Origin of the sequence: Pelomonas candidula (assembly GCF_043555985.1) — a bacterium.
In the GTDB taxonomy this organism is placed as follows: Bacteria; Pseudomonadota; Gammaproteobacteria; order Burkholderiales; family Burkholderiaceae_C; genus Pelomonas; species Pelomonas candidula.
In genome coordinates, this window is the sequence record NZ_JBIGIC010000003.1 from 169,149 (window position 1) to 224,313 (window position 55,165).

50 protein-coding genes and 4 tRNA genes (2 of these 54 only partly in view) are annotated in these 55,165 nt (G+C 70.7%); 27 read left to right on the forward strand and 27 right to left on the reverse strand.

Features of this window, described 5'->3' with window-relative positions:
- Positions 1-1,588: the 3' portion of a hypothetical protein gene (locus tag ACG04R_RS06920; RefSeq protein ID WP_394407427.1), read on the forward strand. 362 nt of this gene lie to the left of the window's left edge; only the last 1,588 of its 1,950 coding nucleotides appear in the window; the start codon falls outside the window, past its left edge; the stop codon is at positions 1,586-1,588.
- Positions 1,589-1,592: 4 nt separating this feature from the next.
- Here the strand turns inward: ACG04R_RS06920 and ACG04R_RS06925 are convergent, their stop codons facing one another.
- Positions 1,593-2,474 (reverse strand): DMT family transporter, encoded by an 882-nt coding sequence (locus tag ACG04R_RS06925; RefSeq protein ID WP_394407429.1) that lies wholly within the window; start codon positions 2,472-2,474, stop codon positions 1,593-1,595.
- Between the two features lie 44 nt (positions 2,475-2,518).
- Here ACG04R_RS06925 and ACG04R_RS06930 point away from each other — a divergent pair, with 44 nt between their 5' ends.
- Entirely contained in the window at positions 2,519-4,222 is a 1,704-nt protein-coding gene (locus ACG04R_RS06930; protein WP_394407431.1) for a ClcB-like voltage-gated chloride channel protein, read from the forward strand.
- A 57-nt stretch (positions 4,223-4,279) separates the two neighbouring features.
- Here ACG04R_RS06930 and ACG04R_RS06935 read toward each other — a convergent pair whose 3' ends face one another.
- The 3 genes from ACG04R_RS06935 to glnE all read right to left on the reverse strand — a co-directional run bounded on the left by ACG04R_RS06935 (position 4,280) and on the right by glnE (position 8,303).
- Positions 4,280-4,879: a hypothetical protein gene (locus ACG04R_RS06935; protein ID WP_394407433.1), complete on the reverse strand. Its 600-nt coding sequence runs from the start codon at positions 4,877-4,879 to the stop codon at positions 4,280-4,282.
- Positions 4,869-5,459, reverse strand: a complete 591-nt coding sequence (rrtA, locus tag ACG04R_RS06940) for a rhombosortase (protein WP_394407437.1) — start codon at positions 5,457-5,459, stop codon at positions 4,869-4,871. Before rrtA ends, ACG04R_RS06935 begins: the two co-directional genes overlap by 11 nt.
- A gap of 114 nt (positions 5,460-5,573) precedes the next feature.
- The gene (glnE, locus tag ACG04R_RS06945; protein ID WP_394407439.1) at positions 5,574-8,303 is read right to left on the reverse strand and encodes a bifunctional [glutamate--ammonia ligase]-adenylyl-L-tyrosine phosphorylase/[glutamate--ammonia-ligase] adenylyltransferase; all 2,730 of its coding nucleotides are present in this window, start codon (positions 8,301-8,303) and stop codon (positions 5,574-5,576) included.
- Positions 8,304-8,356: 53 nt separating this feature from the next.
- Between glnE and ACG04R_RS06950 the strand changes: the two genes are divergently transcribed.
- Positions 8,357-12,400 (forward strand): YhdP family protein, encoded by a 4,044-nt coding sequence (locus tag ACG04R_RS06950; RefSeq protein WP_394407441.1) that lies wholly within the window; start codon positions 8,357-8,359, stop codon positions 12,398-12,400.
- 7 nt (positions 12,401-12,407) lie between these two features.
- Here ACG04R_RS06950 and ACG04R_RS06955 read toward each other — a convergent pair whose 3' ends face one another.
- The gene (locus ACG04R_RS06955) at positions 12,408-13,253 is read right to left on the reverse strand and encodes a substrate-binding periplasmic protein (protein ID WP_394407443.1); all 846 of its coding nucleotides are present in this window, start codon (positions 13,251-13,253) and stop codon (positions 12,408-12,410) included.
- A gap of 84 nt (positions 13,254-13,337) precedes the next feature.
- Here ACG04R_RS06955 and ACG04R_RS06960 point away from each other — a divergent pair, with 84 nt between their 5' ends.
- Positions 13,338-14,132: a carbon-nitrogen hydrolase family protein gene (locus ACG04R_RS06960; RefSeq protein WP_394407445.1), complete on the forward strand. Its 795-nt coding sequence runs from the start codon at positions 13,338-13,340 to the stop codon at positions 14,130-14,132.
- Positions 14,129-15,394, forward strand: a complete 1,266-nt coding sequence (locus tag ACG04R_RS06965) for an MFS transporter (RefSeq protein WP_394407447.1) — start codon at positions 14,129-14,131, stop codon at positions 15,392-15,394. Before ACG04R_RS06960 ends, ACG04R_RS06965 begins: the two co-directional genes overlap by 4 nt.
- Here the strand turns inward: ACG04R_RS06965 and ACG04R_RS06970 are convergent.
- The 5 genes from ACG04R_RS06970 to ACG04R_RS06990 all read right to left on the reverse strand — a co-directional run bounded on the left by ACG04R_RS06970 (position 15,378) and on the right by ACG04R_RS06990 (position 18,171).
- Complete coding sequence (locus ACG04R_RS06970; protein ID WP_394407449.1) at positions 15,378-15,932, reverse strand: hypothetical protein; 555 nt, start codon at positions 15,930-15,932, stop codon at positions 15,378-15,380. The genes ACG04R_RS06965 and ACG04R_RS06970 overlap by 17 nt on opposite strands.
- 67 nt (positions 15,933-15,999) lie before the next feature.
- The gene (locus tag ACG04R_RS06975; RefSeq protein WP_394407451.1) at positions 16,000-16,410 is read right to left on the reverse strand and encodes a response regulator; all 411 of its coding nucleotides are present in this window, start codon (positions 16,408-16,410) and stop codon (positions 16,000-16,002) included.
- Entirely contained in the window at positions 16,407-16,904 is a 498-nt protein-coding gene (locus tag ACG04R_RS06980) for a GAF domain-containing protein (protein ID WP_394407453.1), read from the reverse strand. The genes ACG04R_RS06975 and ACG04R_RS06980 overlap by 4 nt, the downstream gene beginning before the upstream one ends.
- A 57-nt stretch (positions 16,905-16,961) precedes the next feature.
- Positions 16,962-17,675 carry a hypothetical protein gene (locus ACG04R_RS06985; RefSeq protein WP_394407455.1) on the reverse strand — a complete coding sequence of 238 codons (714 nt, stop codon included), beginning with the start codon at positions 17,673-17,675 and terminating at the stop codon, positions 16,962-16,964.
- 13 nt (positions 17,676-17,688) lie between these two features.
- A complete protein-coding gene (locus ACG04R_RS06990) occupies positions 17,689-18,171 on the reverse strand; it encodes a hypothetical protein (RefSeq protein ID WP_394407457.1) in 483 nt (160 codons plus the stop codon).
- Between the two features lie 199 nt (positions 18,172-18,370).
- Here ACG04R_RS06990 and ACG04R_RS06995 point away from each other — a divergent pair, with 199 nt between their 5' ends.
- Positions 18,371-18,958: a 2OG-Fe(II) oxygenase family protein gene (locus ACG04R_RS06995; RefSeq protein ID WP_394407458.1), complete on the forward strand. Its 588-nt coding sequence runs from the start codon at positions 18,371-18,373 to the stop codon at positions 18,956-18,958.
- Here ACG04R_RS06995 and ACG04R_RS07000 read toward each other — a convergent pair.
- Together ACG04R_RS07000 and ACG04R_RS07005 are read right to left on the reverse strand one after the other, a co-directional pair.
- Positions 18,918-20,315, reverse strand: coding sequence for a sensor histidine kinase (locus tag ACG04R_RS07000; protein WP_394407460.1), 1,398 nt, complete (start codon positions 20,313-20,315; stop codon positions 18,918-18,920). The genes ACG04R_RS06995 and ACG04R_RS07000 overlap by 41 nt on opposite strands.
- Before the next feature lie 192 nt (positions 20,316-20,507).
- Complete coding sequence (locus ACG04R_RS07005) at positions 20,508-21,176, reverse strand: response regulator (RefSeq protein ID WP_394407462.1); 669 nt, start codon at positions 21,174-21,176, stop codon at positions 20,508-20,510.
- A 117-nt stretch (positions 21,177-21,293) separates the two neighbouring features.
- Here ACG04R_RS07005 and ACG04R_RS07010 point away from each other — a divergent pair, with 117 nt between their 5' ends.
- The 4 genes from ACG04R_RS07010 to ACG04R_RS07025 all read left to right on the forward strand — a co-directional run bounded on the left by ACG04R_RS07010 (position 21,294) and on the right by ACG04R_RS07025 (position 26,543).
- Positions 21,294-22,133, forward strand: a complete 840-nt coding sequence (locus ACG04R_RS07010) for an alpha/beta hydrolase (RefSeq protein ID WP_394407464.1) — start codon at positions 21,294-21,296, stop codon at positions 22,131-22,133.
- A complete protein-coding gene (locus tag ACG04R_RS07015) occupies positions 22,117-22,380 on the forward strand; it encodes an acyl carrier protein (RefSeq protein WP_394407465.1) in 264 nt (87 codons plus the stop codon). Before ACG04R_RS07010 ends, ACG04R_RS07015 begins: the two co-directional genes overlap by 17 nt.
- A gap of 150 nt (positions 22,381-22,530) precedes the next feature.
- A complete protein-coding gene (locus tag ACG04R_RS07020; RefSeq protein WP_394407467.1) occupies positions 22,531-23,751 on the forward strand; it encodes a beta-ketoacyl-[acyl-carrier-protein] synthase family protein in 1,221 nt (406 codons plus the stop codon).
- 56 nt (positions 23,752-23,807) lie between these two features.
- The gene (locus ACG04R_RS07025) at positions 23,808-26,543 is read left to right on the forward strand and encodes a M16 family metallopeptidase (RefSeq protein ID WP_394407469.1); all 2,736 of its coding nucleotides are present in this window, start codon (positions 23,808-23,810) and stop codon (positions 26,541-26,543) included.
- 22 nt (positions 26,544-26,565) lie between these two features.
- Here the strand turns inward: ACG04R_RS07025 and ACG04R_RS07030 are convergent, their stop codons facing one another.
- A complete protein-coding gene (locus tag ACG04R_RS07030) occupies positions 26,566-26,937 on the reverse strand; it encodes a hypothetical protein (RefSeq protein WP_394407471.1) in 372 nt (123 codons plus the stop codon).
- Between the two features lie 170 nt (positions 26,938-27,107).
- Between ACG04R_RS07030 and ACG04R_RS07035 the strand changes: the two genes are divergently transcribed.
- The 11 genes from ACG04R_RS07035 to ACG04R_RS07085 all read left to right on the forward strand — a co-directional run bounded on the left by ACG04R_RS07035 (position 27,108) and on the right by ACG04R_RS07085 (position 34,799).
- Positions 27,108-27,287, forward strand: coding sequence for a hypothetical protein (locus ACG04R_RS07035; protein WP_394407473.1), 180 nt, complete (start codon positions 27,108-27,110; stop codon positions 27,285-27,287).
- A 365-nt stretch (positions 27,288-27,652) separates the two neighbouring features.
- Positions 27,653-27,729, forward strand: a tRNA-Arg gene (locus tag ACG04R_RS07040).
- Positions 27,730-27,732: 3 nt separating this feature from the next.
- A tRNA-Cys gene (locus ACG04R_RS07045) sits at positions 27,733-27,818 on the forward strand.
- An 11-nt stretch (positions 27,819-27,829) separates the two neighbouring features.
- Positions 27,830-27,904: transfer RNA gene (locus ACG04R_RS07050), tRNA-Glu, on the forward strand.
- 141 nt (positions 27,905-28,045) lie between these two features.
- Positions 28,046-28,606, forward strand: coding sequence for an HNH endonuclease (locus ACG04R_RS07055; RefSeq protein WP_394407475.1), 561 nt, complete (start codon positions 28,046-28,048; stop codon positions 28,604-28,606).
- Positions 28,607-28,793: 187 nt separating this feature from the next.
- Positions 28,794-28,861, forward strand: a tRNA-Arg gene (locus ACG04R_RS07060).
- Between the two features lie 262 nt (positions 28,862-29,123).
- Positions 29,124-30,260, forward strand: coding sequence for a slipin family protein (locus ACG04R_RS07065; RefSeq protein WP_394407477.1), 1,137 nt, complete (start codon positions 29,124-29,126; stop codon positions 30,258-30,260).
- Positions 30,261-30,311: 51 nt separating this feature from the next.
- Positions 30,312-31,088 (forward strand): hypothetical protein, encoded by a 777-nt coding sequence (locus ACG04R_RS07070; protein WP_394407479.1) that lies wholly within the window; start codon positions 30,312-30,314, stop codon positions 31,086-31,088.
- A 14-nt stretch (positions 31,089-31,102) separates the two neighbouring features.
- Positions 31,103-32,320, forward strand: coding sequence for an RtcB family protein (locus ACG04R_RS07075; RefSeq protein WP_394407481.1), 1,218 nt, complete (start codon positions 31,103-31,105; stop codon positions 32,318-32,320).
- A gap of 132 nt (positions 32,321-32,452) precedes the next feature.
- Positions 32,453-33,325: a Tll0287-like domain-containing protein gene (locus tag ACG04R_RS07080; RefSeq protein WP_394407483.1), complete on the forward strand. Its 873-nt coding sequence runs from the start codon at positions 32,453-32,455 to the stop codon at positions 33,323-33,325.
- Positions 33,326-33,338: 13 nt separating this feature from the next.
- Positions 33,339-34,799, forward strand: coding sequence for a serine/threonine-protein kinase (locus ACG04R_RS07085; RefSeq protein WP_394407485.1), 1,461 nt, complete (start codon positions 33,339-33,341; stop codon positions 34,797-34,799).
- Between the two features lie 2 nt (positions 34,800-34,801).
- Here the strand turns inward: ACG04R_RS07085 and ACG04R_RS07090 are convergent, their stop codons facing one another.
- Positions 34,802-35,587, reverse strand: a complete 786-nt coding sequence (locus tag ACG04R_RS07090; protein WP_394407487.1) for a DUF5677 domain-containing protein — start codon at positions 35,585-35,587, stop codon at positions 34,802-34,804.
- A gap of 27 nt (positions 35,588-35,614) precedes the next feature.
- Entirely contained in the window at positions 35,615-36,514 is a 900-nt protein-coding gene (locus tag ACG04R_RS07095; RefSeq protein WP_394407489.1) for a class I SAM-dependent methyltransferase, read from the reverse strand.
- A gap of 24 nt (positions 36,515-36,538) precedes the next feature.
- Between ACG04R_RS07095 and ACG04R_RS07100 the strand changes: the two genes are divergently transcribed.
- Positions 36,539-37,462 (forward strand): glutaminase, encoded by a 924-nt coding sequence (locus ACG04R_RS07100; protein WP_394407491.1) that lies wholly within the window; start codon positions 36,539-36,541, stop codon positions 37,460-37,462.
- Positions 37,463-37,465: 3 nt separating this feature from the next.
- Here ACG04R_RS07100 and ACG04R_RS07105 read toward each other — a convergent pair whose 3' ends face one another.
- From ACG04R_RS07105 to ACG04R_RS07125, 5 genes are all read right to left on the reverse strand, one after another.
- Positions 37,466-38,077: a redoxin domain-containing protein gene (locus ACG04R_RS07105; protein WP_394407493.1), complete on the reverse strand. Its 612-nt coding sequence runs from the start codon at positions 38,075-38,077 to the stop codon at positions 37,466-37,468.
- Positions 38,074-40,161: a protein-disulfide reductase DsbD family protein gene (locus ACG04R_RS07110; protein ID WP_394407495.1), complete on the reverse strand. Its 2,088-nt coding sequence runs from the start codon at positions 40,159-40,161 to the stop codon at positions 38,074-38,076. Before ACG04R_RS07110 ends, ACG04R_RS07105 begins: the two co-directional genes overlap by 4 nt.
- Positions 40,162-40,170: 9 nt before the next feature.
- Positions 40,171-40,725 (reverse strand): tRNA-uridine aminocarboxypropyltransferase, encoded by a 555-nt coding sequence (locus ACG04R_RS07115; protein ID WP_394407497.1) that lies wholly within the window; start codon positions 40,723-40,725, stop codon positions 40,171-40,173.
- The gene (locus ACG04R_RS07120; protein ID WP_394407498.1) at positions 40,722-41,297 is read right to left on the reverse strand and encodes a hypothetical protein; all 576 of its coding nucleotides are present in this window, start codon (positions 41,295-41,297) and stop codon (positions 40,722-40,724) included. The genes ACG04R_RS07115 and ACG04R_RS07120 overlap by 4 nt, the downstream gene beginning before the upstream one ends.
- 119 nt (positions 41,298-41,416) lie before the next feature.
- The gene (locus ACG04R_RS07125; protein WP_394407500.1) at positions 41,417-41,590 is read right to left on the reverse strand and encodes a hypothetical protein; all 174 of its coding nucleotides are present in this window, start codon (positions 41,588-41,590) and stop codon (positions 41,417-41,419) included.
- A gap of 158 nt (positions 41,591-41,748) precedes the next feature.
- Here ACG04R_RS07125 and ACG04R_RS07130 point away from each other — a divergent pair, with 158 nt between their 5' ends.
- On the forward strand, positions 41,749-43,131 hold the full coding sequence (locus ACG04R_RS07130) for a leucyl aminopeptidase family protein (protein ID WP_394407502.1): 1,383 nt from the start codon (positions 41,749-41,751) through the stop codon (positions 43,129-43,131).
- Here the strand turns inward: ACG04R_RS07130 and ACG04R_RS07135 are convergent, their stop codons facing one another.
- The 3 genes from ACG04R_RS07135 to ACG04R_RS07145 all read right to left on the reverse strand — a co-directional run bounded on the left by ACG04R_RS07135 (position 43,132) and on the right by ACG04R_RS07145 (position 45,891).
- The gene (locus ACG04R_RS07135) at positions 43,132-44,085 is read right to left on the reverse strand and encodes a ProQ/FINO family protein (protein WP_394407504.1); all 954 of its coding nucleotides are present in this window, start codon (positions 44,083-44,085) and stop codon (positions 43,132-43,134) included. It abuts the gene before it with no gap.
- A gap of 90 nt (positions 44,086-44,175) precedes the next feature.
- A complete protein-coding gene (locus tag ACG04R_RS07140) occupies positions 44,176-44,847 on the reverse strand; it encodes a DUF4197 domain-containing protein (RefSeq protein WP_394407506.1) in 672 nt (223 codons plus the stop codon).
- A 45-nt stretch (positions 44,848-44,892) separates the two neighbouring features.
- Complete coding sequence (locus tag ACG04R_RS07145) at positions 44,893-45,891, reverse strand: diguanylate cyclase domain-containing protein (protein ID WP_394407508.1); 999 nt, start codon at positions 45,889-45,891, stop codon at positions 44,893-44,895.
- Between the two features lie 204 nt (positions 45,892-46,095).
- Here ACG04R_RS07145 and ACG04R_RS07150 point away from each other — a divergent pair, with 204 nt between their 5' ends.
- Positions 46,096-48,798 carry a bifunctional acetate--CoA ligase family protein/GNAT family N-acetyltransferase gene (locus ACG04R_RS07150; protein ID WP_394407510.1) on the forward strand — a complete coding sequence of 901 codons (2,703 nt, stop codon included), beginning with the start codon at positions 46,096-46,098 and terminating at the stop codon, positions 48,796-48,798.
- A gap of 30 nt (positions 48,799-48,828) precedes the next feature.
- Here ACG04R_RS07150 and ACG04R_RS07155 read toward each other — a convergent pair whose 3' ends face one another.
- Both ACG04R_RS07155 and ACG04R_RS07160 read right to left on the reverse strand, forming a co-directional pair.
- Positions 48,829-49,773, reverse strand: coding sequence for a nucleoside hydrolase (locus ACG04R_RS07155; protein WP_394407512.1), 945 nt, complete (start codon positions 49,771-49,773; stop codon positions 48,829-48,831).
- Positions 49,770-50,546, reverse strand: a complete 777-nt coding sequence (locus ACG04R_RS07160) for a fumarylacetoacetate hydrolase (protein WP_394407514.1) — start codon at positions 50,544-50,546, stop codon at positions 49,770-49,772. The genes ACG04R_RS07155 and ACG04R_RS07160 overlap by 4 nt, the downstream gene beginning before the upstream one ends.
- Positions 50,547-50,580: 34 nt before the next feature.
- On the opposite strand from ACG04R_RS07160, the gene ACG04R_RS07165 reads away from it, so the two are divergent.
- The 3 genes from ACG04R_RS07165 to ACG04R_RS07175 all read left to right on the forward strand — a co-directional run bounded on the left by ACG04R_RS07165 (position 50,581) and on the right by ACG04R_RS07175 (position 54,371).
- The gene (locus ACG04R_RS07165; protein ID WP_394407516.1) at positions 50,581-51,471 is read left to right on the forward strand and encodes a hypothetical protein; all 891 of its coding nucleotides are present in this window, start codon (positions 50,581-50,583) and stop codon (positions 51,469-51,471) included.
- Between the two features lie 123 nt (positions 51,472-51,594).
- A complete protein-coding gene (locus ACG04R_RS07170; protein ID WP_394407518.1) occupies positions 51,595-51,867 on the forward strand; it encodes a BTH_I0359 family protein in 273 nt (90 codons plus the stop codon).
- Positions 51,868-52,052: 185 nt separating this feature from the next.
- On the forward strand, positions 52,053-54,371 hold the full coding sequence (locus ACG04R_RS07175) for an ATP-binding protein (protein WP_394407519.1): 2,319 nt from the start codon (positions 52,053-52,055) through the stop codon (positions 54,369-54,371).
- Here the strand turns inward: ACG04R_RS07175 and ACG04R_RS07180 are convergent.
- Together ACG04R_RS07180 and ACG04R_RS07185 are read right to left on the reverse strand one after the other, a co-directional pair.
- Positions 54,358-54,657 (reverse strand): hypothetical protein, encoded by a 300-nt coding sequence (locus tag ACG04R_RS07180; RefSeq protein WP_394407521.1) that lies wholly within the window; start codon positions 54,655-54,657, stop codon positions 54,358-54,360. The two genes, ACG04R_RS07175 and ACG04R_RS07180, sit on opposite strands and share 14 nt — an antisense overlap.
- 20 nt (positions 54,658-54,677) lie before the next feature.
- A protein-coding gene (locus ACG04R_RS07185; protein ID WP_394407523.1) for a GNAT family N-acetyltransferase crosses the window boundary here: on the reverse strand, positions 54,678-55,165 show its 3' portion. It continues 34 nt past the right edge of the window; only the last 488 of its 522 coding nucleotides appear in the window; its start codon lies off the right edge, out of view — the gene reads right to left on this strand; its stop codon occupies positions 54,678-54,680.

Sequence of the window (55,165 nt, forward strand, 5' to 3'; positions counted from 1 at the left end):
CGCCGTCATTGCCACCGGTTACGGGCTGAGCGAATACGCCGTCAACAAGAAGCAGGAGTCCGCCTACAACGACGGTTACCGCGCGTTGACCTGCCTGCTGCGGCAATCGGCACCGCTATTGATGCCGCTCCGGACACAGGAGGCCGAGAAAGGTGGCGCCTTCGGCCAACCACTCAGCGCACAGGCCCTGGAGACAGCGCTGAACCGGCTGTCGGTGCGCATCCTGGATTTGCAGAACTTCGTGGCCGCCGCCAAGGTGGGATTGGGTGACGGAAACGCGCAGCTGGCGCAGAAGGATGCTCGCGAAGCGGCTCGCCTGATCGCCGAAAACGAGGCCCTGCCGGAAAAGCCCGGCAAGGACGGCAAGAAGAAGCGCACCTCGCAGGAACTGGCGGCCGAGGTGGCCAGACTCCCGATGACCTACCCGGCCAACGTCGGTGACAGCCCAACGCTGAGCCGACAGATCGACGACGCCGTCAAGGCGCTGCAGATCGCTCGCAACGCGCTGGCGGACGGCCTGGCACTGCAGAAGGCGGTGGCCGACTCGGGCCGGGAAATCCGCGAACGCGCACAGATCATCGTCACCACCGTCAACGGCGTCGTGCAGGACGCACAAGCCGACCTGCGCGCCGCCGATAGTGCGTTGACAAAGGCGCAGGACATCACGGCCGGCTTTCGAAAGCTCGGCTCGCAGACGTCCGGAGACCAGGCCGAACCACCCACGGCAGACACCGCCGACACCGGCGCCAAGACAAGCAGTGCCACGACCCGCATACCGGCGGCACAACAATCCACGGCCCCAGGCGCGCTGCGGATGGTCAATCTCGGCGGCGGCCCGCTCCTCGCCGGCGCTTCGCTGGGCACAGCCCTGCTCGCCAATGCCACGGCGACTGCTGTTCAGGCCACGAAGCCCGGCAGCGCCACGCCCAGCCCCTTGACAACGGCCGAGTTGGAGAAGCTCAACGAACGCATCGAGGCGCTGATCGCCGACGCCAAAAAACGCGAGGCTGCAGAAGCCCAGGAAAAGCTGGTCAACGGTTACATCGGAAAGATCAAGGATTGGTCCAAGCCCAAGGACGTGTGCACGTCGCGCCGCATCAGCGGCCATGTCGATGCACCCGATCGCTGCGATGCCCAGGCACTGGCGCTACTCGTGGAGGACCTCTACGACGCCCGCCGCCCGGTCGTCGCTGCCGTGCTGCACTTCCGCAGCCAGACCAAGGCCGTCCGCCGCGTGGCCGGCTGCGCCAGTGATGCTGGCGTACACATGACACCTAACGACACCCTGTCCGCGCAGGCCGGCGAGACCGTCACGTTCATCATCAACCAGCCCCAGCCCGGCACGCCGGTGGCGGTGCTGCAAGGCACGCCCGGCGACGACTTCGGTACGCTGAGTGTGGACTCCATGGGCAACGCAGGCGTGAAGGCGCAGGTGAAGTTCGGCAAGAAGGCGCAAGGTCGCTACACGCTGCTCGCAACCGATTCCTCGGGCGAATACAACGAGAGCGTCCTCATCGTCGTCAAGCCCGCGAAGGGCGAGGCCGAAAAGCCTGCTTCGGCGGCGTCAGCCACCAGCGGCGCTTCCTGAGCGCTCAGCGGTTGACCAGCACGATGCCGGCCGCCAGCGCAGCCAGTGCCGCCACCAGCCGCGTGCTGATGCCCTCGCCCAGCAGCAGCGCGCCGGCCAGCAGCCCGAACAGCGGCGTGCTCAGCGTGAAGACGGCCAGCCGCGTCGCCGCATAGTGGCGGATCAGCCAGAACCACGCGAGGTAGCTCGCGAACGACACGACGACGGCCTGGAAGCCGAACAGCCCCAGGAGCCGCGGCGACCAATGCACGGGCAGCGGCTCGCCGGCGAATACCGCTGCCGAGCACAGCGCGAGGGCCGACACGCCGAGCTGGTACAGCAGCGTCTTTTCGGCCGGCGCGGCGGCCAGCCTGGTGGCACGGATGGCCAGCGTCGTGCCGCCCCACAGCACGGCGGCGGCCACGCCCAGCGCGTCGCCCCACCATTGGCGCGGGCTGTGCGGCGTTGAAAAGCCCTCGGCGAACGCGAACGCCACCGCACCGAAAGCCAGCACCAGGCCCGCCCACTGCCGGCCCGACAGCTTCTCGCCGTGCGCGATCCACGGCATGCCCATCGCGACGACGAAGGGCGACAGGTAGATGAACACCACCATGCGCGATGCGCTGGTGTACTGCAGGCCGACGAAGATGCAGGCGAACTCGGCCGCGAACAACGCGCCGGCCAGCAGCCCGCCCGCGCCGCTGCCGTCCTGCCCGAACAGCGGCACACGGCGCGACAGCGACCACAGCCACACCAGCACGCCCGCCACGACCGAACGCAGCCCCGCCTGCCACAGCGGCCCGATCTCCGTCAGCGCCGCCTTTGCGGCGACCTGGTTGATACCCCACAGCAGGCAGCACAGCAGCAGGATGACGACGGCACGGGGGTCGAGGTGGGATTGGCGCATGCCGCCATGCTGCCAGCCCCCGTTCGGCTACGCTCCTGGGCGCGATGCGCAAGCTCTTCGAACCCGCCCTTCTGCTGCTCCTGCGGCTGCGCCCCACCGACTGGCAGCGCACGCTGGCCTGGGCGGCCGTGGTCGGCGTCACTGGCGCGCTGTCCACCCTGGGGTTTCGCGCCTGCCTGGTGGGGATGGAGCGGCTGCTCTACGGCACCGACGGCCTGGTGCGGGCCGCCGAGTCGCTGCCCTGGTGGCTGCGCCTGGCCGCACCCGCCCTCGGCGGCCTGCTGGCCGGCGCCGTGCTGGCCTGGGAAGGGCGGCAGGCGCACGCGCCGCACGGCGACTACATGGAGGCCGTGGTGCTCGGCCGCGGCGAACTCGGCACGCGCAGCTCGCTGCTGCGGGCGCTGTCCTCGCTGTGCACGGTGGTCAGCGGCGGCGCGATCGGCCGCGAAGGCCCGATGGTGCAGCTGGCGGCGCTGACGGGCTCCGTGCTGGCCGTGTGGCGCGGCATGCCCGTCGCGCGGCGGCGGCTGCTGGTCGCCTGCGCCGCCGCCGCCGGCCTCACGACAGCCTATGGCACGCCGATCGCCGGCGCGCTCTTCGTCGCCGAGATCGTGCTGCAGTCGCTGTCCACCGACACGCTGGCGCCGCTGCTGATCTCGTCGGTGACGGCCCACCTGACGATGGCGGGCCTGACCGGCAGCCATTCGCTCTACCGCATGCCGGAGGTTGCCGAGCTGGGCGGCCCGGCCTATTTCCTGTGCGGCCTGCTGGGCCTGCTGGCGGGGCTGGGCGCGCCGCTGTACCTGTGGCTGCTGGACCGCGCCAAGACCGTCCTGGGCCGCTGGCAGATCGCGCGGCCCTGGAAGCTCGCAGGCGGCGGCCTGCTGGTGGGCCTGCTGTCCCTGCAGGCGCCGCAGGTCTGGGGCAACGGCTTCAGCGTCGTCGACAGCGTGCTGCAGGGCGGCTGGCCCTGGCAGGCCCTGCTGCTGGTGCTGCTGTTCAAGGTGGCGGCCGTGGCCGCGACCACGGGCTCGGGCGCCGTCGGCGGCATCTTCACGCCGACGCTGTTCGTCGGCGCGGTCAGCGGCGCGCTGTTCACCGTCCTCGCCGGCATGGTGTTCCCGGCCGCGCTGCCGATGCAGGTCGGCGCGGCCATCGGCATGGGCGCCTTCCTGGCGGCCAGCACGCATGCGCCGCTCACATCGCTGCTGATGATCTTCGAGATGACGGAGAACTACCGCGTGGTGGCGCCGCTGATGCTGGCCTGCGTGCTGGCCGTCTCGCTGTCGCGGCTGCTGAGGCCGGACTCGGTGTACGCGTCATCGCAGCGCGCCAGGGCGGCCGCCGACCCGCGGCTGGCCAGCGCGGGCGACCTGCTGCGCACCGACAGCTGCACCGTCGGCCCGGGCGCCAGCATCGCCGACGTGGAACAGCGCCTGCTGGAAAGCCGCTGGCGCCACGTCTACGTGCTGGACGCGGAACGGCATTTCCAGGGCGTCATTCCCCTGCACGAGCTGGCGAAGCGGCTGAAGGCGCCGCACGACCCGGCCGCCCCCTGGCCTGCGGACCTGCTGCAGCCGCGCTTCCCCAGCCTGAGCGAGGACATGCCGCTGTGGGAGGTACTGCAAGTGTTCGAGAGCCACCCGGGCGAGCGCCTGCCGGTGCTTGATGCCGCCGGGCGGCTGCTCGGCCACGTCACGAAGACCGACCTCGTGCTGATGCTGCGGGAGCAGCTGGCGATCAGCTAGACAACGCCTGCCCGGACCCTCCCGCGCAGCGCATCCCTGCTTTGGGCGCGCTGCCGCCTAACGCCTGACGTAGCGCGTCGCCGTCAGCCTGTCCGACACCGCGCTGGTCTTGTTGTCCACGTAGCCGCGGCTGCGCAGTTCGGTGCGGATCTCGGCGTCGGACGGGAAGGCATCGCGGCCTTTCTGATGCACGACCCAGACGGTCTTGCAGAGCATCGTGGCGTGGAAGTCGGCCATGCGCTCCAGCTCGCCCGGCTTGCTGATGACGGCCACCAGCATGCGCGCGGTCTTCACGTTGCCGGTCAGGCCGTGGGACAGCGCCTCGGCCAGCGCCGGGTCCAGCGTGCCCACGGTCGGGCCGATCAGCAGCGCCGGGTTCTCGGCGCTGACGCCCAGCTTCGCGGCCAGCGTGGGCGGCGGCGCCTGCAGCTTGGTCAGCCACTTGCCGGCCTCCTTCTCGCCCAGCGCCAGCGCGACGGCCTCGCCGTCCACGTCGAACAGCAGCTCCTCGCCGGCGACGCGCAGGTTCTGCAGCGCGGCGATGGCCCACTTGCGCTTGATGGCGCCGCGCAGCACGACGGTGGTGGATTCGAGCAGGGCGGCGACTTCTGCGGTCTCGGTGCCCACGCGGGCGGTACAGCTGGCTTCACGTCCCATGCGGGTTCCTCGGTAATGCTTGATGGCCGCGCATTGTCAGGCTCCACGCGAGGGCGCCGGCGACGGCGCCGCAGAGATGGGCGAACGGCGCGACGGGGAAGTCGAAGCCCGGCGTCACACGCAGCACGGGGCCCAGCGGGTGTTCCAGCGCGAGCTTGGCGACCAGGCCGACGGCGATGGCCGCGCCGATGAGGCGGTCGCGCCCACCGCGCGTCAGCAGTGTCAACGCGGCGATGGCAACCAGCGCATGCAGCGCGCCGGACAGGCCGGCGTAGCGCTGCAGCTCGGGACGCAGCAGCAGGCCCAGTTGCGTCAGCGGCAGCGCAACGAGGCCGGCAACGGTCTCACGCCCATCCAGCGCCGCGCGCCAGCCGAGCAGCGCGATGACGGCGCAGCCGGCCAGGTTGGCGGCGAGGTGGATGGCCGTCCAGTGGACGAAGGCGGCCGTGACGGCACGCCAGGGCTGGGCCGCGGCGAGGGCGGGCTGCCAGTCCAGCAGCTCGCGGGGCAAGGGCCAGGCCAGCAGGGCCAGCGCGGCCAGCACGGCGCACAGGGCCGGCCAGCGGGTGGTGCGGGTCATGGATGAGGTCGGCAGCAGGCGGCGGGGTGGCAGTTTGGCATCAGTCCCCGGCCGCCACGATGCCAGCGCGCGGACGAAGACGACCGCCGCGCGTGACACCGACGCCTCGCGCCGTCAGCCGAACACCGCCCGCCACAGCGCCAGCACGGCATCGCGATGCGGCTGCAGCGGCGCCATGGCCTGGGCGTCAAGCGCCGTCGACTCCTCGTTGAGGCGCGCCCTGTGCTGCGCGCGGCGCAGCTCGCGGTAGGCGTTCGCCGCCGCCTCGCCCACGCCGCCGGGCAGCAGCCCCAGCGCTTCCGCCAGGCGCAGCAGCGCGATGTTGCCCAGGTCGTCCTGCAGCCGCGGGTGCACGGCCGAATGCGCGAGCACGAGGAACTGCACGGCGAACTCGGCATCCATCATGCCGCCCTCGCTGTGCTTCATGTCGAACAGGCCGTCCTTCACGGGCCGCGCAGACCGCACCTTCTCGCGCATGGCCTGCACCTCGCGCCGGAGCGCCTCGGCGTCGCGCGGCGCCGTCAGCACCTGGCGGCGCACGCTCTCGCAGCGCTCGGCCAGCGCCGGGTGGCCGGCGCAGAAGCGCGCCCGCGTGATGGCCTGGTGCTCCCAGGTCCACGCGGTGTTGCTGCCGCGACCGGTCTGGTAAGCCTCGAAGTGGCTCAGCGACGTGACCAGCAGCCCCGAGTTGCCGTTGGGCCGCAGCGCGGTGTCGATGTCGAACAGCTCGCCGGCTGCCGTGCGCAGCGTCAGCCAGTTGATGAGGCGGCGCACGAAGGCGCCGTAGATCTCGCTGGCGTTCTCGTCCTCGTCGTCGAAGACGAACACGACGTCCAGGTCGCCGCCGTAGCCCAGCTCCTTGCCGCCCAGCTTGCCGTAGGCGATGACGGCCAGCCGCGGCTCGGGGCGATGCGCCTTGCCGAAACGGGCCCAGGCCCACTGGATGGTGATCTGCAGCACCGCGTCGGCCAGCAGCGACAGGTCGTCGGCCACCTGCTCGACGGTGATGCTGCCCTCGACGTCGCGCACCAGCGTGCGGAACACCTCCGCATGGTGGGCGCGGCGCAGCGTGTCCAGCAGCGACTCCTCGTCGGCCTGGCCGCTGCGGGCCCAGCCCTGCTCGCGGCTGTGCAGCTCGGCCAGGAAGGCATCGCGGTCGAAGCGGGCGGAGAGCAGCAGCGGATCGGCCAGTTCGTCGATGACGCCGGGGTGCTGCATCAGGTAGCGCATCGGCCAGCGCGCCAGGCCCAAGAGGCGCAGCAGGCGCTGCTGCACGGCCGGGCGCTCGACCAGCATGGCCAGATAACTCTCGCGGCGCAGCAGCGGCTCGACCCAGTCGACGAAGCGCACCGCCGCGTCCAGCGAGCATTCCTCGGCCTCCACAGCCTGCGCCGCGCGGTAGAACAGCTTGGCCAGCCGCTGGCGCGACTCCTCGCGCAGACCTTGTACGCGCGGCGTCTCGGCCAACGCGCGCACGGCCGTCGCGAGCGACTCGGGCAGGCGCTGCAGGAAATCCTCGCCGTCCACGGTGGGCTTCGGGCCGCCGCACTGGCCGCCCTTGCAACCGCCGGACTGCTGCGGCGCGCCGTGCAGCAGCGCGTCGAATTCGGTCGCCACGAGCTCGCGTACCTCGCCGAGCTGCTCGAAGAGCTCACACGTCTCGCGGCTGCATTTCAATCCCATCGACGCGGCGATCCAAGCCAGGTCGGCGTCGGCTTGCGGCAGGCAGTGGGTCTGCTGGTCGTCCAGGAACTGGATGCGGTGCTCGACGCGGCGCAGGAAGACGTAAGCGTCGGAAAGTTTCTGCGCCGTCTCGGGCTTCATCAGACCACGCGCGGCGAGCTGGCCCAGCGCCTTGACGGTGGAGCGCGTGCGGATCTCGGGGAACTGGCCGCCGCGCACGACCTGCAGCAGCTGCACGATGAACTCGATCTCGCGGATGCCGCCGCGCGACAGCTTCACGTCGTTGGCGCGCTCGGGCCGCCCGGCGGCGCGGGCCTTGGCCTCGCTGCGGATCTTGCCGTGCAGCTGGCGCAGGCCCTCGAACACGCCGTAGTCAAGATAGCGCCGGTAGACGAAAGGCGCGACGAGGTCGCGCAGCGCCAGCGTGCGCGGGTCGCCCGGCGCGCCGAACCCCGTCAGCGGCGCGACGACGCGGCTCTTCAGCCACGCAAAGCGCTCCCACTCGCGGCCCTGCACAAGGAAATACTCCTCCAGCATGCCCAGGCTGACGACCGGCGGGCCGCTCTTGCCGTTGGGCCGCAGCGCGAGGTCGACGCGGAAGACCTGGCCGTCGTCGGTCACGTCGCCGATCAGCGCGTACAGGCGCTTGGCGACGTTGGCGAAATACTCGTGCGCCGAGATCGGCCGCGGGCCGTGCGTCTCGCCGTCGTCCTCGTAGACGTAGATGAGGTCGATGTCGGACGACACGTTCAGCTCGCGCGCGCCCAGCTTGCCCATGCCGATGACCCAGAAGGCGATGTCGCCGCCCTCGGCCGTGCGCGGCGCACCGTGGATCTCGTCCAGCTCGGCGCGGGCGGCGGCCAGCGCGCGATCCAGCGTCACTTCGGCCAGGTGGGTCATCACGAGCGTGACATCTGCCACGCTCGCGCCCTGTTCGATGTCCAGCACCGCCAGCCGCTCCATGACGAGATGGCGGGCCACACGCAAGGCGCTGGCGAGGGTCCGCCCGGGCGGGGCCGCGAGCAGCGTCTCGATCAGCGCGCCGATGACGGCCCGGTCCGGCAGGCCCGGCGGCAGCAGCGGCAACTCGGCCGCGTAACGGCGGCGCACACGCTGCACATAGCGGCTGTGTTCAGCAAAAACGGGAAACAGTTCGCTCATGACCCTGTGCTAGATTGCCTGCCGGCCGGTTCCCACGTGCCCCCAGAGACAACGTGTCTGACATCTTCTCGGCCGCCCTCCACCATTGCTCCCGCGCCGCCGGCTGGCCCCTGCGCCTGTGCTGGCGGGCTTTGCGCTGGGCGCTGCTGCTGCTGGCGCTGCTGTGGGCACTGGGGGTCGTGGCGTGGTCCGTACTGCACTGGGTCATTCTCCCGCACGCCAACGAATGGCGTCCCTGGCTGGAAAAGGAAGCCTCAAAGGCCTTGGGGGTAGAGCTGCGCATCGGCCGTATCACTGTCGAGACCGGCGGCTGGATGCCACGCATGGAACTCGGCGACGTGCGCGTGCTGGACGCCAACGGCCACCCGGCGCTGACGCTGCCGCGCGTGACCGCCGTGCTGTCCGCGCAGTCGCTGGTCGTGCTGCAGCCGCGCTTCTCGCAGCTGCTGGTGGACAAGCCCGAGCTCGTCATCCGCCGCGACGCCCAGGGCCGCATCTTCATCGCCGGACTGGGGCTGGACGGGCCCGACCACACCGACGCCGGCACCACCGACGCCGGCCTGGACTGGCTGTTCAGCCAGCCCGAGCTGGCCATCATCGGCGGGCGTGTGCGCTGGGTGGACGAGAAGCGCGCCGACGCGCGACCGCTGGAGCTGTCGGACCTGAACTTCATCATGCGCAACAGCCTGCGCCGCCACCAGCTGCGCCTGGACGCGACGCCGCCCGCCGACTGGGGCCGGCGCTTCACGCTGCGCGGCCGGTTCACGCAGAACGTGCTGAAGCGGCCGGCCGAGTTCCAGTACTGGAGCGGCGAGCTCTACGCCGAACTACCGCGCGCCGACCTCAGCCAGCTGCGCCGCCACGTAGACTTGCCCTTCCAGCTCAGCGAGGGCGACGGCGCCGTGCGCGCCTGGGGCCAGATCGAGAAGGGCGAACCCGTCAGCGCGACGCTGGACCTGGCGCTGCGCGCCGTGCGCCTCAAGCTGCTGGACTCGGCCCCCGAGCTGGACCTGGACCACATCGAGGGCCGGCTGGACCTGGCCCGCGCCAAGGACAAGCTCAGCCTGCAGGCCCACCAGCTGGGTTTCGTCAGCGGCGACGGGGTGACCTGGCCGCGCTCGGACTGGGGCGTGTCGCTGCAGCTGGGACCGGGCGACACGGTGCTGGGCGGCGAGGTCAACGCACAACGCCTGGACTTCGCACTGATGGCCCAGATCGCCCAGCGCCTGCCGCTGGGCGAGCGTGCCCACCAGCTGCTGGCCGAGCTGGAGCCGCGCGGCGTGCTGACGGCGCTGGCCGGCCAGTGGCAGGGCACGCTGGACGCGCCGCGCAGCTACCACGTCAAGGCGCAGATCGACGGCCTGGCCATCGCCGCCAAGCCGGCCGAGGCCGAGCACCTGGGCCGCCCCGGCCTGCGCGGCGCCAGCCTGGAGCTGGAAGCCGGCGAGCGCGGCGGCACCGCCCGGCTGGCCGTGCATGACGGCGAGGTCGAACTGCCGGGCCTGTTCGAAGACCCGCACCTGCCGATCACGCGGCTGTCCACGCAACTGAGCTGGCAGCTGCCGCAGCCCGGAACGAAGGGGGACGTGCAGGTGCGCCTGCGCGAGCTGCAGCTGCAGACGCCCGACCTCGCCGGCGAGTTCGACGTGCTGTGGAAACGCCCCGCCGGCGCGACGACGGCCGGCTTCCTGGACCTGACCGGCCGCGTGCCGCAGCGCGTGGACGCGACCCGCGTGGCCCGCTACATCCCGGTGTCCCTGCCGGCCACGCGCAGCTACATCGCCCGCGCGCTGCTGGCCGGCGAGGCGCGCAACACCCACGTGCGCATCAAGGGCGAGCTGGCCGAGTTCCCGTACGACCAGCCCAAATCGACCGGCCTCTTCCGCGTGTCCTTGCAGGCACAGGGCGTCACGCTGGCCTACGTGCCGCACAGCGACGTCGGCACGAACTGGCCGGTCATGGAGGGCGTGGACGCCGAGGTCGTCTTCGAGCGCGGCGGCCTGCAGATCAAGGACGGCCACACCAAGGTGCTGGGCTACGAGCTGAACGGCGTCAACGGCGGCATCAAGGACTTGCAACGCGGCCGCGTGCTGGTGTTGGACGGCAGCGGGCGCGGCCAGGGCGCCGACCTGCTGCACTACGTGCGCGCCTCGCCGCTGGACGAATGGCTGGGCCACGCGCTGAGCACGGCCACGGCGCAGGGGCCGATGGCGCTCAAGCTGGGCCTGAGCATCCCGCTGGACGATGTCAACCAGACGGCGCTCAAGGGCCAGCTGCAGCTGGCCGGCGTGGACGTGAAGATGCGCCCCGACATGCCGGCGCTGGCCGGCGCGCGCGGCCGCATCGACTTCGACCGCAAGGGCGTGCAGCTGGCGGGCATGACGGCGCGGCTGCTGGGCGGCGATGCCGGCATCGAGGGCGGCACGCAGCGCGACGGCAGCATGCGCTTCGCCGTGCAGGGCCAGGCCACGGCCGACGGCCTGCGCCGCGCCACCGAGCTGGGCGCCGTGACGCGCCTGTTCCAGGCCGCCAGCGGCCAGGCCGGCTACCGCTTCCAGCTCGCCATCCCCAAGGACGGCCAGCCCGAGCTGAGCGTGTCCAGCAGCCTGCAGGGCATGGCGCTGGACCTGCCGGCGCCCGCGCACAAGGAGGCCGACGCGGTGCTGCCGCTGCGCCTGCTGATCACCCCGACCAGCAGCAGCCGCGACGAGATCCGCCTGGAAGTGGGCGCGGCAGCGTCGCCGCTGCTGCAGGCCCAGCTACAGCGAGACGTGTCCGGTGCCGCGTCGCAGGTGCTGCGCGGCGCGCTGGCCGTGCAGGACCGGCTGCCCGCCCTGCCCGCCAGCGGCGTGCTGCTGCAGGCCAACGTCGCCTCGCTGGACCTGGACGCCTGGCAAGAGCGCCTGGGCGCGCTGTCGGGCGGCGGCGGCGACGGCGGCGCGGACGGTGGCGACGGCCCGGGCCTGCTGCCCAGCCAGATCTCGCTGCGCAGCCAGGCACTGAAGGTGGGCGGGCGCCAGCTGGGCCGCGTGTCCGCCGTGGTGGCCCGCGAGGGCGCCAACTGGCGCATCAACGTCGACGCCGAACAGCTGACCGGGCGCATCGACCTCAAGGGCGTGCGCGGCAACCAGGTCGACACCGTGCAGGCGCGGCTGACGCGGCTGTCGCTGCCACGCTCCGAGGCCGACTCGGTCAGCGAGCTGATGGACCCGGCCAAGGCCGCCGCCAGCAGCAGCCCGCTGCCGTCGCTGGACATCGAGGTCGACGACTTCGAGCTGCGCGGCAAGCGCCTGGGCCGCCTGGAGGTGCTGGCCCACGCCCCGGCTGCCGCGCGCGACTGGCGGCTGGAGAAGCTGCAGATCCACGCGCCCGACTCGACGCTGAGCGCCAGCGGCCACTGGAGCGGCGACGGCAAGCGCCGCACCCAGCTCGACTGGAAGCTGGACATCGCCGACGCCGGCAAGCTGCTGGAGCGCCTGGGCCAGGGCCAGGTGCTGCGCGGCGGCAAGGGCGAGCTGACCGGCCAGGTGGGCTGGGACGGCTCGCCGCTGGCGCCGCACTACGCCAGCATGGCCGGCGCGCTGAACATCCAGCTCGACAGCGGCACCTTCCTGAAGGCCGAGCCCGGCGTGGGCCGGCTGCTGGGCGTGCTGAGCCTGCAGTCGCTGCCGCGCCGCTTCCTGCTGGACTTCCGCGATGTGTTCGCCGAGGGCTTCACCTTCGACGGCGTGACCGGCGACGTGAAGATCGCCGGCGGCGTGGCCCGCAGCGACAACATCCGCATCCGCGGCCTGCAGGCCGCCGTGCTCGTGGAGGGCAGCACCGACCTGGCAGCCGAGACGCAGAAGCTGCGCGTCGTCGTCGTGCCCGAAGTATCGGCCGGCGGTGCATCGCTGGCCTACGCGGCCATCAACCCGGCCGTCGCGCTGGGCGCCTTCCTCGCGCAGATGATCCTGAGCCGGCCGATGGCCGCGGCCAGCACGCGCGAGTTCCACATCACCGGCACCTGGGACGACCCCAAGGTCGAGAAGGTCGAAGGCCCGGCCGCCAAGGCCGCCAGCGCGGCCGACGCGGCCAGCGCGGCGCCCCAGCCCTGAGGACCCGTCAGCGCGCGGGCAGGGCGTCGGCCTCCAGCGCGCGCAGCGGCAACCGCAGCCCCGCATAGCCGCGCAGCTGCGTGAGCGCCGCCTTCAACGCCGGCTCGGCCATGAAGAGCGCATCGAAGCTGCCGTCCGCCGCCGCCAGGTTCAGGCCGCGCAGCAGCCGCCCGGCCAGCTGCGGCTTGTCGCGCGCGACGAAGAAGTACAGCGGCTGCCGGTACTGCAGCGCCACGCCGGGCAACTCGGCCAGCCCGAGGTCGGCATAGCGCACCAGCTCCGCAGTGATCTCCTCGCGCGTGCGCAGGATGAAGTCGAAGCGGCCCAGCTGCAGCATGCGGAACAGCGCCTCGAACTTGGGCGTCGTCTCCACCGTGAAGCCGTTCGCACGCAGGATCTGCGCATCGCTCCAGAAGGTGCCGGCGCCCGCGCGCAAGGTGCGCAGCGCGTCCAGCGTGCGAAGCGGCCGCAGCCGTGGCAGGTCCGCCGCGCGCACGAGCAGGAAGCGCAGCTCGTTGGTGCCCTTGAGCAGATTGAAGCGCACCGGCAGTGACTGCGCCTCGCGTTCGGGCGTCGTCGTGCTCCACATCACGTCCAGCTGGCCGTCCTGCAGCATCTGGCGCAGGCGTTCGCGCGGCAGGTCGGGTGCGGCCGGCACGATGACAGGCGGCGGCTCGCCGTCGGCCGTCCGGGCAAGCGTCAGCTTGAGCACCTCGACGAAAAACCGGCCATGGGCGCTGTAGGCCTCGGGGTTGGGCAGGCGCAGCGTCAGGCCTGCGCTCCAGGCCGGCGTCAGCGCGACAGTGAAGGGAAGCGCCAGCAGCTGGCGCCGCAGACGGGAAGGGAGCGGCATGGCTCGCCGATTCTCGGGCCCGACGCCACAAGGCCGCGTGACTTCTGCCTCGATGCCAACGCTGTCGGCGCTAGCATCGCCGTCATGAAAATCGCCGCCGTACAAATGGTGTCGGAGCCCGACCTGGGCGCCAACCTCCTGGCCGCGCGCCGGCTGCTCGAAGCCGCTGCCGCCCAGGGTGCCCAACTCGCCGCACTCCCCGAGTACTTCTGCCTCATGGGCCAGCAGGACAGCGACAAGCTGGCCATCGCCGAGGATCTGGGCCACGGCCCCATCCAGGCCATGCTGGCGCGCGCCGCGCAGGAGCTGAAGCTGTGGATCATCGGCGGCACGCTGCCGATCAAGGCAGGGAAGGCGGCCCGCGTGCGCAACACGACGCTGGTGTTCTCGCCGGCCGGCGACGTCGTCGCCCGCTACGACAAGATCCACCTGTTCGCCTACGACAACGGCCGCGAGAGCTACGACGAGGCCCGCGTGCTGGAAGCCGGCAGCCAGCCGGCGAGCTTCACGGCCGAGGGCATCCGCACGGGGCTGTCGGTCTGCTACGACCTGCGCTTCCCCGAGCTGTTCCGTGCCTACAACCCCTGCGAGCTGCTGGCCGTGCCGGCCGCGTTCACGTACACGACGGGCGAGAAGCACTGGGAGCTGCTGCTGCGCGCCCGCGCGGTGGAGAACCAGTGCTACGTCATCGCGCCGGCCCAGGGCGGCCGGCACGAGAACGGCCGCCGCACCTGGGGCCACAGCATGATCGTCGACCCGTGGGGCGAGGTGCTCGCCGTGCTGCCCGAGGGCGAAGGCGTCGTCTGCGCCGACGTCGACACCCAGCGACTGGCCCAGGTGCGCCAGCAACTGCCTGCGCTCGCGCACCGCAAGCTGTGACGGCCGCATCCGCCCAGCCGCCGCGCGGCCTCGCCTGGCTCATCGGCGCGCTCGTCGCCGCCTCCCAGTTCGGCAACTACTACGTCTACGACTCCATCGGCCCGGTGGCCGACCTGCTGCAGCAGCAGCGCGGCTTCAGCGACAGCCAGGTCGGCCTGCTGAACGCGATCTACAGCCTGCCCAACGTCGTGCTCATCCTCGTCGGCGGCGTGCTGGTGGACCGCTTCGGCGCGGCGCGCATGACGCTGTGGACCTCGCTCGTCTGCCTGGCCGGCGCGTTGCTGACGGCCTTCAGCCCCGACTTCTTCGGCATGGCCGCGGGCCGGCTGCTCTTCGGTATCGGCGCCGAGACCTTCAGCATCGCCACGCTGGCGGCCATCGCCGACTACTTCGGCGGCAGCAGCCTGGCCCTCGCGATGGGACTGGCGCTGGGCATCGGGCGGCTGGGCTCGGCCAGTGCGGACATGTCGCCGACCTGGTTCGCCGGCACCTACGCCCGGGGCTGGCAACCGCCGCTGGTGCTGGCCGCCGGCGTCGCGGCCACGTCGCTGGGCGCCGCCGCCGTCTACTGGTGGCTGGACCGCGGACCGCGCCGGGCGGGCCTGCTGCCGACGGGCAACAGCGCGGAGAAGTTCGTCTGGCGCGACCTGCTGCACTTCGGCCGCGCCTACTGGTATCTGCTGGTGCTGTGCGTGCTCTGGTACTCGGTCATCCTGGCGTTTCGCAGCACGTTCTCGATCAAGTACTTCCAGCACGTGCACGGGCTGGACCTCGCCACCGCCGGCGAGATGAACAGCTATGTCTTCCTCGCCGCCGTGTTCGCGACCCCGGCCTTCGGCTGGCTGTGCGATCGCCTGCAGCGCTACGCGCCCTTCCTCGCCTTCGGCACGCTGCTGCTGCCGGTCGCGCTGGCCGTGCTGGCGCTGACGCACTGGAGCCTGTGGATCTCGACGGCGCTGATCGGCATCAGCTACTCGCTGGTGCCGGCCGTCATGTGGCCGCTGGCCAGCCGCCTCGTCGCGCCCAGCCGCTTCGGCACGGCCATCGGGCTGATGTGGGTGATTCAGAACGCCGGCATCAGCGGCGCCAACCTCGTGGCCGGCTGGCTCAACGACCGTGCCGTGGCCAGCGCCGCCAACCCGGCGGGCTACGACGGCATGATGGTTTTCTTCGGCACGGCCAGCACGCTGGGCCTGGTGTGCGCCTTGGTGCTGTGGGCCACGGCGGGGCGCCGCCACCACGAGCTCAAGGCGTCAGCGTGACGAGATCGCGCAGCAGCAGGTTGATGTTGGCCCGCAGCGCGCGCTCGTTGGCGATGCGCAGCCGCTCCGATGGCGACAGCACGGCCTCGCCCAGGCTGGCCTCGTCGGTGTTGGCGATGCGGCGCTGGTAGACGGTCTTGCCGCTGGTCTTGTCGACCAGCGTGTAGCGCACCGCGGTGCCCACGGTCACGCCCAGGGCAGGCACGAGCGGCTGGTCCAGCTGCAGCAGCTCGGCCTGCAGCTCGAAGCGGGCCGGCGGCTCGGGCGACATGGGCCGCATGCCGACGGCGTACAGCGACTCCTCAAGCGCCTGCTGCAAGGCCACGGCGCTGACGCGGGAACCCCACCAGCGGCCCGTCTCCTCGCCGCCCCGCACGGCGGCGACGGCGACCTGGGCCCTCAGTGCATCGGGCACCCAGCTGCGGATCTGCAGCGCGTCGGCCGGCGCCACGGCCATCGGCAGCGGCTGGCTGGGCGTGCCGCAGCCGGCCAACATCAGGGCAAGCAGCGCGGCGGGGAGCAGGGCAAGGCGGGACATGGGTGGCCCATGCTAGGCCCGGGCGTCGCCGGCATGGCGACGAAAAGCAGCCTTGGGGCCGCGCAATTCAGCGCCCGGCCAGCGGCTCCGGCGCACCGAGTGCCGAGATCACTTCCAGCATGCCGCGCACCTTGAAGGGCTTGAGCAGCAGGCGGCAGATGTCCAGCTGCTTGACCCGCAGCGCCAGCTCGACGTCGCAGACCGAGGCTGTCGCGGCGATCGGCAGGTCGACGGGCTGGGTGGACTGCCCCGCGCGCACCTGCCGCACCAGCTCCAGCGCCGCGCCGTCCTCATCCAGGGAGATAAGCATGGCGTTGAAGCGGCGCTCGTGCAGCAGCTTCTCGGCCAGGGCGGCGCTGGTGGCCTCCTGCACGTCCGCCAGCCCCATCTCCCGCGCCATCATCGACACCGTGCGGCGCAGCACGAATTGCGGCTCGAAGAGCAGCAACCGACCGCTGGGCGTCACGCGAGCGGTCATTCCACCACCCCCTGCCCCACCAGCTCGGCCAGCACCAGGTCGCGCAGTGTGCCGAGGACGCGGTAGTCCATCGCATCGAACGCACGTGGCTTGGTGTCGATGAGGCACAGTGTGCCCACCGCCGCACCGCCCGGCAGCACCAGCGGCGCGCCGAGGTAGGCGCGGATGAACGGCGCGCCGACGACGAGCGGGTTGTCCGCGAAGCGCGGGTCGCGTGCCGCGTCCAGCACCTCGAACAGCTCGCGCTGCAGGATGGCGTGACCGCAGAAGGAGATCTCGCGCGAGGTCTCGCAGACGTCCAGCCCGACGCGGGCCTTGAACCACTGGCGCTCACGGTCGATGAGGCTCACGAGCGCGATCGGCACGTCGAACTCGGCGGCCGCGAACTCGACGATGCGGTCGAAGCGCTCCTCGGGCGACGTGTCGAGGATGAGCAACTCGCGCAGCGCCTGCAGGCGCGCGTCATCGTCGGCGGGGATGGGGGCTGGCAGCATGGAGGGGCCCTGCGCTGTCGTCGGACTCACGCCAGTGTAGGCAGCCGGCCGGATTTGTCACAGGCATGGGGCGGCCAGGTTCAGGCCCTGCTGGCGCGCGGCGGCCAGCACGGCGTCGGAGATGGGCTCGCCGAGGCGGTCGCGCAGCGACGCGTCGCTGGCCGGGCGCCGGCGCAGCTGGCCTTCGGCGACGGCATAGGCCACGGCCGAGGTGGCATCGCGCGGCGTCAGCTCGCCGGCGTCGAACAGCGTGGCGAGCTGGCCCATGGCGAACGGCTCGCACTGCGCGGCGGCGGCCTTGAGCCCGTCCAGCGCCTGCTGGCGCCAGGCCAGCAGCGCATCGCCCTCGCCGGCCTGCTGCGCGTCGGGGCCTTCCAGGTAGAAGTCGATCTGCGCGCCCGCGACGCCGGCACGGGCCGCATCGGCCAGGAAGCGCAACCGCTCGCTGACGAGCGACAGCGGCACGCCCGGGCAGGCTTCTTCCGCGCAGGTCGACAGCAGCCGGTAGGCCTCGTAGCCGGCACGCCGGTCGCCCTGGCGGGCCGCAGCGACGAGACGGTCCAGCTCGCTGGGTGGCGGCGCCGGCACGGCATCTGGCCGCCGCCGTGACGGCACGGGCGCCGCCGGCGGGAGCCGCAACGCCAGCGCCGCCGGCCGCGGCGCCATGGTGGCGGCCTCGGTCACCGGCGGCTCCGGAGGCACGGCGACGACGACGAGGCCGAGCGCGGCCAGGAGGCCCACGGCCCCCAGCCCACCCAGCCACGCCTTCATCACGCGGTGGCCCTCAGTTCCACAGGTAGCAGTAGGTCTGGCTGCGCTCGACGTTGCTGCCGAGGCTGCCGCCGGACGAGAACTTCTTGAGCCAGCCGTTGGGCGCGCTGGTCGTGGGCGTGTCGCCGCAGTTGGTGTGCACCCAGTGGATGCCGACGCCGCTGGTGTACTTGGCGCCGCAGACTTCGAGCCTGTCGTTGACCTTGATCGCGGCCAGCGAGGCCGGCATGGAGCTCGCGTTCTTCACGTAGTCCGTGGCGAAGACGTTGTCGATGGCGACCTCGTAGGTCTTGCCGTCCTGGTCGGCCACCAGGCTCAGCTTGGTGTGCGACAGCTTGATGCCCTGGATGGTGGACGTGGCGGCGGCGAACTTCGGGGCCGCGGTCACCGTGCCGGTCAGGAAGGCGCCCTTGTTGGTGGCGCAGTCGCCGGCCTCGGTGGCCGACGCGGCGGCGGCCAGGCCCAGGAGCAGCGTCGCGATCAGTGCTTGCTTCAATTCGATTCCTCGGTTGGGTCGGATGAACCCGGCAGGCGCCGGGGCGGGTGGAGCGGCGGACTGCCCGACCACCCCACGGGACCGCCAGCCTGCCCCGGGGAGGTGTCGGCTGCATGACGCACGCGGCCCTGGAAACAGGGACGGTTTCCTCCCGGTTGACGCCGCCGCCGTTGCGCGGCCAAGGCCCACAATGCCCCGCATGAGCGACTCCTTCCCCGTGCACATCGTCGGCGCCAGCATCCAGACGGAGCTGCCCGTCATCATTGCCGAGCTGGGCCCCATCGCCGACCGGCTGCAGCTGGCGCGCGAGGCCATCGACGAGTTGCGCGTGAGCCATCCGCAGTCGCCCGAGTCCAACGTGAAGGCGGCCTACATGAGCCCGTGGAAGAGCCACCTGCTCTCGCCCAAGCTGCTGCCGTTGTGCGCCAGCGTCGTCGAGATCGCCAAGGCGGCCGCGCCGAAGGCCTGGTCGGGCGACCTGGACAAGCTGGGGCTGGACCTGCTCGTCACGCACTGCTGGGGCGCCATCTACGAGCAGGCCGACTACACGGCGCCGCACAACCACTGGCCGGCCGACCTGAGCTGCGTCGTCTACCTGGAGGCTGAAGCAGGCTGTGCGCCGCTGGTGTTCTCCAAGACCAGCGCCTACCAGCCCAGGCCGCAGACGCTGGTGATGTTCCCCGGCGTGACGATGCACGAGGTGCCGGCGACGCCGGGGCGGCGCGTCGTCGTCGCGATGAACCTGTTCAAGCAGCTGGCGCTGAACCCGGCGCCGCCGGCAGGCTGATCCGCGCGCGCAGCCCCGGGCCGCCATGGGCGTCCAGCAGGTCCAGCCGGCCGCCGTGGCGGGCCGCGATGTCGGCTGCAATGGCCAGGCCCAGTCCGCTGCCGGTGCCCACCGCCGTGCCGCCGCGACGGAAGCGCTGCATGGCCGCGGGCCGGTCGGCCGGCGCAATACCGGGGCCGTTGTCCTCGACCTCCAGCCAGGCCCCCTCCTCCAGCCCGCTGCCGCAACGCACGGTGATGCGCGCGCTGGCGCCGGCGTAGCTGACCGCGTTGTGGATGAGGTTCTCCAGCGCCTCGCGCAGCAGGAAGGCATCCCCCCGCGCCGGCGCCTCGGTCAGCTCGAAGCCCAGGTCCACGTCGCTGGGCAGGCTGCGATGGGCCCAGTCCTGGCCGCTCTCGATGGCGATGTCGCGCAGGTCGATGCGCTGGTCCACGTCCACGGTGCGGTCCTCGGCGCGCGCCAGCGACAGCAGCTGCTGAGCCAGTCGCGCGCTGCGCACGACGCGCTGGCGCAGCCGCTCCAGCAGCGGGTCCACGCGCTGGTCGTGCGGCTCCAGCATGGCCAGCTCGATCTCGGTCTGCAGCGAGGTCAGCGGCGTGCGCAACTGGTGGGCGGCGTCGGCCAGGAACTCGCGCTGCGTCTCGGCCGCGCGGTTGAGGCGGTCGAACAGCCGGTTGAAGGCCGACTGCAGCGGCACCAGCTCGCGGGGCAGGCGGGCCGTCAGCGGCGTCAGCCGGTGCAGGTCGCGGCGCTCCAGCTCGGCGCTGAGGCCGGTCAGCGGCGTCAGGCCCTGGCGCACCGCCCACCAGCTGGCCAGCGCCAGCAGCACAGCCAGCGTGACGCCGTTCAGCGCGACAAAGGTGGTGATCTCGCGCTGCAGTGCGTCGCGCTTGTGCAGCGTCTCGGCCACCAGGATCTGGCAGGCGCCGCCTTCACCGCAGTCACGACCCAGCTGCACCAGGCGCAGTTCGCGGTCGCGCAGCCGCACGTCGCCGTAGCGGGCGCTGCCAGCCACCTGCGGCCGCGGCCGGGGCAGCACTTCGGCCAGGCCGGCATCGCCCTGCAGCACCTCGCCGCGCGGCGCGAGCACGAGGTAGAAGACATCGTCCTGGCGGTCGAAGCGCAGCGCGCGGTCCATCGTCGCGCTGATGTCGATGCGGGGTTCGCCGCTGCGCAGGTCGATCTGGCCGGCCAGCGTCAGCGCGGTGTCCTCCAGTCCCTCGTCCAGCCAGCTCTGCGCGCTTTTCTGCACCTGCTCGTACAGTGCGATGCCCAGCAGCGGCAGCACCACCAGCAGCGGCAACAGCAGCCAACCGAACAGGCGGCGCTGCAGGCTGGAGCGAGGGCCTTCAGCCACGAACGTGGCGCCCCTCGTTCAGCCGCACACCGCTGAACGCGGTGCGTCTGACCGGTCCCCCGCGGGGACGACAAAGCCTGCGGCATTGAGCCGCAAGCTTCGTCAGACGGGCCGGCTCGGGAGCGGCCCAGCGCTCGGCCCGGAACTCGCCGGTTTCATAACCTGTGAGGGGCGCGTAGCGCAACGGACCGCTCAACCGATCTCTTCGAGCAGGTACCCGAGGCCGCGCACGGTGCGCAATTGCACGCCGCCAGGCTCGATCTTGGCGCGCAGCCGCGACAGGCAGACCTCGATGGCGTTGTCGCTGACGCCCTGGTCCCAGGCGTTGCTGGCCAGCGCGATGTGCTCCTTGGGCACGACCTTGCCGGCGCGCGCCATCAGGAAGCCCAGCACGTCCCACTCGCGGGCAGACAGCGCCAACGGCTCGTCCTCGATGTAGGCACGGCGTGCCTCCTGGTCGATGCGCAGGCGGGCCAGCTGCAGCTGGTTGCTGGTGCGCGCCTGGCTGCGGCGCACCAGGGCGCGGGCTCGGGCGACCAGTTCCGTCAGTGCGAAAGGCTTGACGAGGTAGTCGTCCGCTCCGCCCTCCAGGCCGCGCACACGGTCCTCGACGGCGTCGCGGGCGGTCAGGATCAGCGTGGGCACGGCCAGGCCGTCGGCGCGCACGCGGCGAAGCGTCTCGAAGCCGTCGATGCCGGCAAGGCCGATGTCCAGGATGAGCAGGTCGTAGGCGTCTTCGCGCAGCGAACGCGGCACGGGTTCACCACGCGCGGTGCAGTCCACGACCCAGCCCTGGGAACGCAGGGCGCGGGCGGTGGTTTCGACGAGTTGGTCGTCGTCTTCGACGAGCAGGATGCGCATGATTCGCAGTATGGCGTGTGAGCATGCCCGCGGCTGACATTTCGCTGTCACAAGTCGCCAGCTAGGGGACAGGATGGCGTCAAGCGCATGACGGCACGATTCTGCACACTGCCGCCCATGCAAGAGTTGGATGAACGCCGCCCGGCGGTGTTGTTATTTCATGGACTGTGCGCGAACCCCATGGAGCTCGCCCCGGTCGCAAAGTCCCTGCGGGAAGCAGGTTATGTGGTCGAGACGCCGGCCATGGCCGGCTACGGCGTCAGCAGCGCGACCGGCGAGCAGCTGCCCGTGCCGCCGTTCGAGCACTGGCTGACCGAGGCCGAGGCGGCGTTCGACCGCCTGGCAGCCAAGCACGGCCGCGTCGCCGTCGGCGGGCTGTGCATGGGCGCCGTGCTGGCGCTGGCCCTGGCGGCGCGCCGGCGCGCCGAGGCGCTGGTGCTGATCTCGACGACGCTGCACTTCGACGGCTGGAACGTCTCGCCCTGGCGCCGCCTGCTGCCGCTGGCCTACCTGCCGATCTTCCGCCGCCGCATGAGCTTCAAGGAGACGGCGCCGTTCGGCCTGAAGAACGAACGCCTGCGCGCCTGGGTGGAGCAGGCCATGGCGTCCGACAAGGTGTCCGCCGTCGGCGCGGCGCGGCTGTCGGCCGCTTCGCTGTACGAGGCCTCGCGGCTGATCCGCCACGTCCGCGGCCGCCTGGCCGGCCTGAACGCGCCCGCCGTCGTGCTGCACGCCACCGAGGACGACGTCTCCGGCCCGCGCAGCGTGCACGAACTGCAGCAGCGCCTGGGCCAGACGCCCGAGGTGCACTGGTTCCACGACAGTTACCACATGCTGACGCTCGACAATGAGCGCATCGCCGTCGCCCGCACCGTGCGCGATTTCCTCCTGCGCAGCCACCCGCTGGCGCTGCTTTCCCCCGCGAATTCCGGAGCCCTCCATGAGCAACACGCTTGACCAACTCTGCACCATCGCCCAGCGCGAACTCGGCGCCGAGGCGCTGACCGACCAGGTCGACACCCCCTTCGTCGAGCTGGGCATGGACTCCCTGGGCCTGGTGGACTTCATGTTCACCGTCGAGGACCACTTCCACGTCAGCATCGAGCATGACCGCGCGCTGCAGAACCCCACGCTGTCCGGCTTGGCCGCGCTGGTGGACGAGCTGCTGGCCGCCAAGGCTGAGCCGGCCGCCGCGGCCGCTTGAATTGATGCCCCTCGTCCAAGGATTACCTTGGCCGGCCCCCCGAGGGGACGGCGATGCGTGCGGCATCGAGCCGCCCGCACATCGCCAGCGCGGGCCGGCTTGGGAGCGGCCCGGCGCTCGGCCCGCAATACCCACCACGGGTCACGACCAATGACATCGATCTGGATCACCGGCCTGGGCGCGATCAGCGCGCTCGGCGCCGGGGCCGACACGCTGGCCGACGCGCTGCAGGCCGGCCGCTCGGGCATCACCGCCCAGCCGGGCAGCGAGGAGCATGCGCTCAGGCCTTACGCCGCCGCCGCCGTGACGGTGCCGCTGGCCGTGGGCATGCCGCCGGCCCAGCGCAACCTCTACGACCGCCACAGCCTGATGGCGCTGGAAGCCGCCGCCGAGGCCTGGGCCCAGTCCGGCCTGCCGGCGACCGCGCCGGACCCGGACCGCGCCGCCGTCGCCTGGGGCACGGGTCTGGGCGGCTCGACGTCGATGGAGGTGTCCTACACCCAGATGTTCACGGCCCGTCCGCCGCGCGTCCACCCGTACACCGTCGTGCGCGTGATGGCCAACTCGGCCGCGTCCCACCTGGCCATGCGTCACCAGTTGCGCGCCGCACAACTGGCCGTGTCCAACGCCTGCGCGTCCTCGGCCCAGGCCATCGGCGAGGCGCTGTGGCTGCTGCGCACCGGCCGCGCCGACGTCGCACTGGTGGGCGGCTCCGAATCCATGCTGCACATCGGCAGCGCCCTGGGCTGGCAGGCCATGGGCGTCATGGCGCCGCTGGACGCCGACGCGCCCGAGCAGAGCTGCCGCCCGTTCGACGACGCCCGCAAGGGCCTGGTGCTGGGCGAAGGCGCTGCGGCGCTGGTGCTGGAGACCGAGGCCCACGCCCGCGCGCGCGGCGCCACGCCGCTGGCCGCGCTGGCCGGCTACGGGCACAGCGTCGATGCGGTGCACCTGTCCCGTCCCGACGTGGCCGGCCAGGTCCGCGCGATGCAGGCCGCCCTGCGCGACGCCGGCCTGCAACCGCAGGACATCGGCTACGTCAACGCCCACGGCACGGCCACCGAGGTGGGCGACGCGGTCGAGGCCGAGTCCGTCGCGACGGTGTTCGGCCCGGGCGCCGTGCCGGTGTCGGCGACCAAGGCGCTGCATGGCCACCTGATCGGCGCCGGCGGCGCGCTGGAACTGGTGGCAACCGTGCAGGCGCTGCGCCGCCAGCATCTGCCGCCCAGCGCCCACGTGCGCGCCAGCAGCCTGAGCGAGCAGGTCGACCTCGTCACCGGCGGCGCCCGCGCGGCGACGCTGCGCGCGGCCATGTCCAACTCGTTCGCCTTCGGCGGCAGCAACGTTGCCCTGATCGCCAGGCTGACTTGAGTTACGGGGGGCGGGGGCTGGCTATGCTGGCTGCCCCCGGACTGTTCCCCGTCGCCATGCGCCTGCTGCCCCGCCACGCCGCCCTCGCCCTCCTGCTGCCGCTGCTGGCGGCCGCCGCCCCGATGGCACCGCCCACACCGGTGCGCGAGGCCGAGGGCATCAGCGAGTACCGCCTGCCCAACGGCCTGCAGGTGCTGCTGATCCCCGACGCAACCAAGCCCACCGTCACTGTCAACGTGACCTACCGCGTCGGCAGCCGCCACGAGGGCAACGGCGAGACCGGCATGGCCCACCTGCTGGAGCACCTCGTCTTCAAGACGACGCGCCAGCACGCCAGCATCGGCACCGAGCTGTCCAAGCGCGGCTGGGAGTTCAACGGCTCGACCACCGCCGACCGCACCAACTATTTCGAGACCTTCACCGCCACCCCGGCCAACCTGAGCTGGGCGCTGGCGATGGAAGCCGACCGCATGACCGGCGCCAAGGTACTGAAGAGCGACCTCGACACCGAGATGAGCGTCGTGCGCAACGAGATGGAGGCCGGCGAGAACAACGCGTTGGGCATCCTCGTCCAGCGCACGCAGGCCGCCGCCTACCAGTGGCACGCCTATGGCCGCAGCACCATCGGCGCGCGCTCCGACGTCGAGCACGTCGACATCCCGCGCCTGCAGGCCTTCTACAAGCGTCACTACCAGCCCGACAACGCGACGCTGATCGTCGCCGGCGCCTTCGAGCCCAAGGGCACGCTGGCCGAGATCGCCCGCGTGTTCGGCGCGCTGCCAAAGCCGACGCGCACGCTGTCGCCGACGTACACGGTGGAGCCGGTGCAGGAGGGCGAGCGCCTCGTGTCGCTGCGCCGGCCCAGCGGCATGCAGGGCGTGTTCGCGAGTTATCACATCCCGCCGCTGGCCAGCCCCGACTTCGCCGCCTTCGAGGTCGCCGTGACGGCACTGTCCGACACACCCGCCGGCCGGCTGCACAAGCGCGCCGTCGAGCCGGGCCTGGCCGCCCAGGCCTTCGGCTGGGCAGGCCGCAACGCCGAGCCGGGCCTGCTGAACTTCGGCCTGGTGCTGAAGTCCGACAACGACGTCGAGCGCGCTCAGGCGCTGCTCGTCGACGCCGTCGAGAGCCTTGCCAAGGAACCCATCACCGCCGAGGAACTGCAGCGCGCCCAGGTGCAGACGGCCAAGAGCTTCGACGAGCTGATGTCCAACCCGCAGCAGCTGTGCGTGACGCTGTCCGAGGCCATCGCGGCCGGTGACTGGCGGCTGCTGTTCCAGCTGCGCAACCGCATCGAGACCCTCTCGCTGGATCAGGTCAACGCGACGCTGCGCCAGTGGCTGATCCCCAGCAACCGCACGCTGGGCCGCCTTTACGCCACCGACAAGCCCGAGCGCACGCCGCTGGCCCTGCCCGTCGCCGCGGCCGATGCGCTGAAGGACTACGTGCCCAAGGCCGCGGTCGCTGCCGGCGAGGTCTTCGACACCAGCCCCGCCAACATCGACCGCCGCACCGAGCGCTTCCAGCTCAAGAACGGCCTCAAGGTCGCCCTCCTGCCCAAGCGCTCGCGCGGCGAGACCGTGGAGCTGGCGATGAAGCTGCACTACGGCTCGGCCGAGAGCCTGCGCGGCAGGCGCACGGAGGCTGCCCTGATCGGCGACGCGCTGGGCCTGGGCACGAAAGCGCACAGCCGCGCACAGATCGCCGATGCCTTCGACAAGCTCAAGACCAGCGTCCGCACGCAGAGCGGCCCGGTCAGCGGCACGCACGTCACGCTGAGCAGCCACCGCGCGCAGCTGCCCGAGGCGCTGGCGCTGCTGGCCGAGGTGCTGCGCGAGCCGACCTTCCCGGCCGCGGAGGTCGAGCAGCTGACGCGCCAGCAGATCGCCGGCATCGAGGAAGCCGCCCAGCAGCCGCAGGCCGTCGCGTCGCACGACCTGCAGCGCGCCATCACGGCCCAGTATCCAAAAGACGACCCCCGCTTCGTGGCCAGCTTCGACGATGGCATCGCCGCGCTGAAGGCGATGACGCCTGAAAAACTGCAGACCTTCCATCGCGAGTTCCTGGGCGCCGGCCACGGCGAACTGGTGCTGGTGGGCGACTTCGACGCCGCCGAGGTCAAGCCGCTGCTGGAGCGCCTGTTCGGCGACTGGACCGCGCCGCAGGCCTACGCGCGCATACCGCTGCCGCTGCCGCCCGTGCAAGGCCTCAAGCTCGACGCGAAGCTCAAGGACAAAGCCAACGCGACGGTGCTCGGCAGCCTGCTGCTGCCGATGAACGACGACAACGCCGACTACGCCGCGCTGCGCATCGCCGCCCACGTGCTGGGTGCCAGCGGCTTCGACTCGCGGCTGATGACGCGGCTGCGCCAGAAGGAAGGCGCGTCCTACGGCGCCGGCGCGTGGCTGAGCGTGTCCAGCTTCGACACCAGCGCCACGCTGGGTGCCTACGCCATCTTCGCGCCCGAGGCCCGCGCCCGCGTCGAAGCCGCGCTGAACGAGGAGCTGGCCCGCTTCGTGCGCGACGGCATCACCCAGGCCGAGCTGGACACCGCCAAGCGCGCGATGAAGGCGCAGAGCGACACCTGGCGCAGCGAGGACGGCTCGGTGGCGTCCGCCATCGCCGGCCACCTCGAACGCGGCCGCCAGTTCAAGTGGAACGCCGAGCTGGACGCACGCGGCGAGGCGCTGACGCTGGCGGAGGTGAACGCGGCCATCAAGCGCTGGATCGACCCCACCAAGGCCAACTGGTCGTGGGCGGGCGACTTCGACAAGGCGCCGGCCCCGAAGTGAGGCCGCAGCGGCAGCGTCGGCCTCAGCCGGCGCTGCCGAACTCCTTCAGCCACTGGCGCAGCTTCTTGCGGCCATCGCTGTTCGTGCCGCGGTAGACCTTCAGCGCCTGCGCGAGGAACTGCTGCTCGGCCGGCGTGAGGCCGGCGGGTTCGCGCTCCTCGTCGATCCAGCCGGCAGGCTTGTCGCAGTGGTGCTCGATCTGCCGCGCGAGCTTGTCGCCGATGGGCCGCGCACCGCTCTTGGCCATCGACCACGTCGCCCCGCTCACGCCGATGCGCGCGGCCCATGCGGCCTCCAGGCCCTTGGGCGGGTCACCGGCGGTGATGCGCTCCTCGGCGAAGGTCTGGAACAACGCGAGCGCGTTGAGCCGGCGAATGGTGGCGGGGCTGGACACGGTGATGGATGAAGCGAAGCAGTGTTGTTAAAACACTTCACACGCATTCTAGGTGGTGCGCCACGCTTGACCACGGCGTGAACATTTTTCACAATGCATGGATTCGCTCAACGCCCTTAAGCTTTTCAGATCAACCCCAACCGACGACCGAACCGCTTTCGCGCCCCGACATGAACCGCCATCTCGCCACCGTCATCGACTTCACCGGCTCCCTGAGCCGGTGCGATGCCGCACCGCTGATGAAAGTTCAGGGATCGAAGCTGGCGGGCATGTATGCCCCGGTCGCCCATGCCCACGACTTCGGCCGTGAGAGTGATGACACCAACCTATCGGGTGAAGGCCCCGGCTAGACGCCGCCCTTCCACGCTCATTCGAGGCCCGGTCTCCTGCCAAGGAACCGGGCCTTTTCTTTTCCGCGGTTCAACCGCACCCAGCGCCGGGGCTGCCCCGACGCCGCTGCGTTCGCGCAGTGCCTGCTCTTTCACAACTCGCATCGAGCGCCCGCCGGCCACATCGGCGCGGCGCTCAAAACCGGCAGGCGCCGAGGGTTCGTCCCCGGCCGCCCTGCCCCATCTCGGGTGTGCCCACGCACAAGCACCGGCCGGTTCGGTGTGCATGTGCGCTCGGGCGGCCGCCTGTCGCGTGCAGCGACGCATCTCCGGCTTGCGCAGGCCGGTCGCGTCGCGTGTGGACACAGCCGAGATGGCAGCTTTTTGTCTCGTTAGCTCAATGGAGTAGAGCACCGGTCTACGAAGCCGGCGGTTGGACGTTCGAGTCGTCCACGAGGCACCACATGTCGACGTAGCCAAGCGATCGAAGGCGGCGGCCTGCAAAGCCGCTGGCGCATGCCCTCCTCGGTTTGAATCCGAGCGTCGATTCCATTCATCACCGTGCCCCGTTGGACTTCCGGTGAGGTCCTCGGCCCTTCAAGCCGAAGAGGCGGGTTCAACTCCCGCACGGGGTACCAGACCTTCAACCCGAAGTTCCTCGTCGAGCTCACGCCCCGAGGAACGCAAACCGGCCGCAACGATTGGGCGGCGTCGGAACCCGTCACCGACAACCCTTCAACGTTCATCCACCGTGCCCAGCCCAAGGAAAGGAGGCCACCATGCACGACGTTCTGCAGCTGGACATCACCGGCCTCCCGCAGGCCTGGATCTCGGTCGAGCAGGCCGCCACGCTCGTCGCCACCGACGCCGTCGTGTGGTCGGCCGGCGAGCGGCCGCTTGCCGTGCTGCGCGGCGGCTTCAACGCCGCCACCGGCCGCCAGTCGATGCTGGAAGTACCGGCCATCGTGGCGCTGGGCGGTTCGTCCAGGCTCAACCTCTTCGACCTCGCGCCGGTCTACGGCAAGGCCAAGGTCATCAAGCGTGACCGCTGCACCTGCGCCTACTGCGGCGTGGTGCTCGACGCGCGCATGCTGACCATCGACCACATCGTGCCGGCCAGCCGCGGCGGCCCGTTGAGCTGGATGAACACGGTCGCGGCCTGCCGTGCCTGCAATTCCCGCAAGGCCGACCGCACGCCGGACGAAGCCCGCATGCCGCTGCTGTTCGCGCCGTTCGTGCCGAGCCGCTTCGAGGACTTCATCCTCAAGGGCCGACACATCCGCGCGGACGTGCACGACTGGCTGGCCGCGCGCCTGCCGAAAAGGTCCCGCCTCAGCTGAGGCGGCCACGAATCTGCCGAGGAAGGCAAAGGCTCACAGGTTGGGGTTCCCACGCCCCGCCGGTGCGCCGTGGCAGGGCTTCATCGCCCGTCGTCATGGCGTATGCCGCCCTGCCGGAATCGGTTGATACAGGTGAGGACAAGGTGTCCTTCACAGGTCTGGGTTCGAGTCCCGGCCTCACCACCACTGGATAGCTCAGTCGGGTAGAGCAACGAATTCCTAATTCGTCTGTCGCGGGTTCGACTCCCGCTCCAAGCTTGGCCTATCACGCCAATCCAAAACTGGTCGCAAGACCACCCCGCCGAACGTGCGCCCCGGCCTCGGCCGGACTGCGCATCAGCGGCCCGCGCTCGTGCGCCGGGCAAGCGGGGCTTCGCATCCACGGTCAGCCGAGAGCGTCTTCAGGGAGGAGGCGTTCGACGCACGCCCTGGCTCCAGGCCCTGGCATCCGGCGTCCGCACGGGTTGCTGTAACGGCACCCTTTTCCAAGACAAACACGCAACCCAAGGAGGACCCCATGACGATCAAGCGTGTGACCGTGAAGAAGAACGAGCGCGGCCTGCTGCTGCGCAACGGCGATTTCGAGCGCGTGCTGCAACCCGGCACGCACTGGCTGCTCGCCGGCCTGGACGAGCTGAAGGTCGAGCTGTTCAACCTCGGCGCACCGGCCTTCGTACACCCGCTGACCGACTACCTGATGGCCCACGAGCCCGAGGTGGTCGACGCCGAGTTCACGCGCGTCGAGCTGGGCGAGCACCAGGTCGGCCTGCGCGCCGAGAACGGCGTGCTGGTCGAGCTGCTGCCGCCCGGCACGCGGCGCCTGTACTGGCGCGGCTTCGTCGACGTGCAGGTCGAGGTGATCGACATCCGCGCGTCGGCCGAGCTGCCGGCGGCCGTGGCCGCACGCCTCGCGCAACCGCAGCTGCGCCCGCGCACCATCACCGGCCTGGCCGGCGTGCTGCAGGTCGAGGTGCCCGGACACGGCGCCGCGCTGCTGCGCGTGGACGGCAAGGTCGAACGGCTGCTGGAGCCCGGCGCGCACGCGTTCTGGAAGTTCGGCCGCAACGTGGCCGTGGAGCTGGTGGACCTGCGACTGCAGGCGCTGGAGGTGACGGGACAGGAAATCCTGACCCGCGACAAGGTCGCGCTGCGGCTCAACCTCTCGGCGAACTGGCGCTACACCGATGTGCTGCGCGCGTTCGAGCAATTGGCCAAGCCGGCCGACCACCTCTACCGCGAGCTGCAGTTCGGCCTGCGCGCGGCGGTGGGCACCCGCACGCTGGACGAGTTGCTGGAAAACAAGTCGGTCATCGACGAGGTCGTGACGGCGCATGTCGTGCCCAAGCTCGCCGGCTACGGCCTGCAGCTGGACGGCGTGGGCGTCAAGGACATCGTGCTGCCGGGCGAGATGAAGACCATCCTCGCCCAGGTGGTGGAGGCCGGCAAGGCCGCGGAAGCCAACGTGATCCGCCGCCGCGAGGAAACCGCGGCCACGCGCGCCCTGCTCAACACGGCCAAGGTGATGGAGGACAACCCCGTCGCTCTGCGCCTGAAGGAGCTGGAAACGCTGGAACGCGTGGCCGAGCGCATCGACAAGATCTCCGTGTTTGGAGGTCTGGACCAGGTGCTCAACGGGCTGGTGAAGCTGCGTTGAGTGCCGCCCTGCCGGCACCGCCGGCAGGGCTTCATTTTCAAGGAGAGACCCATGACGACGCCGGCTTTGAATGCGGCGGTCCGGCGCGCCTACGAGGTGTTCGGCGCCTACACGCCGCCCCAACACCCGCTGGACGTCTGCACGTTCTGCTGCATGGACGAAGAGCTCGAACGCGAGATGCGGGCCGTTCCGCTGCGCAGGCTGAAGCGGCTGCATTTCTACGAGTACAGCACCGGTGCCAAGTCCGTCGACGGCCAGCCGGCCGACGAGGTGAAGTACCTGCTGCCGCGTTTGCTGGAATTGCTGGCGAACGGCGAAGACACCCACCACTCGGTCGAGCTGGCGCTTGATCGCGTGGGGCGTTGCCCCGCCGGCTCATTCGATGCCGACGAACGCGCCGTTCTCGACGAGTTCATGCTGGCCTCATTCGACGCCTGCCTGCGCGGCGAGTGGACGGCTGATGGCATCTGGTACGACCTCGAAGACCCACTCGCGCTGCTGGTGATGGCTGATTACGCAGGCATCGCGCTGGAGCCCTTGCTGCAACACTGGGCTAAACACCCCAGCACGCACGCCACCGTACGCTTTGTCGAAAGCACCTACTGGGGTTTCTGGCCGAGCCACAAGATCACCAACGCCTTCGCGAGCGACCGGCCACGGCTGCAGGCAGTCTTCAAGGACTGGATGCTGGCGCCCAGCACCAAGGAAGCCTTCACCAAAAGGCTGCTGCAACCTCAGTTTCTGGATCAGGTCGAACAGACAGCGTCCAACACCTGCGCACCGTTCCCGGTGATGGTGGACGCCGTGTTCGATCACCTGACCTGTTGATAGAAAGAACAACCATGGAACACCAACACATCCACGAAGACGTCCCCGGCGGCGTGCCGCTGAAGATGTGGACGCAAGGCGTGCCCGTCGAGGACTCGGCCAAGCGCCAGCTCCAGAACGCGGCCCGCCTGCCCATCGTCTTCAAGCACATCGCCGCGATGCCGGACGTGCACTTCGGCATCGGCGCGACCGTCGGCTCGGTCATTCCCACCGTCAAGGCCATCATCCCGGCCGCGGTCGGTGTGGACATCGGCTGCGGCATGATGGCCTGCAAGACCACGCTGACGGCCGAAGACCTGCCCGACAACCTCGGGCCGCTGCGCGCGGCCATCGAGCGCGCGGTGCCGCACGGCCGCCAGCCCGGCAGCCGCGACCCGGGCGCCTGGCAGAAGCCGCCCGGCTCGGTCAACACGGCCTGGGCGCAGCTGGAGCCCGAGTCCACCGAGCTGTGCCGCAGCTACCCCAAGCTGGCCAAGACCAACCACGTCCAGCACCTGGGCACGCTGGGCTCCGGCAATCACTTCATCGAGGTCTGCCTGGACGAAGCGGGCGCCGTCTGGTTCATGCTGCACTCGGGCTCGCGCGGCGTGGGCAACTTCATCGGCACGATGTTCATCGAGCTGGCCAAGCAGGACGCGTTGCGCCACCAGGCGAATCTGCCGGACCGCGACCTGGCCTACTTCGAGGAGGGCAGCCGCTACTTCGGCGACTACGTCCGCAGCGTGGGCTGGGCGCAGAAGTTCGCGGCGCTGAACCGCGAGGTGATGATGAAGCGCGTCATCGAGGCCGCGAAGACGGTCATCCGCAAGAACTTCCAGTCGCACATCGAGGCGGTGAACTGCCACCACAACTATGTGCAGAAGGAAACGCACTTCGGCCAGGAGGTCTACCTGACCCGCAAGGGCGCGGTGGCTGCCCGTGCGGGCCAGCTGGGCATCATCCCGGGCAGCATGGGCGCGCGCAGCTACATCGTGCGCGGCAAGGGCAACGCGGACAGCTTCGAAAGCTGCTCGCACGGCGCCGGCCGCGTCATGAGCCGTGGCGACGCCAAGCGCGCCTTCACACTGGCCGACCACCGCGCTGCGACCGAAGGCGTCGAATGCCGCAAGGACAAGGACGTGCTCGACGAGACGCCCGCGGCCTACAAGGACATCGACGCCGTCATGGCCGCCCAGCGCGAACTGGTGGACGTGGTGCACACCCTCAAGCAGGTCGTGTGCATCAAGGGTTGATTCGCACCTGTTCAGGGCGCCCGATGTCGGTCGGGCGCCCTTTTTTACGTTCTACCCAGTGAATCTGCGCGCAAGCACGAAGGCGGGCAGACATGGGCCGGCACTAACATTGCGGCCCGCCAAGAGGTCGCCATGAAACTGCTCGCCAAATTCAATCTGGTCTATCTGCTCGTCATGAGCCTCGGCATCGCGCTGAGCGGCTACATCGCCCGCCAGCTGCTGCAGGACAACGCCAAGCAGGAAACCGTCGCCAGCGCCCAGATGCTGATGGAGAAGGCGCTGGCCGTGCGCAACTACACCAACACGCAGATCAAGCCGCTGCTGGTCTCACAGATGACGGATAAGTTCCTGCCGCAGACGGTACCGAGCTACTCCGCCACCGAGGTGCTCGGCACGCTGCTGGCCAAGCACCCCGAGTTCGCCTACAAGGAGGCGACGCTGAACCCCACCAACCCGCGCGACCGCGCGACGAGCTGGGAGGCCGACGTCGTCGGCCAGTTCCGCAGCAATGCCGAGCTGAAGGAAACCAGCGGCGAGCGCGACACGCCGGCCGGCAAGTCGCTCTACATCGCCCGCCCGCTGCGCATCACCGACCCCGCCTGCCTGGCCTGCCACAGCAGCGTGGACGCCGCGCCCGCCACGATGGTGGCCCAGTACGGCCCCGCCAACGGCTTCGGCTGGAACCTCAACGAAGTCATCGGCGCACAGATCGTCTCCGTGCCGCTGGGCGTGCCGCTGGAACGCGCCGACAAGACCTTCAAGGTCTTCATCACGTCGCTGGTGGGTGTTTTCGTCGCTGTCGGCATCGTGCTGAACCTGATGATCTGGCTGCTGGTCGTGCGCCCGGTCACGCGCCTGTCCGCGCTGGCCGACCGCGTCAGCCAGGGCGACCTGGACGCCCCGGAGTTCAAGACCTCCGGCCGCGACGAGATCGCCACGCTGTCCGACTCCTTCTCCCGCATGCGCGCCAGCGTCGTGCAGGCGATGAAGCTGCTGGACGCCTGAGCCCCCTCAACGCATGGCCACGACGAAGCACCCGACGCAGCTGGGCAAGTACCGCATCACCGATGTGCTCGGTGAGGGCGCGATGGGTGTCGTCTACAAGGGCTTCGACCCCGACATCCAGCGCACCGTCGCGCTGAAGACCATCCGCACCAGCCTCGACGCCGACGACGACAGCCCCGGCGCGCCGGCCTCGCGCTTCCGCAACGAGGCGCAGGCCGCGGGCCGGCTCGGTCACCCCGGCATCGTGGCCGTCTACGACTTCGGCCGCACCGATCAGGTCGCGTTCATCGCGATGGAGTTCGTCGAGGGCCGCTCGCTGGCCAGCTACCTCAGTGCCCGGGTGCGCTTCACCGACACCGACATCCCCGGCATCATGAGCCAGCTGCTGGACGCGCTGGGCCATGCGCATGAGAAGGGCGTCTGGCACCGCGACGTCAAGCCCAGCAACATCATCATGATGGGCAACGGCCGGCTCAAGGTGGCCGACTTCGGCATCGCGCGTATCGAGTCGCAGAACCTCACGCAGACGCACTACATGGTGGGCACGCCCAGCCACATGGCGCCCGAGCAGTTCCTCGGCAAGGCCATGGACCGGCGCGTGGACATCTACGGCGCCGGCGTCGTGCTCTACCAGCTCCTCACCGGCCGTGCGCCCTTCGCCGGCACGACCGAGGCGCTCATGTACAAGGTCGTCAACGAAGCACCGGTACCGCCCTCGATGATCGAAGGCGCCGACCGCCCCGGCTGGTTCGACGCCATCGTCGCTCGCGCGCTCGCCAAGCGCCCCGAGGAGCGCTTCGCCGACACCGACGAGTTCAAGCGCGCGCTGCTGGACGGCGCCGGCACCGGACTGGACGACACCTCGTGGGAGCGCACGCTGATGATGGCGCCGCCGCGCCCGGCCCGCCCGCCGATGTCGCCGCCGACCATCGCGCCGCCTACGGCCGGCTCCGCCGGCAGCGGCGCACCGCCGCCCACGCACTGGGACAAGGCCCAGCTCACGCAGGCCGAACAGACGCTGGCGCGGCTCGTTGGCCCACTCGCCAGCGTGCTGGTGCGCCGCGCGGCGCGCGAGTGCACGGACCTCAATGAGCTGTATCACAAGCTCGCCGAACAGGTCAGTGACCCCCGCGCCCGCGACGCCTTCCTCGGCCAGGCCAGCCTCGTCACCGGCGGCACCGGCAAGACAGCCGGTGGTACCAACGCCACGCCATCGGCGCCCGGCTCCAGGGGGTCGACAAGCTCCGCAGGTTCGGCCGGCGGCACCACCATCGGCGGGCCGTTGAACGACGCCGTCATCGAGAAGTCGCAGACGCTGCTGGCCCAGCACGTCGGCCCCATCGCCAAGGTGCTGGTCAAGCGCGCAGCAGCCGGCATCGACAGTCGCGCGGTGTTCTTCAACCGGCTGGCGGAGGCGGTGAACGATCCGGCGGCGCGGGAGAAGTTGTTGAAGGAGCTGGGGCGTTTGCCTTGAGATCAACTTTCAGCTTTGTCAGAGAGCGTCTGAAGGCGAGTGCGTGCATCGTCCATTGAGAAATCAATTGGACCGAAAACGGCCGCAAAAGCGTCTGCTGCCCGAATTTCGATTTCGAGCGCCCATGCCCAGGCGGCTGTTTGCCCGTCTATTTCGGGCTCGTTCTTCAATCCAACGACTTGGCCGGCCGCATCTGTAATCAGGTGCGATGAGATATCGGAAACCGATCCGTGTGTCGGGAAGCTGAGTAGCGAATACAACGATAGATACCAATCCACCATGTCGGCAGCTTTGGCCAGTTCAAATGTTTTAATTTCGGGCGTTTTGATAGTCAAGTAGTTATTCAGCTCAGCCTCGGTCACCACGGTTGCAACTGCAGCCTTTAGGTTCGGCTGTTGCCATCTAAGAATTCTGTCCGCGATCGTTCGTTTATCGGCTTCCTGCGATAACGCGAGCGCCATTGCAACCTCAGGTTTCGCTTCCACGGCGGCGAGCGCAAATAGAGATTCAAGCGCGACTCTCAATAGCGCCTTGGCTTGCGCGAGCAGGCCGTGCTCCAGGAGGATTACCGCCGCCTGAACAGAAGCGAGGAGTCGCGCGAAATGTGCGGCTGCAAGCAAAGCTCGTGGCTCGTCCGCATTCACCTTCGCTTCATAGTGAAGGGAAACACATCTCGCGTTCACGTCGAGCAGCAATGTTCGCCAAGTGGCGTATTTCTCCCGCACGAACGGCCTCACGTCGGCTGTCCACGAGTTGAGGAACCCTTGGTCGCGTAGATCGTTCTGCATGCAAGGCCTAGCCAAATAAGAACTAGATTACGTCGGAGCGCGGTACGCCACGACCTTTAGCGCTCTATCTGAAGACTCATCCGCAAACACGGTTGGATTCGCTACTTGCCCGACAAGCGCCAGCTCCGGCGCGTTCTCCGCCACCACCCCGCGCAGGAAGGCCAGATCCAGCTTGGGCGTGTTCAGGCACAGCAGCGCCAACCCGCCCGGCGCCAGCAGCGCCGGCAACCGCCGGGCCAGCCGGGCGTAGTCCTTGGTCGCGACGAAGCTGCCCTTCTGGAAGCTGGGCGGGTCGCAGATGACGAGGTCGTACGGCCCTTCGCGGGTCAGCTTGCCCCAGGAGTTGAAGATGTCATGGGCCAGAAACCTGGCGCCAGCCTTCACGCCGTTGAGCTCGTGGTTGGTGCGCCCCGTGGCCAGCGCGCCCGAGGCCATGTCCACGTTGACCACCTCGGCCGCGCCAGCCTGCAGCGCCACCACCGAGAAGGCGCAGGTGTAGGCAAACAGGTTCAGCACCTTGGCGCCCGGCTTCACATGCCCCCGCACCCAGCGCCGGCCCTCGGCCATGTCCAGGAAGAGCCCGTGGTTCTGGCCGCGCAGCAGGTGCACGACGTACCTCGTACCGGCCTCGGTAACGACATGCGGCTCCGGCATGGCGCCGGCCATCAGCCGGGTGTCGACGCGGCCGCCCTCCTGGCGGCACTGGTAGACCCACGGCGCCTCGGGCCAGCGTGCCGCCAGCGCCGCGCCGACGGTGGCCAGGTCCTCGTCGGCCAGCGGCTGGAAGCTGGTCAGCAGCAGGGCTGGCGGGTAGGCGTCCAGCGCCAGATGCTCACAACCGGGGAACAGGCCGCCGCGGCCGTGGAAGAGGCGCTGCGCGTCGGCAGGAAAGGGCGCCGTGGCGATGGCATCGAGCAAGGCTTGCATGGCCGGCATTGTCCGAGGGACAGAATGCCCGGCATGGACTTCCAGCTCATCCTCGACGAGATCAACGACGAACTGCGCCCGCAGTTGCCCCGGGTCGGCGGCAAGGTGGCCAGCTACATCCCCGCGCTGGCGCGGGTGTCGCCACAGCAGTTCGGCATCGCGCTGCGCACCTGCGCGGGCGAGACGGCGGCGGCCGGCGACGCCGCGGTGCCGTTCTCCATCCAGAGCATGTCCAAGGTGTTCTCGCTGACGCTGGCCATCCGCGCTCTGGGCGAGGCGATGTGGGACCGCATCGGCCGCGAGCCGTCGGGTAGCCCGTTCAATTCGCTGGTGCAGCTGGAGAGCGAACGCGGCATCCCGCGTAACCCCTTCATCAATGCCGGCGCCATCGCGGTGGCGGACCGGCTGGTGTCGCAGGGCGACGCGCTGGCCGAGCTGCTGGCGCTGCTGGGCCGGCTGTGCGGTGAGCCGGTGGCAATCGACGCCGAGGTGGCACGATCGGAGGCCGAGACGGGCTTTCGCAACACCGCACTGGCCAACTTCATGAAGGCCTTCGGCACGATGGACAACGACGTGGCCGAGGTGCTGGACGTCTACTTCAACCAGTGCGCTCTTCGCATGACCTGCGAGCAGGTGGCCTGCGCCGCCGGCTACCTGTGCCGCGACGGCCGCCACCCGCTGGCCGGCACGCCGGTGCTCAGCGAGGCGCAGACGCGGCGCGTCAACGCGCTGATGCTGACCTGCGGCACCTACGACGCCGCCGGCGAGTTCGCCTTCCGCATCGGGCTGCCATGCAAGAGCGGTGTGGGCGGCGGCATCATGGCCGTCGTGCCGGACCGCCTCACGCTGTGCGTGTGGTCGCCCGCGCTGGACGCCACGGGCAATTCGCTGCTGGGGCGCCAGGCGCTGGAGTTGTTCGTGGCGAAGACGGGGCTGTCGGTCTTCTGAAGATCAGCTCGCGTACTTGACGCTGCAGCCATACGGCCGCGTCGACGCCTTCTCGACGTTGCGGCCGGCCGCCACGGCGGCCAGCGCCTCGGTGACGTAGGGCTCGGCCTTGGCGATGTCGGCCCTGTCCGCCGACGCGATGCTGTCGATGCCGCCCTTGTAGGCCAGCGTGCCGTCGCCCTTGATGACGAACAGATGCGGCGTGGTCTGCGCGCCGTAGAGGCGGCCCAGGTCGCCCTGCGGGTCCAGCAGCGTGGCGGTGGGCGCCGCGCCGCGTTCGGCGTTGAGCTTCTGTGCCGTGGCGCCATCCACAAAGCCCTGCTGGCCCGGCGCCGACGAGATCACCTGCAGCCACACCACGCCCTGCGCGGTGGCGGCCTTCTGCTGCGACTGCATGTTGCCGCTGCCGTAGTGCTTGCGGACGTAGGGGCAGTCGGCGTTGGTCCACTCCAGCACGACGGTCCTACCCTTGAAGTCGGCCAGGCTGACGGCCTTGCCATCGGCCGTCGTGGCCGTGAAGGCGGGCGCGGGAGCATCCACGGCGGCAGCGGCCAGCGCCAGCGCGGGGGCAGCGATGGCGGCAGCGATCAGGGTGCGGCGCAGCAGGTTCGTCATGTCGGGCTCCGAGGGGCTGGGGACGAGGACACCGCCTCGACGACGAGGCCGGGCGTGAGGATCTGCGGCAGCACCTGGGCCTCGGCAGCGCCCGGCGCGTAGTAGAGGTAGAGCGGCACGCCGGAGCGGCCATGGGCCTTCAGCACTTCGGTGATCTTGGGGTCCTCGCGGGTCCAGTCTCCCTTGAGGTAGACAACGCCGGCCTTGGCGAAGGCGTCCTTCACCTCGGTGCGCGACAGCGCGACCCGCTCGTTCACCAGGCAGGAGACACACCACGCCGCGGTCAGGTTCACGAACACCGGCTTGTTCTGCGAGCGCAGTTCGGCCAGGCGCTCGGCGCTGTAGGCCTCGACGGACGACTCGGCGCGCGTGTCCGCGGCCACGGGCTGGACCCAGGCCGTCGCGCCCAGCGCGAGCACGACGCTGGCCACGGCCGCCAGCGTGCCCACGGCGCTGCCGCCGCTGGCGTTGCGCCACCACAGCCCGAAGGCGATCAGCACCAGCCCGCCCAGCGCCAGCGCGACACTGTCGGGCCCGGCCTGCTGCGCCAGCACCCACAGCAGCCACACGACCGCCGCGTACATCGGGAAGGCCAGGAACTGCTTGAAACGGTCCATCCAGGCGCCCGGCCGCGGCAGCCAGCGCTGCGCCGCGGGCCAGAAGGCCAGCACCAGGAAGGGCAGCGCCAAGCCCAGGCCCAGCGCGAGGAAGACCGCCACCATCACCGCAGCGGGTTGCGACAGTGCGAAGGCCAGGGCCGCACCCATGAAAGGCGCCGTGCAGGGCGTGGCGACGACGGCCGCCAGCACGCCGGTGAAGAAGCTGCCGGCCAGACCCTGCTTCGCGGCCAGGCCGGAGCCGACGCCGGTGAAGCTGCCGCCGATCTCGAACAGCCCCGACAGGCTCAGGCCCACGAGGAACAGCAGATAGGCCACCACCAGCACGAACACGGGCGAGTGGAACTGGAAGCCCCAGCCCACCTGCTGGCCACCGGCGCGCAGCGCGATCAGCACGGCCGCCAGCGCCACGAAGCTGAGCAGCACGCCCGCCGTGTAGGCCAGGCCCTCGGCGCGGTGATTGCCCTTGTTGACCAGCGCCAGCGCCTTGATGGACAGCACCGGGAACACGCAGGGCATCAGGTTCAGGATGAGGCCGCCCACGAGTGCCAGCGCCAGCGCCGGCAGCAGGCCCAGGTCGCTCTCCGGCGGCGCGGCCGGCTCGGCGGCGGCGGGGGTGGCGAGATCGGCGGCGACGGGGCCCTTGCCGGCGCCCGCGGGCATCGCGGCGGTGACGGCCCAGGCCTGCTCGCCGGTCGACGTCGTCAGCACGACGACGCCGGACAGCGGCTTGCCCGCCGGCACCGGCTCGTCGCCGGCCGGGACGTCCAGCGCCCAGCCCCCGCCTTCGGCCTTCAGCGTCTGCGGCGCACTGTGCGCCACGGCGCCCCAGGTGTCGGCGAAGAAATAGGCCTTGCTGACGCCGGCCGTCGGGCCGCTGAGCTGCACGCCCTGCGCCGCCGGCTTGATCTGCACGGCGAACGGTGCCGGCTTCGGGATGTCGCGCTGCCACTCGGCGATCTGCGGCGCATCGGGCCCCGCCTTGGCCTCCGCCGCGGACGCCACGACGGGCAGGTCCAGGCCCAGGCTGACGTCCTCGGGGATGCAGACATCCTTGCAGACCAGCCACTTCACGTCGGCGCCCGGCTGGAAGCGGCCGCCCGGCTTGGCGTCGGCCGGCACGGTCAGCTCCACCAGCAGCGCCGCGCGGCCCTCGTAGCCGTAGTTGACGATGGGGCCGATGGCCTGGATGGCCGGCGTGGGCCACTGGATGGGGCCGGCCTGCGCACCGGTCCAGGCGATGGTGGTTGCCTGGCCGGAATCGCCCGGGTTGACCCAGTAGGTGTGCCAGTGCGGCTTGATGCTCTGCTCCAGCGCCACCGTGAAGCGCTGGCCCGGCGCGACCGTGGCCTGGCTGGACACGAGGCGGGCCTGCACATGCTCGGTCGCGACCTCGGGCGGCGCGGCCAGGGCCAGCAGGGGAGCGGCCAGCAGGGCCGGGGAAACAAGGCGGAGGATCGGGAGCATCTCGAAATCCTAGGCCATCCCCGTTTCACCCCGCCGTGACAAGGCCGCATGAACAAATACGTCGAACGCCGCCCACAGCGGCGCGAAGCGTTCCGGGCGGCCTTCCAGCAGGGCCAGCGCGTGCAGGCCGGCTTCCAGCGTCGACAGCTGACCGGGCCGGTGGGCACGGCGGATGGCGTAGCGGCCGGGCTGTTCGGGCAGGCTCAGGCGCGGCAGCCCGGCCAGCCAGGGGTTGGCCGCCAGCAGGCGGCGGCTCTGGCGCCAGCTGCCATCCAGCAGGATGAGGCGGCTCACGTCGGCCGGCGCCGCTGCCGGGCCGTCGCCGGGGTAGAGCAGCGCGGTGCCCGGTGCGGCCAGGCCAGCATCGAAGACCTCGCCGCGCAGCCGCTGCGCGGACTGCAGGCCCAGCGTCAGGAGGGCGGCGGTGTTCTTCGCGTGGCCGGCTTCGGCCGGATGCTGCAGGATCAACAGCTCGGTGCGGTGCGCCAGCCGCGGCACCGGCAGCGTCGCGCACAGGCAGGTGGCTGCCGGGCGCTCGCAGCGCGGGCAGCGCGGCCGCGTCAATTCGGAGGGGCGACGCTTTGCGGGCCCAGCGAGGAGACGGTGCTGTCGCGTTCGACCTCGGTCATCGCCAACTCGTCGACGGGGCGGCGGCGCGAGCGCGTGCTGGGAAGGCTGGTCTGCTTGCGCCTGGCCAGCAGGCCGGCCCCCCAGACACCGCCAATGACGCCGAAGATGTTCAGGGCCCCGAACAGCGGCGCCGCGTTGGACGACAGCAGCATGGACTGCAGTGGCGCCGAGTAGGCACGCGGCTTCAGCGCGAAGCTGAAGGCACCGAAGATCAGCCAGCCCGCCCAGGCCACGCCCACGCCGGACATCATCCAGGCCACGTAGGGCCGATGGCGGCGGCGCGCCGGGCGCAGCGTGAAGTAGCCCCACGCGATGGCGATCAGGAACAGCACCACGGCGGTACCCACGGCCTCGCCCAGCATGACCGGCAGGCTGTTGCGTCCACCGAGCTGGATGTAGATCTGGCGCGGCAGGCCCATGGACGCGTACTTCATCGCAACGCCTGCACAGAAGCAGTACAGCAGGAGGCCGGAGAAGAAGGCGACGGAACGGCGGGCAGCTTTCATGTAGGCGCATTCTCGGTGCACCCCCGGGTGCACACCTGACGGGTTTTACATGCGAACCGGCAAAAGGAAACCCGCCGTCCGGGGGGCCGGAGGGCGGGTCGAGCGGGAGCGAGAAGAATTTAACGCTTGCGGTCGAAGCGCATCGCGCGCGCCAGGCCGCGGCGCTCGCCGCTGTAGAAACCGGTGTCGAAGGCTTCGTGCTTGCGGCCCTTGTCCGTGCTCCAGTCCTGGCCCATCTCGGGCACCGGGAGGCGGCGGGGAGCGTGTTCGTGGCGGGTTTGGATCTTCATCATGGCTGTCTGACCCGTCTTGCCGGGCCGTCTCGCGGGGAGAAGCTGCGCGATTGAAGGGACAACGCCGGCTGTCGACGCGCGGTTGACAGGCCGAACACATTTCTTTGCACTCTTTCCGCGCCGGACAATGGCGGCCTCGAATCCCCGGAGCTGACCGAATGACCGTCAAGCTGAAGAAATCCCCCCCTGCCAAGGCCACCCCCATCACCGTCGTCGACCGCGCTGCCTTCCAGGCGCTGGCGCCCGGCCTGCCCACGGCCACCCGCGCCTGGCTGGCCACCGTCGGCTTCGTCGGCGCGGCCGACAGCCACGCGCTGGTGCCCGGTGCCGACGGCCGTCTGGCCCAGGTGTTTGCCGGCGTGGCCCATGCCGCCCATCCGTTCGCGCTGAGCGCCCTGCCGCTGGCGCTGCCGGCCGGCGAGTACCGGCTGGACGACGCCGGACTGGCGCTGCAACCCGAGGCCGCAGCGATGTCCTGGGAGCTGGGCGGCTACCGCTTCGACCTCTACAAGCCGTCCAAGCGCGAACCGGCCACGCTGTGGCTCCAGCCCGGTGCCGACGCCGAGCGCGGCCTGGCGCTGGCGACGGCCATCGCGGCGACACGCGACCTGGTCAACACGCCGGCCGAGCATATGGGCCCGGCCGAGCTGTCCGCCGCCGCCAAGGCGCTGGCCAGCCAGTACGGCGCCAAGTTCTCCGAGACGGTCGGCGACGCGCTGCTGAAGAAGAACTTTCCCAGCATCCACGCCGTCGGCCGCGCGAGCATGCGCTCACCTCGCCTGATCGAGGTGAACTGGGGCGACCCCAAGCACCCCAAGCTGGCGCTGGTGGGCAAGGGCGTCTGCTTCGACACCGGCGGCCTGAACATCAAGCCCGGCGAGAGCATGCGGCAGATGAAGAAGGACATGGGCGGCGCCGCCAACGCGCTGGCGCTGGCCGGGCTCATCATGGCCTTCAGGCTGCCGGTGCGGCTGCAGTTGCTGATCCCGGCGGTCGAGAACTCGATCGCCGGCAACGCCTACCGGCCGGGCGACATCATCAAGACGCGCAAGGGCCTGCACATCGAGATCGGCAACACCGACGCCGAAGGCCGCGTCATCCTGTGCGACGCGCTGGCCTACGCGGCCGAGTCGAATCCCGACCTCGTCATCGACCTCGCCACGCTGACCGGCGCGGCCCGCGTCGCTTTAGGCGCGCAGCTGCCGGCGCTGTTCGCCAAGCACATGGACACGGCGCGCGACCTCGTCGACCTGGGCCTGAAGCTGGACGACCCGCTGTGGCACATGCCGCTGTGGGCACCGTATCACGCCGGCATCGAGAGCTCGCTGGGCGACATCGTCAACACGGGCAAGAGCGCGCTGGCCGGCGCTATCAACGCGGCGCTATTCCTGGAAGACTTCCTGCCCGCGCAGCAGGACTGGCTGCACGTCGACCTGTTCGCGTGGAACGACGCGCCGCGCCCCGGCCGCCCGCTGGGCGGCGAGGCGCAGACCATCCGCACGCTGCTCGCCTACCTGGAGCAGCGCTACGCGGCGGCCTGATTAATCGGCAGAGTCCTGGGCCGGCTGCTGATCGGCAGCCGGCTCGACCTTGGCGAGCCGGGCGGCCTGCAGGGCCTGGGCCATCTGCGAAGGCACGGCCTGCTCAGGTGCCTGAGGCACGGGCTTGCGGCCCGGCTGCGGCGGGCGGGCGCCTTCGGGGCGCGGCGGGCGATCGCCACGCGGAGGGCGTTCGCCACGGGGCTGGTCGCGCCGGCCTTCCGAGCGTTGGTCGGGGCGGCGCGGGCCTCGGCCTTCGGGCCGGCCGCCGCCGGGGCGGCGGTCGTCGCGGCGCTCATCCCGACGCGCCTCCCGCGGCGGCGCGGGCGGTGCCTCGGCGCGCTCCTTGCGCGCGATCTCCAGCAGGCCCTGCAGTTCCTCGGGCGCGACGCCCTTCAGCACGCAGAAGTTGGCCTCGGTCAGCGTCGTGCGCTCGAAGTCCCACAGCAGCTGGCCGCGGTTGCGGCGCTGCTGGGCCTCCAGCCGGTGGCGCTCCTGCTCGGCCTGCTCGCGCTCCTGCTTCAGTCCCTTGCGGCGGGCCAGTTCTTCCCTGGCGGCGTTCAGGTGCTCCTCGCTGATCTCGCCGGCGGGGTTGCCGTCGAGGTCGAAGCGGGTCTTGGACTGGGTCAGCGCGATCAGGTAGCCGGTGCTGCCGGTGTGGCGGCGCAGGAAAGCGCTGAGCTGCGCCTTGCTGAACTTGCCGGGCACGCGCTCCTGGATGTCTGCCTGCACGCGCAGCTTGACGGGCTTGGGCTTGCCGGTGAACAGCGCCGGGAACAGCGCCTTCAGCTCGGCGGTGGCGTCAGTGGCCGGCGCGGCTGCGGGTGCGGATGCGACGACTTCGGCGGCAGGCGCAACTTCGACAGCAGGCTCGGCGGCCGGCTGGGCCTCGGGCACAGGCACGGCGGCAGCCGGCGCTTCGGGCGGGGTGACGGGATCGGGCAGATCGGAATTCATCGCAAAGCCGCCGAGGCGGCAGCAAACAGGCAAGGGGCGAGATTGTCGACCATCAGGCCGCCCTTGCCACCATCCCGCAGAAAGCCGCCCTCAAAGCCCGCCGAACACCTTCTTCAGGATGGCGCTGCCGGTGCCCACCGGGTCGCGGCGGATCTTCTTCTCCTCCTCGCCGATGAGTCGGTAAAGCCCGTCCAGCGCCTTGCCGGTCACGTACTGCTGGATGTTGGCCTCGTCGCCGTGCACAAGGCCGAAGCCCGAGGCTTTCCTGGCCACGGCGTTGTACTTGTCGGCCAGTGACACACGTTCGGTGGCCTTGGTGACGATGGGCAGGAACTGCTGGCCCAGCGGCTCGCGGGTCTTGCCGGCGAAGAAGGTCGTCACCGAATCGTCGCCGCCACGCAGGATCTTCAGCCCGTCCTCCACGCTCATGTCCTTGACGGCCCTCACCAGCAGCGGCTTGGCCGCCGGCACGGCCGCCTCGGCGGCGCGGTTCATCGCGGTGACGAGCTCATCCAGCTTCGCGCCCTGGCCGGCGGCCCTCAGCAGCCTGGCGGCGTCCTTCAGGTGGCCAGGCAGCTCGATCTTGACGAGCGGGTTGCCGAGAAAGCCGTCTGGCCGGCCCAGCAGCGCCACGGCGCTGTTGGCCCCACGTTCCAGCGCGGTGCGGATACCCGCGTTGGCGTCACCCTCGGTCAGGCTCAGCGCCCAGGCGGGGCGCAGCAGCAGGAAGGGGCCGGTGGCGAGGACGAGACGGCGTTGCATGGTGGGCTCCTGTCGGGTGGCACCCGATCTTGCCACCGCACCGCGTCAGGCCGCGACGTGATGCAACGCGCGCTTGTGGAGATACATGCGCTGGTCGGCCAGCTCGATGAGGCGGGACACGTCGGTACCGTCCTCGGGGAAGCGCGCCGCCCCGATGCTGGCGCCCACCTGCAACTGCCGGCCCTCAAACTCGAAGCTGCCGTTGATCTGCCGGGCCAGGCGGCTCACCGTCGCTTCCAGGCCGCCGTCGGCCGCCACGGGCCGCAGCAGCACGCCGAACTCGTCGCCGCCCAGGCGCGCCGCCGTGTCGGACTGGCGCACGCCGCCCGAAAGCCGGCGCGCGAACTCCAGCAGCGCCGCGTCGCCGGCCCGGTGGCCGTGGTGGTCGTTGATAGGCTTGAGGCCGTTCATGTCCAGCATGACGACGGCCAGCGGCTGGCAGTCGCGCACGGCCTGGGCCAGCGAAGCATTCAGCCGGTCCAGGAACAACGCGCGGTTGGGCAGGTCGGTCAGGCTGTCGTGCGTGGCCTTGTGGAACAGCTCGGCCGGCGCGTAGCGGGTCGCGAAGTACATGGACGCGGCCACGAGGTCCGACACCATGCCCAGCAGCGCCACATGCTTGTCGTCGAAATGACCCACGCGCCGGGACATCGCCTTCAGCACGCCCACCGTCACACCGTGGTGGCGCAGCGGCACGACGATCAGCGAGCGCAGCCCCAGCCGCCTGCAGGCGGCCTGGTCGGCCCGGGAGTCGCCCAGCGCATCGTCGCAACGCAGCGCCCGGCCCTGCGCGACGCACAGGCCGGACAGGCTTGTGCTGCGCTTGAGCCTCAGCCCCTGGGCCTGCTGGGCCATGCCGGCCGTGGCGCGGTAGACCATTTCGTCGCCCTCGGCCATCTCGACGGCGGCACCGTCGGCGTCCACCAGCTCCAGCGCGCGCTGCACGACCAGGTTCAGCAGCCCGGCCAGATCCAGGTCCATCCCCAGACCGGCCACCTCGGTCTGAATGGCGATGACCTCCAGCAGCTTTTCCCTGCTCGGCATCCATCTCTCCTCGCCCGCCGTCCTACCAGCGGCACGCCTCTCGATTCCGGGCGCTGTGCGTTCTCTCCCCGCGCAGATAGTGTCTCACCGCGCATAAATGATGTCGATGCCACACATGGCCCCGCCCGGCCGTGCGTGCGGCGCGCAGCGTCGTTTTGCGCCGGAGCAACCCGCCCCGGCACCAAGGCGACTAGAGTTTTCCGCATGGATCAACATTTTCTGACCCCGCTGTTCCAGCCCCGTTCGGTCGTCGTCTTCGCCGGCCCGCCCGGCGACCCAGCCCGCCAGACACGCCAGGCCCGCGTGCTGCGCGCCGCGCTGGCGGAGGCGCCGGGCAGCAGCCCGCCGCTGTTCCTGCACGGCGAGACCACCGGCACGCTGGGCGAGCTGGCGCGCTCGCGGGCCGATCTGGCCGTCATCGCGCTGCCGGCTGACGAGATCGCAGCGGCGCTGGAGATCGCCGGCCGCATCGCCTGCCGCTCGGCCCTCATCGTCAGCGACGGCATCGAGCCGGAGCAGGCCGCCCAGCTCAAGCGCATCGCCCGCCGTGAGGGCGTGCACCTGCTGGGGCCCAACTGCCTGGGCTTCCAGCGCCCCCACCTCAAGCTCAACGCCAGCGCGGCCGGCCCGCTGGCGGCCGAGGGGTCGCTCGCGCTGGTGTCGCAGTCCGGCGCGCTGACGTCGGCGATGCTGGACTGGGCGAGGCAGAACCACGTCGGCTTCAGCCAGGTGGTGTCGCTGGGCCCGAACGCGGCCGTGGACCTGGCCCAGGTGCTGGACTTCCTCGCCGCCGACACACGCACACACAGCATCGTCGTCTACCTGGAGGGCATCTCCGCGCCGCGCCGCTTCATGAGCGCGCTGCGCTCGGCGGCCCACGCCAAGCCCGTGGTCGTGCTGAAAGCGGGCCGGCGCAGCGCCGGCAACGAGGCCGCGCTGACGCACAGCCGCGCCATCGTCGGCAGCGACGACGTCTTCGACGCCGCGCTGCGCCGCGCCGGCGCCGTGCGCGTGCGCAGCTTCGTCGAGCTGTTCTCGGCCGCCAAGGGCCTGGCCGCGCGCAACCGGCCGGTCGGCAACCGGCTGGCCATCGTCACCAATGGCGGCGGCCCCGGCGTGCTGGCGGCCGACTGGGTCGACGAGATCGGCCTGCAGCTGGCGCGGCTGTCGCCCGACGCGGCCCGCGCGCTGCTGCCGCTGCTGGCCGACCAGGCCTCGCTGGCCGACCTGATCGACCTGTCCGCCGCGGCGACGCCCGAGCACTTCCGCGCCGCCGTGCAGGCCGCCGCGCAGGACCCGGCCGTCGACGGGCTGCTGGCTGTCTACGCGCCGCAGGTGGGCTCCGACGCGACCGAGACGGCCCGGGCCGTTGCCGCCGCCAAGGCCGACGTGGCGGGCATGACCAAGCCGCTGCTGGGCTGCTGGATGGGCGACGCGTCCGTGCAGGAGGCACGCCGCGTGCTGAACCAGGCGGCGATCGCCAACTTCCGCACCCCGGAGGCGGCCGTGGGCGCCTTCGGCAACATCGCCGCCTTCTACGCCAACCAGCAGCTGCTGCTGCAGACACCGCCGCCGATGTCCAGCCTGGCCCAGCCCGACGTCGAGGCCGCGCGGCTGCTCATCGAGAGCGTGCTGGCCGAGCGCCGCCGCACGCTGACCGAGATGGAGAGCAAGGCGCTGCTGGCGGCCTTCCACATCCCCGTCACGCAGACCATGCTGGCGCGCAGTGCCACCGAGGCCATGATGCTGGCGACGCAGATCGGCTTCCCCGTCGCGTTGAAGATCGACTCGCCCGACATCTCCCACAAGAGCGACGTGCAAGGCGTGGCGCTGAACATCCAGAGCGGCTCGGCCGCGCGCGACACCTTCAACGAGATGGTGGCCCGCGTGCAGGTGCTGCAGCCGCAGGCGCGCATCAACGGTGTGACGGTGCAGAAGATGGCCCGCGCCCGGCGCGGCCGCGAGGTCTGCGTGGGGCTGGTGACGGACGAGGCGCTCGGCCCGGCCATCGTCTTCGGCGCCGGCGGCACGATGATCGAGCTCATCGCCGACCGCGCGATGGAGCTGCCGCCGCTGAACCAGTTCCTGGCCCGGCGCCTCATCGAACGCGCCCGCGTCGCGGCGCTACTGGCCCAGGGCTGGCAGGGCGGCCCGCCGGCCGACCTCGCCGCCCTGGAGCAAGTGCTGCTGCGCGTCAGCGAGATGGTGTGCGAGTTCCCGCAGCTGCGCGAGATGGACATCAACCCGCTCATCGTCGACGAGCACGGCGCCGTGGCCGTGGACGCGCGCATCGTGCTGCAGCCCGGCCCGCAGGCCGGCGGCCCGCGCGCCTTCGACTACCCGCACCTGGCCATCCTGCCGTACCCCGCGCGCTTCGAGCAGGTCTGGCCGCTGGCCGGCGGCGGCGAGGTGACGGTGCGGCCCGTGCGGCCCGACGACGCGCAGATGCTTCAGGACCTGGTGCGTGGCCTCAAACCCGAGAGCCGCTACTTCCGCTTCGCCAGCGCCATCAAGGAACTGCCGCCGACGCTGCTGGCTCGCCTGACGCTGATCGACTACGACCGCGAGATGGCGCTGGTGGCCGTCTACACGGAGCGCACGGTGCGCGACGACGGCGGCTTCGACGAGCGCGAGCACATCGTCGGCGTGTCGCGCATCATCACCAAGCCCGACCAGACCAGCTGCGAATTCAGCCTGCTGGTGGCCGACGACTTCGGCGGCAAGGGCCTGGGCTCGCGGCTGATGGAAGGCATCACCGACGCCGCGCGCGAGAAGGGCCTGAGCGACATCGAGGGCCTGGTGCTGACGAACAACACCGACATGCTCAAGCTGATGCGAGGGTTGGGCTTCACGGTGAAGCCCTATCCCGAAGAGCCGGAATTCCGGCTCGTCACCAAGGCTTTGTGAGGCCCTCGCCCAGTAATCGGCTGAAGGAATTCAGCCGAGACGCGCCAACCGCTCCGTCAGCAACGAGAAAAAGCCATCCGCATCGACGTGGCGCAGCACCTGCGCGTTGGCCGTCAGGCCGGTCACGGCCCACCAGTCGATGACGGTCATGCCGCGCGTCAGCTCGCTCTGCGTCTCGACACGCACGTTGCAGTCACGGCCGGTGAACAGCTCGGGCTTCAGCAGGAAGGCGATGACGCAGGGGTCGTGCAGCGGGCCACCGTCCTGGCCGTATTTCTCCTCGTCGTAGCGCTCGAAGAACTCCATCCAAGCCGCCACGACGCTACCCACGCGGTTGGGCAGCGCGCGGATGGCGGCGATGCGCGCGGCCGTCGTCAGCACCTGGTGCGTGACGTCCAGCGGCGCCATCGTGATCGGCACGCCGCTCGTGAACACCTCGTGCGCGGCCTGCGGGTCGACGTAGATGTTGAACTCGGCGGCCGGCGTCACGTTGCCGCCCTCAAAGAAGCCGCCACCCATCAGCACGATGCGCTTGATACGCGTGGCGATGTCGGGCGCCTGGCGCAGCGCCAGCGCGATGTTGGTCAGCGGCCCCAGCGGGCACAGCGTCACGGTGCCCGGCTCGCGCTCCCGCAGCGTCTGGACGATGAAGTCCACCGCGTGGCGCGGGTCCACCGGCAGCGCGGGCTCGGGCAGGTCCACGCCGTTCAGGCCGGTGTCGCCGTGCACATGCTCGGCCGTGACCAGCGGCACGGCACCCAGCGGCGCGTCCGCGCCGGCGCAGACGGGCACGTCCGTGCGGCCGGCCAGCTCCAGCACCTTGCGGGCGTTCAGCGTCGTCAGCCGCAGCGGCACGTTGCCGGCCACGGCGGTGACGCCCAGCAGTTCCAGCTCGGGCGAGGCGGCGGCCAGAAGCAGCGCGACGGCGTCGTCCTGGCCCGGGTCGGTGTCGATGATGATGGCTTGTTGCGTCATGCGAGGGGCGGCGGAGCGATGTCGAGGTCGAGGGCGCCGAACAGGCTGTGGCCCGCGGCGGTCTTGAGGTCCAGGTGCAGGCTGTCGCCGGCGGCCAGCGGCACGTCCAGCGTGCCGAGCGCCACGCCGGCGACCTGGCCGGCGCGCAACGCGCGCAGCCGCGCCAGGCGGGCCAGCGCGTCGCCGGGGGCCGCGGCCACGTCGCGCGGCTCCAGCTTGGCGCCGTTGTGCAGCGCGACGAGGCGGGCCTGCAGCCGGCCAGCGGCCCAGGCGTCGCCCAGTTCGTCGGGCGTGACGGCCAGCGGCGCGGCCTGCGTGGCGATCGTTTCGTCGTCCAGGCGCCAGTCCACGGCGAAAGTCAGCAGGCGCAGCGCGTCCAGCGCCGCGGCGGCGTCGCTGGCGGCATTCAGGTCGCCGGTGATGGCGGCCAGTGCCGGCTCGGCCCGGGCCGGTGCGCGCAGCGGCTGGTGCGGGTTGGCGAAATGCCCGGCGTCACGGCGCACGCCGCCGTCGGCGCACGCGACGGCCCAGCCGTAGGCGCGCGGCAGCGGCGCGACGCATTTCGCGGGTTCGAAGGCGAAGGCATGGCGCAGCTTGCCGTGGTTGAGCTGCACGGCGAGGTCTTCGAGCTGGGGCGCGACGAAGCCCCAGTCGTCGAGAACCTGCTGCAAGCGGGTGGCGATGCCGGTGGCGTAGTGGGCCTGGGTCAGGTCGCGCGACACGACGACGAGATGGCCGTCGCGCGAGCCGTCGGCGTAGCTGGCGAGTTTCATGGGGCAGGGTTCGAGGTGGTGGCAGCATTGTGCGATGCGCGCCCTCACCGTTCCGCCCCACGCCGCCCTGCTCGCGCTGGCGGCCAGCCTGCTCGCCCACGCGGTGCTGCTGGGTGGCGAGCGCGTGCGCAACGACGCCACGCGGCCGGCGCGGGCCGTCAGCCTCGCGCTGCTGGCCCCGCCCGTCGTGCCGGTGGCACTGCCCGAGCCGGCCGCGCCGGCCCTGCCCCGGCCGTCCGCGCGCTCGTCGCGCCCCAGCGACACACCACCGCCGCCCGCCGTCACGCCCGACACGCAGTTGCTGCGGCTGGCCGGCCCTGCCGCGTGGCGCTTCCGCCTGCGCCAAGGTGGGCAGGACGGCGAGGCGGTGCTGGACTGGCAGCCACAACCCGACGGCCGCTACAGCCTGCGCCTGACGCGCCGCGTCGGCGAGCGCGCGCTGCCGGCGCTGGAGAGCCTGGGCCGCACCGGCGGCGGCGGCCTGGCGCCCGAGCGCTTCGCGCTGCAGCGCGATGGCCAGGACCGCCAGGCCGTGAACTTCGACACGGAGGAGCGGCGCGTCAGCTTCTCGGCCAGCCCGGCCCAGCTGGACATGCCCGAAGGCGCGCAGGACCGCCTGTCCTGGTGGCTGCAGCTGGCGGCACTGGTGCAAGCCTCCACGCCCCAGTCTGCGGCGCCGGGCGGCCGCTGGCGGGTCTGGGTGGCCGGCCTGCGGGGTGAGTTGCGCGAATGGACGTTCGAGGCGGTCGACGCCGAACCCGACGACGCCGGCACGCTGCACCTGCGCCGCCAGCCGCTGGGGCCGCACGACCCGGGCATCGAGCTGTGGCTGGACCCGGCCCGCGGCTACTGGCCCGTGCGGCTGCGCCAGGGCGACCCCGAGACCCGCGGTTACGAAATCGTTCTGGTCGCTGTGAACTCCTGACGCTTCCTACACGTTGTGGGCATGGGGGATGACCCGAACAAGACCCCGTTCTGCCAGTATCTAAACCAAGCGGGGCTTGAAACCTCAGGCCCCACCCGCAGTTGAAGCCCCGAGGAGAACTCCATGCACATGCTCTACAACTCCGACAGCTTCATCGTCGTCCAGTTCGAAGTGCCCGTGGCCGAAGCCGAGCCGGGCCCGCAGCTCAACCGCGGCGGGTTCGAGATCGTCGACAAGTTCGCCCGCAAGGAAATCTTCATCGAGGGCGCGCTGGCGGAATCCTTCCAGCAGGGCGTGCAGGCGCTCATCGACGACGGCGAGCCGTCCGAGGACGAGCTCGACGCCTTCATCGAACAGTACGCCGTGATGGGCCAGCAGCCCGTCGTGATGCACTGAGCACGGCCCCTCCTGCCTCGCCGTCCCCGGCTTGCTCCGGGGCGGTTCCCCGATCCCCGGGCCCATCCCTCGTTCGTTGTGTGATGCCGTCGGCAAGCGAGCAAGAAGTCGCATTGATTCGCCGCGAAGCCTGATACAAGATGGGTCAGGCCGACCGCAGCAGGTTGGCGAGAGGAGCCTTGTCGATGGTGAAGCGAGCCGCTGCCGCAGAGACTGCCCCCCGGGCCGCCACTGCCCGCGTGCTGCCGTCGCCCGGCCTGGACAGCGCCCCGGTGCTGGACCGCATGTGCTCGCAATTCGTGCTGACGCTGACCGTCAAGCACGCCGGCCGCTTCAATCTGCGGCGCGACTTCAACGGCCTGCTGTCCTTCACCGGCCGCCACCTTGTCTGGCCCACGCGCGTGCTGCAGCGGCTGCGCGGCTACCTCGCGCAGCGCTGCGCCGGCAACGAGCTGTGGCGCGGGCATGACGCGCTGAATGACGAGGCCTTCCTCGACCGATTCGGCCAGTGGAGCGGCCCATTCTCGGAAGGTACGCTGTTCTTTTACCTCGACGAATACGTCAAGGACGCGCCCAAGGACATGATGGCCTTGCTGGCCACCACCTGCGAGCACCTGGACCGCCAGCTCAAGCGCGAGTCCACGCTGGTCGAGAAGAACATCGACGCGCTGGGCCAGCTGCTGCAGCTGAACCCGGCCGAGCGCGCCATCCTGCTGTACGGCACGCTGGCCCGCTACCAGCGCGAGCTGCGTGGTGCCCTCGTCGAGTTCAAGGTCAACACGGCGCAGGAGGCGTTCGCGGCCATCGCAGCCGTGGCCGGCGTGGACGAGCGCGAGGTGGCCGAAGCGCTGCGCGCCGGTTCGCGGCTGGAGCGCATCGGCATGGTCGAGAACCTGATCTCCGAGCACAACATCACCGACCTCGCCGACCTGATGAAGGTCAGCGACCAGCTGCCGCCGGTGCTGATGCGCGAGTACCAGGGCCCGCACGACCTGATGGCCGTGTTCACGCGCCCGGCCACGCAGAGCACGCTGGCGCCGGCCGACTTCCAGTTCGTCGTCGAGGACCTGGACCTGCTCAAGGGCCTGTTGCGCCAGGCCGTCGCGACGCACGCGACCGGCGTCAACGTGCTGCTGTACGGCCCGCCGGGCACCGGCAAGACGGAACTGGCCAAGGTCGCCGCCGCGGCCGCGGGGCTGGACCTGTACGAGGTCGAGTACGCCGACCGCGACGGCAATTCCCTCTCGGGCCGCGACCGTTACCGCTCGCTGCAAATCAGCCAGGTGTTCCTGAAGGCCAGCGCCAACGTCGCGCTGCTGTTCGACGAGGTGGAGGACGTGTTCCCGCCGCTGTCCAGCGACACAGCCTCGCTGCTGAGCCGGCTGGATGCCAGCGCCGAGGGCGGCATCGGCAACTCGGTCAGCGGCAAGGCCTGGGTGAACCAGATCCTGGAAACCAACCCCGTGCCGGTCATCTGGGTCACCAACCGCATCGAGCAGATCGACCCGGCCTTCCGCCGCCGCTTCCAGTACCACCTGGAGCTGAAGTCGCCACCACCCGGCGCGCGCCGCGGGCTCGTGGCCAAGGCGCTGGGCGACGTGGCGGTCAGCGAAGGCTTTGTCGCCAAGCTGGCCGAGCGGCCGGGGCTGACGCCAGCGCAGATCCGCACCGCCGTGCGCTTCGCGCAACTGGCCGGTGGCGCCGGCGATGCCGAGAAGCTCATCGAACGCCAGCTGCTGAACGCCGACAAGGCCCTGGGCCGCGACGACGGCGGCAGCATCGCGCGCCCCTGCGTGACGCGCTACGCGCTGGATCTGCTGAACTGCGAGAGCCGCTTCGAGATCCCGCGCATCGTCGAGGCGCTGCGCCGCAAGGGCACGGGCCAGCTGTGCTTCTACGGCCCGCCCGGCACCGGCAAGACGGCGCTGGCCGAGCACATCGCCCAGGCGCTGGGCCGGCCGCTGATGGTCAAGCGCGCCAGCGACATCGCCAGCAAGTTCGTCGGCGAGACCGAGCAGAACATGGCGCGCATGTTCGAGACGGCGCAGAGCGAAGGCGCCGTGCTGCTGCTTGACGAAGCCGACAGCTTCCTGCGCAGCCGCAAGCATGCAGAGCGCAACTACGAGGTCAGCGAGGTCAACGAGATGCTGGCCGGCATGGAGCGCTTCAACGGCCTGTTCATCTGCACGACCAACCTCTTCGACGACCTCGACGAAGCCGCGCTGCGTCGCTTCGCGTTCAAGATCCGCTTCAAGGCCTTGAAGCCCGAACAGCGGCTGGCGATGTTCGAGCGCGAGGCCGGTGTGCCGCCGACCGACGAACAGCGCTCACGCCTGGCGGCGATGGACTGCCTGTCCCACGGCGACTTCGCCGCCGTGCGCAACCAGGTCGAGATCCTTGGCGAGGCGTTCACGCCGGATGAATTCCTGGCGCAGTTGGAGGCGGAGCATCGGGCGAAACCGGAAGTGCGGGAGCGGCGGGGGATCGGGTTCAGGGCGGGCTGAATGCAGTGCCGTTGCGCCCGTCGAAATCGTGGTGCGCCTTGATCTCGTCGTAGCAGGACACGCATACCATCGAGTGGTGAACAAAGGCGCGGAAGCGCGCACTCTTGTCCTGCTCCTGCAGATAGACAAGCTCACAGGCATAGCACCAGCCCTGCTTGTCATCCGGCGCGGCGCTGTTTTCCACGAAACCCAAAGCAGGGCCCTCGTTCCGGACGACATGCCCGCAAACGGCTGCACTCTGCGAGCGCCCGTGACGCGGACAGTCGATTTCAAGTGCGTCGCTCATGGGGATTCGCGCGTGTGTCGTCAGAGATGCAGGAAATAGTACGTCGTCGAACAGAACGGCCCGTCCGGCATCAGCGCGTAGTTCGGGATGTCTCCGGCCTTCAGCCACCCCGTCCGCTCATAGAGCCGCGACGCATCGCTGCCCGTGACGGTGTCCAGCACGAGCGTCGTCTTGCCCAGTTCGCGCGCCTTCACCTCCAGCGCGCGCAGCAGCCGCTCGGCGACGCCCTGGCGGCGCGCGCGACGGTGGACCAGCATCTTGCTGACGTCGGCTCGGTGCGGCTGGTTATCGGGCATGTCGATGACGAGGGACAGCGTGCCGCAGATGCGGCCGGCGTCGTCCTCGGCAACGAAGAGATGGCGCTCGCCAGCCGCCACACCTTCGGCCACGCTTCGCCAGAAGGCCTCCGGCCGGCCCTTCGCCAGCGGCAGCATGAAGCCGACTGACGCGCCGCCCTCGACGCAGTCCCGCAGCACCTCGACCAGTTCGGCCACGCGGGCCAGCGCCT

Coding starts and splice junctions, on each gene's coding strand:
- glnE (WP_394407439.1), bottom strand. CDS start 8,303: ATGAGCGAACTGTTTCCCGTTTTTGCTGAACACAGCCGCTATGTGCAG.
- ACG04R_RS07005 (WP_394407462.1), bottom strand. CDS start 21,176: ATGCGCATCCTGCTCGTCGAAGACGACGACCAACTCGTCGAAACCACC.
- ACG04R_RS07135 (WP_394407504.1), bottom strand. CDS start 44,085: ATGAATTCCGATCTGCCCGATCCCGTCACCCCGCCCGAAGCGCCGGCT.
- ACG04R_RS07070 (WP_394407479.1), top strand. CDS start 30,312: ATGACGACGCCGGCTTTGAATGCGGCGGTCCGGCGCGCCTACGAGGTG.
- ACG04R_RS07090 (WP_394407487.1), bottom strand. CDS start 35,587: ATGCAGAACGATCTACGCGACCAAGGGTTCCTCAACTCGTGGACAGCC.
- ACG04R_RS07015 (WP_394407465.1), top strand. CDS start 22,117: ATGAGCAACACGCTTGACCAACTCTGCACCATCGCCCAGCGCGAACTC.
- ACG04R_RS06980 (WP_394407453.1), bottom strand. CDS start 16,904: ATGCTGCCAGCCCCCATCCCCGCCGACGATGACGCGCGCCTGCAGGCG.
- rrtA (WP_394407437.1), bottom strand. CDS start 5,459: ATGACCCGCACCACCCGCTGGCCGGCCCTGTGCGCCGTGCTGGCCGCG.
- ACG04R_RS07010 (WP_394407464.1), top strand. CDS start 21,294: ATGCAAGAGTTGGATGAACGCCGCCCGGCGGTGTTGTTATTTCATGGA.
- ACG04R_RS07150 (WP_394407510.1), top strand. CDS start 46,096: ATGGATCAACATTTTCTGACCCCGCTGTTCCAGCCCCGTTCGGTCGTC.
- ACG04R_RS06935 (WP_394407433.1), bottom strand. CDS start 4,879: ATGGGACGTGAAGCCAGCTGTACCGCCCGCGTGGGCACCGAGACCGCA.
- ACG04R_RS07035 (WP_394407473.1), top strand. CDS start 27,108: ATGAACCGCCATCTCGCCACCGTCATCGACTTCACCGGCTCCCTGAGC.
- ACG04R_RS07155 (WP_394407512.1), bottom strand. CDS start 49,773: ATGACGCAACAAGCCATCATCATCGACACCGACCCGGGCCAGGACGAC.
- ACG04R_RS07160 (WP_394407514.1), bottom strand. CDS start 50,546: ATGAAACTCGCCAGCTACGCCGACGGCTCGCGCGACGGCCATCTCGTC.
- ACG04R_RS07025 (WP_394407469.1), top strand. CDS start 23,808: ATGCGCCTGCTGCCCCGCCACGCCGCCCTCGCCCTCCTGCTGCCGCTG.
- ACG04R_RS07020 (WP_394407467.1), top strand. CDS start 22,531: ATGACATCGATCTGGATCACCGGCCTGGGCGCGATCAGCGCGCTCGGC.
- ACG04R_RS06960 (WP_394407445.1), top strand. CDS start 13,338: ATGAAAATCGCCGCCGTACAAATGGTGTCGGAGCCCGACCTGGGCGCC.
- ACG04R_RS07095 (WP_394407489.1), bottom strand. CDS start 36,514: ATGCAAGCCTTGCTCGATGCCATCGCCACGGCGCCCTTTCCTGCCGAC.
- ACG04R_RS07120 (WP_394407498.1), bottom strand. CDS start 41,297: ATGAAAGCTGCCCGCCGTTCCGTCGCCTTCTTCTCCGGCCTCCTGCTG.
- ACG04R_RS07100 (WP_394407491.1), top strand. CDS start 36,539: ATGCCCGGCATGGACTTCCAGCTCATCCTCGACGAGATCAACGACGAA.
- ACG04R_RS06925 (WP_394407429.1), bottom strand. CDS start 2,474: ATGCGCCAATCCCACCTCGACCCCCGTGCCGTCGTCATCCTGCTGCTG.
- ACG04R_RS07165 (WP_394407516.1), top strand. CDS start 50,581: ATGCGCGCCCTCACCGTTCCGCCCCACGCCGCCCTGCTCGCGCTGGCG.
- ACG04R_RS07145 (WP_394407508.1), bottom strand. CDS start 45,891: ATGCCGAGCAGGGAAAAGCTGCTGGAGGTCATCGCCATTCAGACCGAG.
- ACG04R_RS07180 (WP_394407521.1), bottom strand. CDS start 54,657: ATGAGCGACGCACTTGAAATCGACTGTCCGCGTCACGGGCGCTCGCAG.
- ACG04R_RS06955 (WP_394407443.1), bottom strand. CDS start 13,253: ATGCCGCTCCCTTCCCGTCTGCGGCGCCAGCTGCTGGCGCTTCCCTTC.
- ACG04R_RS06985 (WP_394407455.1), bottom strand. CDS start 17,675: ATGAAGGCGTGGCTGGGTGGGCTGGGGGCCGTGGGCCTCCTGGCCGCG.
- ACG04R_RS07175 (WP_394407519.1), top strand. CDS start 52,053: ATGGTGAAGCGAGCCGCTGCCGCAGAGACTGCCCCCCGGGCCGCCACT.
- ACG04R_RS07055 (WP_394407475.1), top strand. CDS start 28,046: ATGCACGACGTTCTGCAGCTGGACATCACCGGCCTCCCGCAGGCCTGG.
- ACG04R_RS07140 (WP_394407506.1), bottom strand. CDS start 44,847: ATGCAACGCCGTCTCGTCCTCGCCACCGGCCCCTTCCTGCTGCTGCGC.
- ACG04R_RS07065 (WP_394407477.1), top strand. CDS start 29,124: ATGACGATCAAGCGTGTGACCGTGAAGAAGAACGAGCGCGGCCTGCTG.
- ACG04R_RS07080 (WP_394407483.1), top strand. CDS start 32,453: ATGAAACTGCTCGCCAAATTCAATCTGGTCTATCTGCTCGTCATGAGC.
- ACG04R_RS07170 (WP_394407518.1), top strand. CDS start 51,595: ATGCACATGCTCTACAACTCCGACAGCTTCATCGTCGTCCAGTTCGAA.
- ACG04R_RS07075 (WP_394407481.1), top strand. CDS start 31,103: ATGGAACACCAACACATCCACGAAGACGTCCCCGGCGGCGTGCCGCTG.
- ACG04R_RS06995 (WP_394407458.1), top strand. CDS start 18,371: ATGAGCGACTCCTTCCCCGTGCACATCGTCGGCGCCAGCATCCAGACG.
- ACG04R_RS07110 (WP_394407495.1), bottom strand. CDS start 40,161: ATGCTCCCGATCCTCCGCCTTGTTTCCCCGGCCCTGCTGGCCGCTCCC.
- ACG04R_RS07085 (WP_394407485.1), top strand. CDS start 33,339: ATGGCCACGACGAAGCACCCGACGCAGCTGGGCAAGTACCGCATCACC.
- ACG04R_RS07105 (WP_394407493.1), bottom strand. CDS start 38,077: ATGACGAACCTGCTGCGCCGCACCCTGATCGCTGCCGCCATCGCTGCC.
- ACG04R_RS07130 (WP_394407502.1), top strand. CDS start 41,749: ATGACCGTCAAGCTGAAGAAATCCCCCCCTGCCAAGGCCACCCCCATC.
- ACG04R_RS07125 (WP_394407500.1), bottom strand. CDS start 41,590: ATGATGAAGATCCAAACCCGCCACGAACACGCTCCCCGCCGCCTCCCG.
- ACG04R_RS06930 (WP_394407431.1), top strand. CDS start 2,519: ATGCGCAAGCTCTTCGAACCCGCCCTTCTGCTGCTCCTGCGGCTGCGC.
- ACG04R_RS06970 (WP_394407449.1), bottom strand. CDS start 15,932: ATGTCCCGCCTTGCCCTGCTCCCCGCCGCGCTGCTTGCCCTGATGTTG.
- ACG04R_RS06975 (WP_394407451.1), bottom strand. CDS start 16,410: ATGACCGCTCGCGTGACGCCCAGCGGTCGGTTGCTGCTCTTCGAGCCG.